Genomic DNA, 46,702 nt, shown 5'->3' on the forward strand with positions numbered 1-46,702 from the left:
CGGAAGTACCAGCCGTTGCCGACGATGCCGTGCTCCGCCGGAAGCGTGCCGGTGAGGAACGTGGACTGCGCGGCACAGGTGACAGCCGGCAGCACGGTTCCGAGCGGTGCGAGGGAGCCCGCCCGGGCGAGGGTCTTGAGGTGGGGCATGTGATCGAGCAGACGGGGGGTGAGACCGACGACGTCGAGCACGAGGAGGGGTACGGGCGTCCTGGGGGCAGGGGTGGGGCGACCGGGCCGGTCCCGGGGCCCCGTGCCGCCGGATGCCGGGCTGCTCATGGGAGCTCCTTGAGGCCGAGGTCGGTCAAGAGATCGCGTGCCAGGGCGAGCTCGGCGGCGATGCCGTCGGCGAGCTGGGCTCTTGCCCGGGGCCGCAGTTCGGGTGGGAGGGCCTGCCAGGTGTAGGTCTCGACCTCCAGATGATGGGTCAGCGGGTGCGGACCGCCGACCAGGCGGGCCAGCGCGGCCTTGAGTACGGGGAGCGTGGAGGTGAGAGGCGCGGCGGGGGCCGCGTGCAGCGGGACGTGGAAGTGGGCGCGCCAGGGTCCGGTGTCGGGCAGCGCGGCGCCGCCGAGTGCCTCGCCGAGGTCGTCGGTTCCGCGCAGGCCGGTGCCGGTGAGGGTGCGGGTCTGGTGCAGGAAGCGGGGTTCGTCGAACGCGGCGAGGGCTTCGCGGACCGCGGGGCGACAGGGGCGTTCGGCGTGCAGGGCGGCTGACAGCTGGGATTTGACGACGGGGACGCCGGCCTCGGCGAGCGCGTCCAGTGCGGTGTGCGGGTCTTCGAAGGAGGTGGCGAGATGGCAGGTGTCGACGCAGACACCGATACGGGGGTGGCCGACGGCCGCGAGCGGGGCGAGGGCGTCGGTGGTCGTCTCGACGGTGCAGCCGGGTTCCGGCTCCAGACCGACCCGTACGGAGCGGCCGGTCAGCTCCTCCAGCGCGTCCAGGCGTTCGGCGAGAGTGCGCAGGGCGGAGTGGGCCGTCGCGGCGCGGGCCGCGTTCCAGGCGGTGCGCCAGCCGAGCGGCAGGGTGGAGATGGTGCCCTCGGTGACATCGTCGGGGAGAAGCCCGGCGAGGACACGGGCCAGTGCGGTGGTGTGCTCCAGGCGTTCAGCGTCCGCCCAATCAGGCTTGTACACCCGGTACTTGACCTCCTCGGCGCCGAAACCCTCGTACGGGAAGCCATTGAGGGTGACGACCTCGAGGCCCCGCCGGTCGAGTGCGGTGCGCAGGCCGCGCAGGGCCGAGGGGTCGGTGTCGAGGGCCCGGGCGGCATCCCCGGCGAGCCACAGCCCGACACCGAGCCGGTCGCGGCCGAGGCGGCGCCGGACGGGTTCGCAGTGGTCGCGGAGTTGTGCGAGGACTCCGTCGAGGGTCTCGGCGGGGTGGACGTTGGTGCAGTAGGCGAGGTGGACGGTGGTGCCGTCGGGGTGCCGGAAACGCATCGTTCACTCCCCGCCACGCAGGATGGAATTGCCCTCGTGGGTGGGTTCGGGGGCGGTCACCTCGAGCGCGAGACGGCCGCTGAGCCCGTAGAAGGCGACGGGGTTGCGCCACAGGACGAGATCGACGTCGTCCTCGGTGAAGCCCGACGCGAGCATGAGGTCGGCGACCCTTCGGGTCTTGAGCGGGTCGCTCCTGCCCCAGTCCGCGGCGCTGTTCACGAGGACCTTCTCCGGCCCGTACAGGCGGAGGATCCCGATCATGCGGGTCTCGTCCATCTTGGTGTCGGGATACACGGAGAAGCCCAGCCAGCAGTCGGCGTCCTTCGCCTCCTTCACGGTGGTCTCGTTGAGGTGGTCGAGCAGGACGCGGTCCGGCGGCAGCGCGGATTCACGGACGGCATCGAGGGTGCGGCGCAGTCCGGCGAGCTTGTCTCGGTGCGGGGTGTGCACGAGGGCCGGCAACGCGTGATCGGCGGCCAGCTGGAGCTGGGCGGCCAGGGCCCTGTCCTCGGCGGGAGTCATCGAGTCGTAGCCGATCTCGCCGACGGCTACGACGTGGTCCTTGACGAGATAGCGCGGCAGCTCCTCCAGGACGGCGGCGCAGCGCGGGTCGTTGGCCTCCTTGGGGTTGAGGGCGAGCGCGCAGTGATGGGCGATGCCGTACTGCGCGGCCCGGAACGGTTCCCAGCCGAGCAGGGAGTCGAAGTAGTCGAGGAAGGAAGCGGTCGAGGTGCGGGGCTGTCCCAGCCAGAAGGCCGGTTCGACGACCGCGCGGACGTCGGCCGCGTGCATCGCCTCGTAGTCGTCGGTGGTGCGCGAGGTCATGTGGATGTGGGGGTCGAAGATGCGCATCAGGACTCCTTGCCGTGGGGGTGGGCCGGGCGGTGGGGACTGCCCGCGCCTGGGGGGTCCGTGCGGTGGAGGTCCGGGGCGGGCGCGCCCGAGCCGGTCGAGGTGGGAGCGTTCGGGCCGGTCGGAACCGTCGGGCCGGTCAGAGCCGTCGGATCGGTCAGAGCCGTCGGGTGGCTCAGGTCGGTCGGACGGGTCGGACCGGTCGGACGGGTCAGAGCCAGGACGCGGTGCAGATCGCGGGGTACGGGACGGCCCGCGGCGGTGCGTTCGGTGGCGTAGTCGCCGAGCATGCGGGCGAGTTCGGCGTCGGCGCGGGCGCGCTGTTCGAGGCCCGCCACCTCGTCGACGGGCACTCCGGCGAAGAGACACTTCAGGACGGCGTGGCGCCAGGCGTGGGCGCCGAGGTGACTGGCGGCGTAGGGGCCGACGGCGGCCGCGACGAGCCGGGTGTCATGGGTGCGCAGGGCATCCTCGACGAGCGGGAGGGCGTCGGGCCCGGACACGAGGTGGGGCAGCGCGTGCAGGACCGCGCGACGTTCCTCCGCGGTGCCCTGGGAGTACACGCGGGCCAGGGACTCCGGGGCGGCGCGGGCCGCGCGGAGGATGAGGACGCGGGCGGCGTCGGCGTGACGAGCGCCGCAACGGCGCCCTGCCTCGGCGAGGCGTAACTCCCACACCGAGATGGGGCCATGGGTGCCCGGGTGGGCGGCGGCCTCGTCGAGGGCCCGGCGGAACCAGACGCGGGCGGTCGCCTCGAGATGGGTGTCGAGGTGGCGGTGCAGGGCGTCGAGGGGCGTGCGGGCCACGGTGGTGCCCGCGCGTTCCGCTTCCGGGATCGCCGGGGCGGGGTCGGGGCGGGTCATGGAGTACTCCCTTCCGGGGTGGCGGAGGGCTCGCCAGGTGGCACGACGGGCAGGTTCGCTGCCCGGGACGGGCTGCCCGGGAGTGGTGTGCCGGCGGGTGACCGCCGCCGGTCGGGAGGACCCACGGCAAGTCCGTCGGCCGGGACGGCGGCGGGGACGGCGGTGGGGGCGGCGGCCTTGCGGACGTCGGTGCGGGCGCCGGTGCGGGCGGCCGGGGCCGGGGAGCAGGGTGACTTCGGATCGGCGGCGGGTTGGGTGACCCTGCCTTGAGCGGATGCCGCCGCGTGGCGGAGGAACGGGAGGGAGGTTTCGGCATGGTGCGGTCCGGCGTGGGAGTGGCGCGGCAGTTCGACCACCGTCAGCCCGCGGTATCCGGTGTCGGCGAGAGCGGCCAGGACGGGCGGGAAGTCGATCTCGCCCTCCCCGAAGGGAAGGTGTTCGTGGACATCGCGGCGCATGTCCTCGATCTGTACGTGGCGCAGCCATGGGGCCGCCGCGCGTACGCAGTCGGCGGGTGGGAGTGGCTCGAGACACTGGCAGTGGCCTATGTCGAGGGTGAGACCGAGCGACGCCGGGTCGTCCAGGGCCCGGCGGAGCCGGTGGAAGTCGGCCAGTGTCGCGAGGAGGTGACCGGGTTCGGGTTCGATGGCGAGGGGGATGCCGGCGGACGCGGCGGCGTCCAGGACGGGGGCGAGGGTCTCGGGGAGGCGCTGCCATGCGCTCTCCGCCGCCGTGCCTGGCGGGAGGGTTCCACTGAAGCAGTGGACGGCGTGCGCGCCGAGGTCACCGGCGATCCGCACGGCGCGGAGCAGCAGGTCGACGCGGCGGGCGCGCTCGTCCGGCTCCGGGTCCAGGAGGGAGGGGCCGTGCTTGCGACGCGCGTCCAGGACATAGCGGGCGCCGGTCTCGATGGTGACGTCCAGTCCGACGGCGTCCAGTCGGTGCGCGAGGTGTCGGATCCGGACGGCGAGGTCCGGGGCGAACGGGTCGAGGTGCATATGGTCGAGCGTCAGTCCGACGCCGTCGTAGCCGAGGTCGGCGAGCAGGGCGAGGGCGTCGTCGAGGCGGAGATCGGCGAGGCCGTTCGTGCCGTAGCCGAAGCGGAGCGGGAGCGGAGTCGGCAGAGAGGTCGTGGGCGAGAGCGGGGGCGAGAGCGGGGGTGAAGGCAGCGATGCCGGAGGCCGCGGTGAGGGCGGGTGCGGGCCGCTCGTGTCCGGTGTGTCCGGTGCCGTCTCGTCGGGGCCGCTCGTGTCCGGTATGTCCGGTGCCATCTCGTCGGGGCCGCTCTCGTGGCTCGCGGGTCCGGGGTTCACGTGATGCTCACCCGCCTCGCGAGTCTGCGGGCGACCGGTGCCAGAGCGGCCGTGAGCAGTGCGGTGGCGGTGGCAGTGGTGGCTCCCGAACGGGCGATGAGAGCGGCCTGGAGGGGAATCGTGCCGCGGATGCCGGCGCCGACGGCTCGCTGGGTGAGAGGAGGGGACGGATTGAGGGAGGCGTACAGGTAGGAGCGGGCCGTGGTGGCGGCGTAGGTGGCGGCGAGCCCTGCGGTCGGCGGCGCGGGCCAGCGGTGTGCGGATCCTGGCTCCGGCCTTCCGCGATGACCGTGCACCCGCCCGTCGGGTGACCGTCGGCTCGGCGGCGGGCCGGGCGTCGGCCGACGCTGCAGCAGCCAGGTCAGGGCACCTGTCGTGGCCAGGGCGGCCAGGGCTGCCGCCGGCGTGCCCTCACGGGTCTCCTGGCGGGACAGGGTCGTGACCGCGAGCGTGTGCGTGGCCAGGAGTGCAGCGGAGCGGACGGCCGGGCGTGCGCGTCCCCCGGTGGCCGCGGCACCGAGGAGGAGGTCCAGGCCACGGGCTGCGGCCATGGCGAACGGACCTGCGTGCGTGTGCTTCAGGGCCAGGTCGTAGGACCAGACGGTGGCCGCGAGCGGAACCGCGACCGTCAGGGCCGGTCGTCCCGCCCGGGCGGCAAGGGCGAGTCCGGCGGCGGTGAGGGCGCAGGCCGCGGTGAGGGCGGCGGCGGGGCTCACACGGCCGGAGGGGAGGGGACGGTGGGGGCGGTCGGCGGCGTCCTCCGCGCGGTCAGCCCAGTCGTTGAGAACCATGCCGGCCTCGTACAGACAGCAGGAGGAGCCGATGGCGAGCAGGGTCCGGTGGTCGGGGCGCCGGGTGAGCGCGGCGGCACCCGCCAGCGCGTCGCCGGGGACCGTGAACAGTGCCGGCAGCCGCAGCAACTCGGCCCAGGCCCGCACGCGAGCGGCGCGGTCCCGCTCCGAGACCCGGGCCACCGCATCGGCCGACCCCTCCGACCCGTCCGACCCACCGGCCTCGGCAGCCACCCACCCTTCCGGCGTTCCGGCCACCCACCCGCCCGAAGAGCCGGCCTCCGCAGCCGCTCTCCCGCCCGACATGTCGGCCTCAAAAGCCACGCAACCGCCCGACGCACCGACCTCCGCGGCCATCCCTCCCTCCGGCACGGCGGCCGCCGCGACCGTTCGCCCCGGGACTCCGCGCACCGCGTCGCCCCCGCTCATCCCGCCTCCTCGCCCGACCTCGTCATGTGATCGCGCCGCGCCCGGGGCGGGCGGCCTTCGCCGGTCTCGGCACTCCCGTCGCCCGCTCCCGCGCCGCCCCTCAACCGTCCGGCGAACCGCTCCAGTTGCGCGTGCTGCTCCGCCAGCGCCGACGGCGCTTCGCCCACGGGGTCCTTGAAGAAGAAGGCGAGTTCGCCGAGCGGGCCGGACAGGCCGGTCTCGTGGGCCCGGGCGGCGAGGCGGGCCAGGTCGAGGACGAGCGGTGCCGCGAGCGCCGAGTCGCAGCCCTGCCAGATGGTCTGGAGGATCATGCGGGTGCCCAGGAAGCCGTCGAAGGCGACGTGGTCCCAGGCGGTCTTCCAGTCCCCCAGTACCGGGACGTCGTCGATGTGGACCCGCCCCTCGGGAGTGGTCCCGAGGGTGTCGGCGAGGACGCGTTCCTTGCCCGCGTTCTTCGCCTCGGCGGCGGCCGGGTCGGCCAGGGCGGCTCCGTCACCGCCGCCCAGGAGGTTGGTGCCGGACCAGGCCCGGACGGCCAGGGCCCGCTGGGCGAACATCGGCCCCAGGACGGAACGCAGCAACGTCTGCCCGGTCTTGCCGTCACGGCCTGCGTACGGCAACCCGCTCGACTCCGCCAGGGGTGCCAGCGCGGGGTGGTGCAGTCCCGTGGACGGGGTGAAGTTCACGTACGGGCACCCGGCTCGCAGTGCCGCGGCCGCGTAGAGGGAGCTCGGCGGCAGCTCGGAACCGGTGGCCGCAGGTTCGGTCGAGGCGACGTTCACCACCACCGCACGTGCGAGACCGCGCCGCCGTACGAAGTCGCTGATGTCGGCGGCGAACTCGCCGATCAGCCGCTCGTCGCCTCGGGTGTCTCCCGCACCGGGGCCCCCGGGTCTGATCTCTGCGTCCGCCGCGCCGAGTTCGGCTTCGACCGCCGCGGGGAGGCCCGCCGGAAGGACTCCCCCGGCGGCGAGTTGCTCGGCGCGTTTGGGCAGCGGGCAGTCGGTCGTGTCGTGTCCGCCGAAGACGAGGGAGGACAGGGCGGGCAGGCCGCAGTCGGCGAAGGCGGGCGTCTCGGTGACCAGGCCCGTCGGCGGGTGCAGGCCGGCCGTGACGGCGGCGCATCCGGCGACCACGGTGGTGGCCACGGAACCGCGGGCCCCGATCAGCCAGACGCCGACGCGCGGGGGACGGGAAAGGGACGCGGACATGGGCAGCCTCCTTGTCGTGCGCGAACCCCGAGGTGCGAGGAGGGAGGAAGGGAGAGGAGAGGTAGGGAGAAGAAGGAAGAAGAAGGAAGAAAGGAGGTGGAGTGGCGGGCGAACAGGCAAGCAACAGACCCGAGTTCGGCGCCGCGCGAGGCCGGGGTGGTGACGGCGGGCGGGGGTACGGCGTCCCCCGCCCGCCGCCGTTCAGTGGCCCTGGCCGGGCAGTTCCCTGATCCGGACGTCGCGGAAGGACACCTGATCGTCGGCTCCGTGGTTCTGGAGGCCGAGGTGTCCGTCGCGCAGACTCCGCGCCGGGTCGGTGTTGGTGAAGTCGTTGATCTTCACGCCGTTGAGCCAGACGCGCAGGCGTTCGCCCTCCACCCGGATCTCGTACGTGTTCCACTCCCCAGGCGGGTTCAGCGCGCGGTCCCGCTTCTTCAGGTCGGCGGACCGGAAGCCGTAGACCGATCCGGTGGTCTTCTCGGGGACGTCGGTGGCGTCTATCTGGATCTCGTAGCCGTTGTTCACGGCGGACCAGGGGTCGTCCGACGGCGGGAAGCCCACGAACACACCGGAGTTGTCGTCACCGGGGTCGCTCGGGCCGGCGGCCGTGGTCCTCCAGTCGAGCTTCAAGGAGTACGCCCCGAAGCTGCGACCGGCGTACCAGAGCAGCCCCATCCCACCCGACGAGGTCAGTGTGCCGTCGTCGGAGAGGGTGAAGGAGCCGGGCCCGGCCTGCTGCCAGCCGTCCAGGGATGTGCCGTCGAAGAGTGGACGGTATCCGTTCTCCGGTCGGCAGTCGGCCTGCACATCGGAGACTGCATACAGAATCCCACCCAGGAGGTGTCTACGGAATGCAGGATCCGCGTAGGACTCCTTCGTATGGCCGCCCCCGGTGTAGAAGGCGCGGCCGCCCTGGTAGTTCTGACACCAGGCGATCGGATGGTCGCCGTTCATGGTGCCGCCCGTGTACGACTGCTCGTCGAGCGAGGCCAGGACGTGCGCCCGCTCGCGCGGGTTGGAGCGGTAGTTGTACCACTCGTCCGTGCGGTTCCAGGTGCGGGCGAGCCCCGAGGTCGCCGGGTGGGCGCGGTCCTCGACATCGACCGTCGCCGGCTGGATCGCCGGATGCGACTGGAACCAGGCGCCGGCGAGGCCGCCGTAGAACTCCCAGTCGTACTCGGTGTCGGCCGCCGCGTGCACTCCGACGTAACCGCCGCCGTGCCGGATGTAGCCCTCGAAGGCGGCCTGCTGTGCGGCATCCAGGACGTCCCCGGTCGTCGACAGGAACACGACGGCCTCATAGCGCGCCAGGTTCCCCGGCGTGAAGGCACCGGCGTCCTCGGTGGCGTCGACTCCGAAGCCGCCCGTCACGCCGAGCTCTCGCACCGCGGCGACGCCGTCCGGGATCGAGTCGTGCCGGAAGCCGGCCGTCTTGGAGAAGACCAGTACCCGTTTCCCGCTGTTTCCCTTCCCCGTGTCCTTGCTCCCGCTGTCCCCGGAGTGCGAGGCAGCCGGGCCCGAGACACTGCCGAGGAGCAGCGCCACGCCTGCGGCGACGGTGGCCAGTCGGCGGGTTGCATACATCACGTGCCCTCCTCTCAGCCGGTCGTGAAGGTGAAGTCGTCCACGTCGAAGAGAGCGCCGGAGCCGCCCTTGAAGACGAGGTGGAGCGTGGTGGTGCCGCGCGGCGTGCGCGACAGGTCGGCGCTGACGTCCTGGAAGGTCTCCCAGCCGCCGGTCACCGGGACGGTGGCCTTGCCGAGCAGGGTGCCGGTCGGCGAGTCGGCGCGGATCTCCAGCGTTCCGCCCGCGCCACCCGAGGAGACACGTGCCGTGACCTTCTCGGCGTTGCCGAGGACGTACGGCGTGAAGGAGATCCAGTCACCGTTGTCGATGTCGCCGACCGTCCTGCCGCCGTGCGCCACGTCCTTGGTGATGACCGTGACACCGGCCGAGTCACCGAAATGCTCGGCCTGGCGGTGGCGGGGCTGAAGGACGTTCTGGTCGTGCGAGGTGAGCGGGGCCTGGCCGCCGCCTCCGCCGTCGGTGTACTCGGCGTCCAGGACTCCGAAGATGTTGGCGTCCTCGTCGTGGCCGCCGTCCGCGCTGGTCTGCAGGGTGCCTGTGCAACCGTTTGCCGACGTTACCGGGTGACCGTGGCTGTCGTGGCCGAGGACGAAGGTGACCTCGACCTTGGAGCAGTCGATTGCCTTGCCGTCCTCCGGGTCGGTGACCTTCACCTTGAACGGGATCGCGTCACCGAAGCTGAACAACTGGCCGTCCTTCGGCGTCTCCAGCACCACCTTCGGAGCCGTGTTCCCCACCACGATCTGCACGCTCGCGCTGCCGGTACGGCCGGAGCCGTCCTCGGCGGTCAGGGTCGCGGTGTACGTGCCGTTCTTCCTGTACCGGTGCGTGGGGTCGGCCGCCGCCGAGGTGCCGCCGTCACCGAAGTCCCAGTGGTAGGTGAGCGCGTCCCCGTCCTGGTCGGTCGTTCCGGCGGAGGAGAAACGTACCCGCAGCGGGGCCTGTCCCGACGTGCGGTCGGCTGCGGCCTGGGCGACCGGGGAGTGGCCGTCGGTGGCGTTCTCGATGCGGTACAGGCCCGAGTGCTCGTCGCCGCCGAACCAGGCGGTGCCGTAGTCGAGGACGTACAGTGCGCCGTCGGGCCCGAAGGCCATGTCCATCACCTGGGTGCCGGTCCACGGCACGGCGTTGATCGACTGCACGGCGCCGTTCGCGTCGCTGACGACGCGCTTGATCCAGCGCCGGCCGAACTCTCCGGCGAAAAAGCTCCCGTCGTAGGCCTGCGGGAACTTCACCGGCGAGTCGAGCGAGGCGTCGTAGTGGTAGACGGGGCCGCCCATCGGGGACTCGGAACCGTCGCCGAACTCGGGTACCGACGGGCCGTTGTACGGAATCCAGGCGGGCTGGGCCGGCGGCAGGTCGGTGAGGCCGGTGTTGTGCGGCGAGGTGTTCTTCGGGGCGGCACAGTCGAACGGCGCACCGGATACACCCGTCGCGAAATCGTATGCGATATACGGATCATTGTCGCCCGTGCAGAACGGCCACCCGAAGTTCCCGGGGCCGGTGACACGTGCGAACTCGACCTGACCGGCCGGCCCGCGGGCCGGGTCGGCCGCGCCGGCATCGGGGCCGTAGTCACCGACGTAGAGAATGCCGGTGGCCTTGTCGACGCTGAAGCGGAACGGGTTACGGAAACCCATCGCGTAGATCTCGGGACGCGTCCGGTCCGTACCGGGCGCGAACAGGTTGCCGTCCGGGATGGCGTAGGAGCCGTCGGCGTTCACCTTGATGCGCAGGATCTTGCCGCGCAGGTCGTTGGTGTTGCCGGAGGAACGGCGGGCGTCGAACGCGGGGTTGCGGTTGTCGCGCGCGTCGATCGGCGTGTAGCCGTCCGACTGGAAGGGGTTGCTGTCGTCGCCGGTGGACAGGTAGAGGTTCCCTGCCGCGTCGAAGTCGATGTCGCCGCCGACGTGGCAGCACAGGCCTCGCGAGGCCGGTACGTCGAGGATCTTCGTCTCGCTCGAGACGTCGAGCGTCCCGTCCGTCCCGAGCACGAAGCGGGAAAGACGGTTCACCCCGTCGAAGGGGGCGAAGTCGGCGGCCGTTCCGGTCTCGGGAGCATCGCCCGCCGGGGTGTTCAACGGCGGTGCGTAGTAGAGGTAGATGAAACGGTTGGCCGCGAACTCCGGGTCGACGCCGATGCCTTGGAGGCCCTCTTCGTCGTGGGAGTAGACGTCGAGCTTGCCGGCCAGTCGGGTGTTGCCGGCGGCGTCGGTGAGCCGGAGTTCGCCGTCGCGCGAGGTGTGCAGGACGGAGCGGTCCGGCAGCACGGCGAGCGACATGGGCTCGCCTACCTCGGCCTCGCCCTTGGCGAGGGTGACCTGCTGGAAGTCCTCCTCCGCCGCGACCACCGGGTCGGCGACGGCTGCGCCGGCCTGGGGTGCGGTGAGGGTGAGCGACGCGCCGGCCAGCAGGGCGCCGCTCAGGAGGGCGACGGCTCTGCGCAGCGATGGACGTCGTCTGCGGGTCTCGGCTCTGCGGGTGCCGGTGGTGGGGTCGTTCCCGTGCACGGATGCCTCCAGAGTGGGGCTGGTTGTACGGGCGGGTGCGTATGCCGGGATGCGCCGTCATCCCGGTGGCGGATGAACAGTCAGGTGAGCCTGTGGGGGACTCGGTTGGCTCAGTTGCCTCGGTTGCCTCGGTTGCCTCGGTTCGCTCGGCCGGCTCAGTTGCCGAACGCCGCGTCGAAGGACGCGGAAGGCGGCTCGAAGTCGAAGGCCCGGAGGCGTGTGAGGGCCTCGGGGGCGCCCTGGAGCCGGTCCATTCCGGCGTCCTCCCACTCCACGGAGATGGGGCCCTGGTAGTCGATGGAACGCAGCATGCGGAAGACGTCCTCCCAGGGGACGTCGCCGTGGCCGGCGGAGACGAAGTCCCAGCCTCGTCGCGGGTCGCCCCAGGGCAGATGGGAGCCGAGGCGCCCGTTGCGGCCGTCAAGACGCTTACGGGCCTCCTTGCAGTCCACGTGGTAGATGCGGTCGCGGAAGTCCCACAGGAAACCGACCGGGTCGAGGTCCTGCCACACGAAGTGGCTCGGGTCGAAGTTGAGGCCGAAGGCCGGTCGGCGGTCGACCGCCTCCAACGCGCGTACGGTCGTCCAGTAGTCGTAGGCGATCTCGCTGGGGTGGACCTCGTGCGCGAACCGCACTCCCTGCGCGTCGAAGACGTCGAGAATGGGGTTCCAGCGCTCCGCGAAGTCCTCGTAGCCGCGGTCGATCATCGACTCGGGCGCGGGCGGGAACATGGCGACCAGATGCCAGATGGCGGAGCCGGTGAAGCCGATCACCGTGTCGACGCCGAAGGCGGCCGCGGCCCTGGCGGTGTCGGCGATCTCGGCGGCGGCTCGCCGCCGGACACCCTCCGGTTCGCCGTCGCCCCAGATACGGGCGGGCAGGATGGCCCGGTGGCGTTCGTCGATGATGGCGTCACAGACCGCCTGGCCCACCAGATGGTTGGAGACGGCCCAGCACTTCAGCCCGTATTTGTCGAGGAGTTGATGGCGGGACTCCAGGTACGCGGGATCCGCGAGTGCTTTGTCGACCTCGAAGTGGTCGCCCCAGCAGGCGAGTTCCAGCCCCTCGTAACCGAAGTCACGCGCCAGGCGGCAGACCTCTTCCAGGGGCAGGTCGGCCCACTGGCCGGTGAAGAGTGTGAACGTACGCGGCATGCTCCAGGCCCTCCTTGGTCCTCAGTCCGCTATCGGGGTGTAGACGGAGTTCTTCTCGGCGCTCTCCTCGACGGCCGCCAGGACGCGCTGAACCTGAAGCCCGTCGGCGAAGGACGGTTCGGGACGGCTGCCCTCGGAGACGGCGTGCACGAGGTCGCGGACCTGGTGGACGAAGGTGTGCTCGTAGCCCAGCCCGTGGCCCGGCGGCCACCAGGCGCTCAGGTAGGGGTGGTCGGGTTCGGTGACGAGGATGCGGCGGAAGCCGGCGTGTGTGCTCGGTTCGCTTGCGTCGTGGAACCAGAGCTCGTTGAGGCGCTCCAGATCGAAGGCCAACGAGCCCCGTTCACCGTTGAGTTCGAGACGCAGGGAGTTCTTGCGTCCGGTGGCGAACCGGGTCGCCTCGAAGGAGGCGAGCGCGCCGGAGGTGAAGCGACCGGTGAACAGGGCGGCGTCGTCCACGGTGACGGTTCCGGTGCCGTCGGCGGAGGCCGCGCTCAGGCCGCTGGTCGGACCATCGGGCAACGGCCGCTGCCGTACGAAGGTCTCGGTGATCGCGGAGACGCCCGCGAGCCGCTCGCCCGCCAGATGCTGTGCGAGGTCGACGATGTGGGCGCCCAGGTCGCCGAGTGAGCCGGAGCCTGCCAGTTCCCTGCGCAGTCGCCACGTCAGCGGGAACTCGCGGTCCACCAGCCAGTCCTGAAGGTACGTCACGCGCACATGGCGCAGCGTGCCCAGTCGGCCTTCGGCGACCATCCGCCGGGCCAGGGCGGTGGCCGGGACTCGGCGGTAGTTGAAGCCGACCATCGCCAACTGGCCTCGGGCGTGTCCGGCTTCGGCCGCGCGGGCCATGGTCTCGGCCTCCTCGACGGTGTTCGCGAGGGGCTTCTCGCACAGGACGTGTTTGCCGGCGGCGAGCGCCGCCACGGCGATCTCGGCGTGGGAGTCGCCGGGGGTGCAGATGTCGACGAGGTCCACGTCGTCCCGGGCGATCAGAGCACGCCAGTCGGTCTCGGTAGCCGCCCAGCCGTGCCGGTCCGCCGCCGCCCGCACGGCGGAGGGGTCGCGGCCGCAGATCACGGCGAGGACCGGACGGCGGGGAAGATCGAAGACTCGGCCCGCGGTGCGCCAGCCCTGGGAGTGGGCGGCACCCATGAACGCGTAGCCGACCATCCCCACACGGAGCGGCTGCTTGCCCGCCTCCGGCCCTGCTGACTGCTGCGGCTGTTCCATACGGTTGTCCTCCTTGTCGTCGTGGCACGGTGGGGGGTGGGACGCCGTCGGGCACACGGGCCCGGGCCGTCCGGCGGAGGCCCAGGGGGAGCTGGTGCCGCCGGACGGGGCTGATGCCGCCCGGTCGGCGGGCTCGGCGCGGACGGGGCTCGCTCGGGCGCGGCAGGCTCGTCGGGCCAGGCCGCCCCTGGCCGACGGGGCGAACGGGGTCGATGCGGTTGATGCGGTCTATGCGGTTGATGCGGTTGATGCGGTTGATGCGACCCATCGGGCAGTGCACCGTCCCCGGACCCGGTGGTCCGTGGCGGGGAGAGCCGGCGGCGCTTGCGCCGGCGCCGTACGGAGCCGGCGCGAACCCCCGGGGGAAGTCGGTGGCTTCGGCTTCCGCACCACGCCTGCGGTTCAGGCCGCTCGGCAGCGCCCCCGGCGCATGGCCCCCTCGACCGACCTCTCGTCGCCCGTATGCCGTATGCCGTATGCCGCACTTCGTATGCCGCACTTCGTATCCCGCAGCCGACAGCCCGTGCACCGCTGCCGCACCGGGTGGCGGGCGACCGTCCCCCGGACAGAGCACGCCCTACTTGAAGCCGGTGGACATGTACTGGTCCACGTTGGTCTTGTCGACGACCGCCGAGTAGAGGGTGATCGAGGCGGGGATCTCGTACTCGGCGAGACCTCCGACCCCCTTGCCCTGGCCGAGCGCGCGTGCGAGGTCGATGGCGGAGGCGGCCATGGTCGGCGGGTAGAGGACGGTTGCCTTCAGGACACCGTTGTCCTGCTTGATGGCCTGGAAGGCCGCGAGAGCACCCGCTCCGCCGACCATCAGGAAGTCGTCACGTCCGGCCTGCTCGATGGCGCGCAGCGCGCCCACACCCTGGTCGTCGTCGTGGTTCCACAGCGCGTCGAACTTCGGCTGCGCCTGCAGTAGTTGGGCCATCTTGGCCTGCCCCGACTCGACCGTGAACTCGGCGGCCTGGCGGGCGACCTTCTTGATGTTGGGGTAGTTCTTCAGCGCGTCGTCGAAACCCTGGGTGCGCTGTTTGGTGAGTTCCAGGTTGTCCAGGCCCGCCAGCTCGATCACACGGGCGTCGGACTTTCCCTTGAGTTTCTCCCCGATGTAGTGCCCGGCGTTGAGACCCATCCCGTAGTTGTCGCCGCCGACCCAACACCGGTACGCCTGGGGCGTGTTGAAGATCCGGTCCAGGTTGACGACGGGGATGCCCGCACGCATCGCCTTCAGGCCGACCTGGGTGAGGGCCTTGCCGTCGGCGGGCAGCACGACCAGCACGTCGACCTTCTTGTTGATGAGGGTCTCGATCTGGCCGATCTGCTGGGCGGTGTCGTTCGAGCCCTCGGTGATCTCCAGCGTCACGTCGGAGTACTTCTTCGCGCGGCTCTCCGCGTTGTCGTTGATGGCATTGAGCCAGCCGTGGTCTGCCTGCGGTCCGGCGAAGCCGATGGTCACCTGCTTGCCGGGCTTGTCGTCGGCGGCCGGCTGGTCGTTCGCGGCCGGTTCCTCGTCCTTGGGATCGTTGCTGGTGCAACCCACGAGGAGGGTTCCGGCCGAGACTGCGGCGGCCCCGAAGAGCATTCCTCTGCGGCTGGTGAAGCGGTTCGTGAACGGTGTCGGCTCTGGCATGACGGTGAACCCTTTCCTCAGGTCGTGCTCGCGGTACGGCGCTGGACCAGCACGGCGGCGACGATGATCGCGCCCTTGGCGATCTGCTGGACGTCGCTCTGCAGGTTGTTCAGGGCGAAGATGTTGGTGATCGTGGTGAAGATCAGTACGCCGAGCACGGAGCCGGTGATGGTGCCGCGCCCTCCGGTGAGCAGCGTGCCGCCGATGATCGCGGCCGCGATGGCGTCGAGTTCGTAGAGGTTGCCGTTGGTGTTCTGTCCCGAGCCGGACAGGATGATCAGCAGGAAGGCCGCGATGCCGCAGCACAGGCCGGACAGCAGGTAGAGGTACAGCCGCTGGCGGCGTACGTCGATGCCGGCGAGACGGGCGGCCTCCGCGTTTCCGCCGACGGCCACCGTGCGGCGACCGAACGTGGTGCGGTTCAGCACCAGCCAGCCGATGACCGTCACGATCGCGAAGACGATCACGAGAGGCGGGACACCGAGCACATAGGCGTCGCGTTCGCCGAGGTCGAGGACCCCCTCCACGGTCACGATCTGTGTCCGGCCGTCCGTGAGCTGGAGTGCCAGTCCGCGGGCGGAGGCCAGCATGGCGAGCGTCGCGATGAACGGCACCATCCCGCCGTACGCGATGAGCAGACCGTTGACCAGGCCGCAGCCCAGTCCGACGATCACCGCCGTGAAGAGGATGCCCGCGAAACCGTATTCCTGTGTGGCGACCGTGGTCGCCCACACCGAGGCCAGCGCGACGATCGCGCCGACCGAGAGATCGATGCCCCCGGAGGTGATGACGAAGGTCATCCCGACGGTGACGACCCCGATCACGGACCCCTGGGTGAGGACGAGTTGCAGGTTGCGGGTGTCGAGGAACTCGTCGGGCTTGGTGATGCCGCCGATCACGACGAGCGCGGCGAGCACGCCGAGCAGGGAGAGGGTGCGGACATCGGCGCGGGCCACTGCCGTGCGCCAGGCGGGGAGCGGGATCTGCGACACCTTCTCGGTGCTGTCCCGCGGTGGGGAGACGGGCTGCGTCATGACGCCGGGCTTCCTTCCATGACGAGATCGAGTACGCGGTGTTCGTCCAGCTCACTGGCGGGCGCCGTGTGGACCACGCGGCCCTCGCGGAGCACCAGCACGCGATCGGCGAGGCCGAGCACCTCGGGCACCTCACTGGAGACCAGCAGCACGGCGAGGCCTTCGTCGGCCAGTCGACGGACGACCGCATACAGTTCGGCCCGGGCGCCGACGTCGACGCCGCGTGTCGGCTCGTCCAGGAGCAGGACCCGGCAGCCCCGCAGCAGCCAGCGGGCCAGGACCGCCTTCTGCTGGTTTCCGCCGGACAGCGTGCGCACGGGGACGGACGGGTTGTCGGGGCGCAGCGACAGTTCACGCGTCGCGGCCCGCGCCGCCCCCCGTTCGGCACGCCGGTCGATCCAACCCCCGCGCGAGAAGCGGGACATGGACGAGACGGAGACATTGCGGGTGACGGACTCCAGCATCAGCAGGGCCTGTGCCTTGCGTTCCTCCGGGGCCAGTCCGAGCCCGGCCCGTACGGCCGCCCGCACGCTCCCTGGGCGCAACGGCGTTCCGTCGACGAGGACTTGACCGGCGCTCGGCTTCCGCGCTCCGTAGATCGTCTCCAGGATCTCCGACCGCCCTGAGCCGACCAGTCCGGCGAGCCCGACGATCTCCCCGGGCCGCACGGTCAGGTCGAGGGAGGCGAACTCACCGTCCCGGGCCAGCCCTCGCACCTCCAGCACGGGCGTTCCGTCGGCCGGCCCGGCACCGGCTCCGGCCACTCCCCCGGCTCCGTCCGTCATGGCGACCCCATCACCCGACGGCCGTTCGGGGAAGACGTACTCGACGTTGCGCCCCGTCATCAACGCGACGACCTCGCGGGTCGGCGTCGTCTTCGCCGGGAGCCCGCCCGCCACCGCGCGGCCGTCCTTCAGTACGGTCACGCGGTCGCCGATGCGACGGATCTCCTCGAGCCGGTGCGAGATGTAGACGACCGCCACTCCGTCGGCGGTGAGGTCGCCGACGATACGGAACAGGTTGTCGACCTCGTCGGGGTCGAGCGCGGCGGACGGTTCGTCCATCACGATCAGCCGCACATCGTGGGAGAGCGCCCGTGCCATGGAGACGATCTGCTGTTGCGCCGCCGACAACTCCCCCACCGACCGGGCGGGATCGATCTCGCCATGCCCGAGTCGCCTCAGCAGGGCGCTCGTCGAGGCCCGCGCCGCCTTGCCCCGTACGACGAATCCGGCGGTCGTGGGTTCATGTCCCAGGTGGACGTTCTCGGCCACCGACAGGTGCTCCACCAGGTCGAGTTCCTGGTAGATGGTGGCGATGCCGAGGCGCATGGCGGCGATCGGTGAGCGCAGGGTGACGGGGTCGCCCTGCCAGCGGATGACGCCGTCGTCGGGCTGATGGGCGCCGGCCAGAACCTTGATGAGGGTGGACTTGCCGGCGCCGTTCTGGCCGAGCAGGCAGTGCACCTCACCTGCCTGGACGGCGAGATCGACGCCGTCCAACGCCCGTACTCCGGGGAAGGACTTGGTGATGCCGGACATGCTGAGCAGGGGTGGTTCTGTTGCCATGTGGGTTCCCCTCGGCGGACGTGCGGGCCGGAGTCAGGGCAGAACAAGCCGTTGTTCTCAGGGCAGAGCAGGGCAGCGCTTGGCAGTGCGGGGCGGGGCGGGGTGGCGCGGGGCAAGGTGGAGCGGGGCAGGGCGGGGCGACACGCTGTGCTGGTGAGGCCGTCCCGGGTAGCGGCCTACGCGGGTGAGAAGAGGTGGTCGCTGATCAGCCGGGCCGCGCCGATGACACCGGCGGTGGGGCCCAACTCCCCCAGAACGATGGGGAGGTTGCCGGTCGCCAGGGGCAGCGACTGGCGGTACACCTGGGTACGGATCGCGGCGAGCAGGGTGTGGCCGAGGCCGGTCACCCCGCCGCCGATCACCACCAGGCCGGGGTTGAAGAACGAGACGAGTCCGGCGATGACCTGGCCGACACGGTTGCCGCCCTCGCGGATCATCTCCAGAGAGGTGGCGTCCCCCGCGGCCGCAGCAGCGGCGACATCGACGGCGGTGAGGCCGCCGTTCGCCGCCAGCCGTGCCGCGAGTTCCGCCGAGAGGCCCTGCTGGGCCGCCTCCAGCGCGTCCCGGGCCAGGGCCGCTCCGCTGAAGTAGGCCTCCAGGCACCCCCGGTTGCCGCAGGCGCAGGGCCGGCCGTCGGGCACGGCCTGGATGTGCCCGATGTCGCCGGCGCTGCCGGTCGTACCGCGGTAGACATGACCGCCGACGACGATGCCGCAGCCGATCCCGGTGCCGATCTTGACGCAGAGGAAGTCGGCGACGGTGCGGGCGACGCCCGCGTGCTGCTCCCCCATCGCCATGAGATTCACGTCGTTGTCGACCATCACCGGGCAGCCCAGCTCCTGGCTGAGCGCCTCCCGCACGGGGAAGCCGTCCCAGCCGGGCATGATCGGCGGTGCCACCGGCACGCCTTCGGGGAAACGGACCGGCCCGGGTACGCCGATGCCGGCGCCGTCGAAGCCCTCGGCGAGTCCCGTCGCCCTCAACTTCGCGGCCATGGACAGGACTTGCTCGAAGACCGCGACCGGTCCCTCACGTACGTCGAGGGGCTGGTTGAGGTGTCCGAGGGTCTCCAGTTCGGCGTTGGTGACGGCGACGTCGACCGAGGTCGCGCCGATGTCGACGCCGAGGAAGCGCAGCCCGGGGTTGAGCCGGACGTTGTGGGAGCGGCGGCCGCCGCGCGAGGCGGCGAGTCCGTCGGCCACCACCAGCCCCGTCTCCAGGAGCCGGTCCACCTCCACGGCCAGCTTGGAACGCGACAGGTCGACCTGATCACCCAGTTGGGCACGGGAGTTGGGGCCGCCGTCCCGCAACAGCTTGAGCAGACGGGCCTGATGGGCGTTCGCGGGCCGTGCCGTCATACGTCTCACGAGCCCCTCCCCGCCTCAGTTCGGCCACCAGTGTCGGGCTTTCGGAGGGAACGTAGCAGCGCCTGCCGAACCTGGGAAGAAGCTGTGCACGGATTGCCGTCAACTTTCTCCACTCGCAGGACAAAGAGTGGAACCGGCGCACCCGAAACCGGTCGAAACCCGGCGAGGTATCCGTCCCGAGCGGGTTCAGGACTTGGGGCGGTCGTGATACGAACGCCGGGTGTGCTCGGTGTGTTCACGCATCAGCCGGGTGGCCGACTGCTCGTCGTGGGCGGCGATCGCCGCGATCAGGTCGCGGTGCTCGATCCAGGACTGATGGCCGCGCTGCCGGGCGATCGGCGTGTAGTACCAGCGCACCCGGCGGTCCACCTGGGCCGCCAGTTCGGCGAGCACCGCATTGCCCGCGAGGTCGATGATCTTCGCGTGGAAGCGGGCGTTCAGGGCGACCGCGGTGTCCACGTCGTCGCTGGCCACGGCCAGCATGCCCTGCGCCAGGATCTCGTCCAGGGCCTCGATGCCGGCCTTGTCCGCGCGCGCCGCGGCGAGCCGTGCGGCCTCCGCCTCCAACAACGTCCGCACGGTGAGGAGTTGATCCGCCTCGTCCTCCGTCGGCTCATGCACGAAGGCACCCTGGGCGGGCCTGAGGTCCACCCAGCCCTCGGTGTTCAGCCGCTGAAGCGCCTCACGCACCGGCTGCCGCGAGACGCCGAGGTGCGTGGCGAGTTCGCTCTCGACGAGATGCTGGCCGGGCTGCAGGGCGCGGGTGGTGATGAGTTCGAGCAGTGCCTCGTAGACGCGGTCGCGCAGCGGGCCGGGGCGTTCGAGTTTGGGCACCGCACCCTGCGGCAGTCCTGTCGACAACATCGGTCGGTCCCCCTCCTGGGCAACACCGGGCAACTGCAACCGGAAAGCCACATATCGATTGATGCACTCGGCTGTCAGTAGCCGATCGACTGTCTACAGCCGAGTATCGATTGTCTTTCGTCTACAGTCTACGGCGCACAGTAGCCAGAGCCGGGCACAGTCGATCGCGTCACAGTACGCCGGGCCCCACCCGCGGGAATCCACCCGCGACCGCGCCCCACCACCGCTCACGGGCAGCGCACGACCTGTCCCGCGTACGACAGGTTGCCGCCGAAGCCGAACAGCAGTACCGGGTCCCCCGTGGAGACGGCGCCCTGCTCGACGAGCTTGGAGAAGGCGAGCGGGATGCTGGCGGCCGACGTGTTACCCGATTCGGTGACGTCACGCGCGACCACCGCGTTGACGGCGCCGATCTTCTGCGCGAGGGGTTCGATGATGCGCAGGTTCGCCTGGTGCAGGACGACGGCGGCGAGGTCCGCGGGGGTGAGGCCGGCCCGCTCGCAGGCCTGTCGCGCCAGCGGCGGCAGCTGGGTGGTGGCCCAGCGGTAGACGCTCTGTCCCTCCTGTGCGAACCGTGCCGGCTGCCCCTCGATACGCACGGCGTGCCCCATCTCGGGCAGCGAGCCCCACAGCACCGGAGAGATGCCGGGCTCCACGCCGTCGGGACAGGCCTCGATCACGGCGGCGCCCGCTCCGTCGCCGACGAGCACGCAGGTCGTGCGGTCGCTCCAGTCGGTCACCTCGGACATCTTGTCGGCGCCGATGACCAGGGCACGGGTCGCGGCGCCCGCCCGGACCGTGTGGTCGGCGGTGGCCAGCGCATGGGTGAAACCGGCGCAGACGACGTTGATGTCCATCGCGGCCGGCTGCGGGATGCCGAGGCGGGCGGCGACCCGGGCTGCCATGTTCGGCGAGCGGTCGACGGCCGTGGAGGTCGCGACCAGCACCAGGTCGATGTCACTCGGCGCGAGGCCGGCCGCCGCGAGCGCCTTGGCGGCGGCGTGCGCCGCCAGCTCGTCCACGGGCTCGTCGGGGCCGGCGATGTGGCGCGTGCGGATGCCCACCCGGCTCCTGATCCACTCGTCACTGGTGTCGACCAGGCCCGCCAGATCCTCGTTGGTGAGCACCTTGGCGGGCTGGTAGTGGCCGACGGCGGCGATGCGCGAGCCGTTCATTGGGGGGTCCCCTCGTTGCCTTGGGTAGCGGGATCCACCAGTCTGATCAGTGACTCACGGGTACGAGGGCGCGTGAAGCGACAGGAAACCGGTTCCCGGGTTGTCGGCTTCCCCATAGCCCCGGACGCCCAGCCACCGCCGAACGCGTCCCCCGCCGATCACCCGCCCCCCGAGGAACACGGCTACCCGGTTACTTGGTGAACAGCTGCGTGGCCTTCTGTACCAGCTCGTAGAGCCCGTAGGCCAGCGGTGTGCCCACCCACAGCCAGGCGAAGGCGATCAGTGGGCGCCTGTCAGGCTGCGGACTCGGGCTGCTGTCGTTCGACATCGGCGGCCTCCCTCTGGGCGGGGACGTGATGATGGCGGGCGTGGACCGGCCGGACGAGTTCGTTGGCGACGAAGCCGACGGCCAGCAGCCCGATCATGATGAACAGGGACAGGGTGTAGAGCGACGAGCCGTGCTTTCCGGCGTCCTCCTGCCGGTCGGCGATCCAGTTGACGATCAGCGGACCGAGCACGCCCGCGGTGGACCAGGCGGTGAGCAGCCGCCCGTGGATCGCGCCGACCTGGTAGGCCCCGAACAGGTCCTTGAGGTAGGCGGGGATCGTCGCGAAGCCGCCGCCGTAGAAGGAGAGGATCACCAGGGCGCACAGCACGAACAGGGGTTTCGAGGAGTCGCCGATCAACGCGATGAGGGCGTACATCAGGGCGCCGACGCCCAGATAGACCCGGTAGATGTTCTTGCGTCCGATCAGGTCGGAGGTCGACGACCAACCGATCCGGCCCGCCATGTTCGCCGCGGACAGCAGGGCGACGAAGCCGGCGGCCGCGGACACCGAGACCGGGGTGGAGGTGTCGGCGAAGAAGTCCGTGATCATCGGGGCGGCCTTCTCCAGGATGCCGATACCCGCGGTCACGTTCATGCAGAGCACGACCCACAGGCACCAGAACTGCGGAGTGCGCACCGCCCTGCTCGCCGAGACCTGCACGCCCTCGACGGCGCTGGGCCCGCCCGCGACCGGGTGCGCGCCACGCGGTACCCGCACCAGCAGGACACCCAGCGTCATGAATACCGCATACGAAAGCCCGTGCACGAGAAACGCGAGGGCGATGCCGGAGCTGTCGGATCCGAACGACTCCAGCATCTGCGCCGACCAGGGCGAGGCGATGAGTGCGCCGCCGCCGAAGCCCATGATGGCGATACCGGTGGCCATACCCGGCCGGTCCGGGAACCACTTGATCAATGTGGAGACGGGAGAGATGTAACCGATACCGAGGCCGATTCCACCGACGAAGCCGTAGCCGAGGACGATCAGCCAGTACTGCTCGGTGGCGGCTCCGAGCGCGGAGATCAGGAAGCCGGACGAGAAGCAGACCAGGGCGACGGTCATCGCCCAGCGCGGTCCGTTGCGCTCGACCAGCGTGCCGCCGAAGGCGGCGGACAGGCCGAGCATGACGATGGCGAGCTGGAACGGGAGCGCGCTCTGGGTGCCGCTGAGGCCGAGCGACGATTCCAGCGGAGGCTTGAACACGGACCACGCGTAGGCCTGGCCGATGGAGAGATGGACCGAGAGGGCGGCCGGGGGGACGAGCCAGCGGCTCCAGCCGGCCGGTGCGACAGGGGGACTCATGAGTCCTGAACGGTAGGAACCGGCGCGACGTTGAAAAGGCGGCGCGTCGACGGTATGCGGTGAACGGTATCCGGGCTGCGACGAACGGTCGGGCCGACAGGTTTCCGTAGCCGGGTTTCCGAAACCGCTTACGAGGTTGTTCCCGCGCTTCGCTTCGCGCCTTGCCACGCCACCACGGACTTCCCGCGATCCGCCGCGGACGCCGCGCGGACCCTTGCCGCCCTATCCTCCATACTGTAGACAATATTTCGTCGACAGGATTCGACAGTTCCTCGGTACCCTCGACCGAACGGAGCTCCCTCGCAATGAAAGTCGCAGTCCTCGGCGCCGGTGCGATCGGCGCCTATGTCGGTGCAGCGCTCCACCGCGCCGGCGCCGACGTGCATCTCGTCGCCCGTGGACCGCATCTCGCGGCCATGAGGCGGGACGGGGTGCGGGTGCTCAGTCCGCGCGGCGACTTCACCGCCCGCGCCCACGCCACCGACGACCCGGGCGAGATCGGCCCGGTCGACTTCGTCTTCCTGGGCCTCAAGGCCAACTCGTACGCGGCGTGCGGGCCGCTGATCGAGCCCCTGCTGCACGACTCCACCGCGGTGGTCGCCGCCCAGAACGGCATCCCCTGGTGGTACTTCCACCGCCACGACGGCCCTTACGACGGGCTGCGCGTCGAGAGCGTGGACCCGGACGGCGCGGTCAGCGCGGTACTCGCGCCCGAACGGGCCGTCGGTTGCGTGGTGTACGCGGCCACCGAGCTCGAAGGGCCGGGCGTCGTACGCCATCTGGAAGGCACGCGGTTCTCCGTCGGCGAGCCCGACCGCAGCGTCTCGACCCGCTGCCTGGCCTTCAGTGAGGCCATGCAGGCCGGTGGGCTGAAGTGCCCGGTGGAACCGGCACTGCGCAACGACATCTGGCTCAAGCTGCTGGGCAACATCTCCTTCAATCCCATCAGCGCGCTGGCCCGCGCCACCATGCGGCAGATGTGCCTGCACGGCGGTACCCGCCAGGTCATCGAGACGATGATGCGCGAGACCCTCGCGGTCGCCGAGGCCCTGGGCTGCGAGGTGGGCGTCTCCATCGAGCGCCGGCTCGCGGGCGCGGAGAAAGTCGGCGACCACCGCACCTCCACGCTCCAGGACCTGGAGCGTGGCAAGCCGCTCGAACTCGACGTACTCCTTGCGGCCGTCGTCGAGTTGGCGGAGATCACCGGCGTGCAAGTGCCCACCCTGCGCACCGTGCACGCCATCTCGGACCTGCTCGCGCTCAGGAGCGCCGCATGATCGCTGGGGAGCACGCATGAGGAAACGCGACCGGACCCCGAAGACCTACACCCGGCTCACCCGACCGCTCATCAGGGACTCCCGCAACGAACCTTTTCGCGAGGCGAGTTGGGAAGAGGCGCTGGGACGCACCGCGCGGGGCCTGCAGCGCCACCGTGGCGCGTTCGGAATGTTCTCCTGCGCCCGCGCGACCAACGAGATGAACTACGTGGCGCAGAAGTTCGCCCGGGTCGTGATGGGCACCAACAACGTCGACTCGTGCAACCGGACCTGCCACGCGCCGAGCGTCGCCGGCCTGTCGGCCGCCTTCGGCTCCGGTGGCGGGACGTCGTCGTACGAGGAGATCGAGCACACCGACGTCATCGTGATGTGGGGGTCCAACGCGCGTTTCGCGCATCCGATCTTCTTCCAGCATGTGCTGAAGGGGGTCAGGAACGGCGCCCGGATGTACGCGGTCGACCCGCGCCGGACGTCGACCGCCGAGTGGGCGGACGGCTGGCTCGGCCTCAACGTCGGCACCGACATCCCGATGGCGCACGCGATCGGCCGCGAGATCATCCACGCGGGTCTCGCCAACCAGGCGTTCGTCGAGCGCGCGACCAGCGACTTCGAGGCGTACAAGGCGCTCGTGGAGCCCTGGACACCGTCCCTGGCGGAGAAAGTGACGGGCGTACCGGCGGCTGCCATAAGGGAGTTGGCGCACGCCTACGCCCGCGCCGAGCGCGCCCAGCTGTGCTGGACTCTCGGCATCACCGAGCACCACAACGGCACGGACAACGTGCGCGCGCTCATCAATCTCTCGCTGCTGACCGGGCACGTGGGCCGCTACGGTTCCGGTCTGCAGCCGCTGCGGGGGCAGAACAACGTCCAGGGCGGTGGCGACATGGGCGCGATCCCCAACCGCCTCCCCGGATTCCAGGACATCCTCGACCCCGATGCCCGGCTGAGGTTCGAGTCGGCCTGGGGCACCGTCATCCAGCCGCACTACGGACTGAACCTCACGGAGATGTTCGAGGCGATGGAGGAAGGCTCCCTGAAGGCCGTCTACTGCATCGGCGAGAACCCCGCCCAGTCGGAGGCGGACAGCGAGCAGGCCGTACGCCGGATGCGGTCCCTGGACTTCCTCGTCGTGCAGGACATCTTCCTCACCAAGACCGCCGAACTGGCGGACGTGGTGCTGCCCGCCACGGCCGGCTGGGCGGAGACCGACGGCACAACGACCAACAGCGAGAGACGAGTTCAGCGGGTGCGGCGAGCCGTGACGCCGCCCGGCGAGGCGCGCGAGGACATCGACATCCTCTGCGACCTGGCGACACGGCTCGGTCACGAGTGGAAGTACACCGGCGCCGAGGCCGTCTGGAACGAGCTCAGGTCGGTGTCCCCGGACCACTACGGGATGACGTACGACCGGCTGGAGCAGCATCAGGGCCTCCAGTGGCCGTGCCCGAGCATCGACCGGATCGAACCCGCCCATCTGCACGGGAGGTTGTGGGCTAAGGAGCCCGAACGGCGAGGCAGGCGGGCGCCCTTCGGAATCGTCCAGCACGATCCGCCGGTCGACCTCACGGACGAGGAGTACCCGATCCGGCTGACGACCGGACGGCGGCTCGACTCCTACAACACCGGTGTCCAGAGCGGGAGTTTCGCCTCCCCGCTGCGCCGCGGCGAGTACGTCGAGCTGTGCCCGGAGGACGCGGAGCACTACGGGATCGTCGTCGGCGAGGAGGTCCGGGTGAGCTCACGGCGCGGTTCCGTGGTCGCGCCGGTGTGGATCGACACCGCCCTGCGGCCCGGCCTCGCCTTCATGACCATGCACTTTCCCGACGAGGTGGACACCAACCAGCTCACCATCGAGGCGAATTGCCCGATCGCGGGGACGGCGGAGTTCAAGGCGTCGGCGATCCGGATCGAAAAGCTCCCGGCCCCGACCTACGTGAGGTGATGTCGTGGACCTGCACTTCGGTGACAGCAAACCGACGGACGACGAACGGGCAGCCGTGGACGCCGTGTTCGGACCACCGGAGTCCTCGTGGGAGGGCGCCGACCGTCGCGAAGCGGACCTGCGGTGGGCGCGAGGCGGACGCGAGGCCCGGGACCGCCGCGACCTGCTGCTGCCGGGGCTGCACGCGATCAACGACCGAATCGGCTGGATCAGCGAAGGCGCCCTCGACTATCTGTGCCGCCGCCTGACCGTGCCGCCGGCGGAGGCGTACGGCGTCGCCACCTTCTATGCCATGTTCTCGGTCAAGCCGCGACAGGCCACCGTGCTCCACGTATGCACGGACCTCGCCTGCGCCGCCGCGGACGCCTCCGCCCTGTGTACCGGGATCGAGTCACGCCTGGACAGGAGCAGTGGGGTGTGCGTCGAGCGCAGCCCCTGCCTCGGCCTGTGCGAGCGCGCCCCGGCCGTACTCGCCGTCAAGGCCGGCGATCCGGTGCGTACGGCGGTCTCGGCTCCGGCGAGCGTCGAGGCGGCCGTACTCGCCGCGAACGCCCCCGACTCGGTGCCCGAGGAGGAGCCGGCGGCGGACGCGGTGCCCCAGGCGGGGGACCCGGCGCTGCTCCTGCTGAACCGGGTCGGCGTGGTCGATCCGTCGTCGCTCGACGACTATCGGGCGCACGGCGGCTACGCGGCCCTGCGCCGCGCCTTCGCGCTCGGCCCTTCCGGGGTCATCCGCGAGGTCACCGACTCCGGTCTGCTCGGCCGCGGCGGCGCCGCCTTCCCCACCGGCCGCAAGTGGCAGGCCACGGCGTCCGGGCCCGACCATCCGCACTACCTGGTGTGCAACGCGGACGAGTCCGAGCCGGGCACCTTCAAGGACCGCGTACTGATGGAGGGCGACCCGTACGCGCTGGTGGAGGCGATGACCGTCGCGGCGTACGCGGTCGGCGCGCACCAGGGGTACCTGTACCTCCGCGGCGAATATCCGCGCGCCCTGCACCGTATGCAATATGCGGTCGACTGTGCACGCGCTCGCGGTCTCCTCGGCGACGACATCCTCGGCCAGGGATACGCCTTCGACATCGAGATCCGGCGGGGCGCCGGGGCCTACATCTGCGGCGAGGAGACAGCCCTGTTCAACTCCATCGAGGGGTACCGGGGCGAGCCGCGCTCGAAACCGCCGTTCCCCGTGGAGAAGGGTCTGTTCGGCAGGCCGACGGTCGAGAACAACGTGGAGACGCTGGTCAACGTCCTGCCGATCCTCACCATGGGCGCCGCGGCCTACGCGGCGATCGGCACGCCCAGGTCCACCGGCCCCAAGCTGTTCTGCGTGTCGGGCAGCGTCGACCACCCCGGCGTGTACGAACTGCCCTTCGGAGCGACGCTGGGTGACCTGCTCGCCCTCGCCGGGGTGCGCGAGAACCTGCGCGCCGTGCTCCTCGGCGGCGCTGCCGGCGGCTTCGTGCGGCCCGACGAACTGGACATCCCGCTGACTTTCGAGGGGACCCGGGAGGCGGGCACGACGCTCGGTTCCGGGGTCGTGATGGCCTTCGACGACACCGTCCCGCTGCCCCGACTGCTCTTGCGCATCGCCGAGTTCTTCCGGGACGAGTCGTGCGGGCAGTGCGTGCCCTGCCGGGTCGGGACCGTACGGCAGGAGGAGGCGTTGCACCGGATCGTGGATCGGACCGGCTCCGACGCCGCCACCGACATCACCTTGCTGCGCGAGGTCGGCCGCGCCATGCGGGACGCCTCGATCTGCGGCCTGGGCCAGACCGCGTGGAACGCCGTGGAATCCGCCATCGACCGTCTGGGGGCGTACGAATGACCGCGACCGTCCGCACAGGAGCCGCCTTGTGACCGCGATACCGCTGGGGGTGCCGCGTCGGCTGGTGGAGTTCACGATCGACGGGCAGGAGGCGAGGGTCCCCGAGGGGGCGACGATCCTCGACGCCTGCCGGGCCGCCGGGAAGGACGTCCCGACCCTGTGCCAGGGCGACACGCTCACCCCGAAGAACGCCTGCAGGGTCTGCGTCGTGGAGGTCGAGGGCTCACGGACCCTGGTGCCGGCGTGCTCCCGCAGGGCGGAGTCCGGCATGGACGTCCGTACCGACACCGAGCGCGCCCGGCACAGCCGCAGGATCGTTCTCGAGCTGCTCGCCTCCTCGGTCGACCTGTCCACGACACCAATGGTTGCGGAATGGATCAAGGAGTACGACGCGAAGCCGGATCGATTCGGCCCCGACGCGGCCCGGCTGAACGAGGAACCGAAGATCGACAACGAACTGTATGTACGCGATTACGACAAGTGCATCCTCTGCTACAAGTGCGTGGACGCCTGCGGTGACCAGTGGCAGAACACCTTCGCGATCTCTGTTGCGGGACGCGGTTTCGACGCCCGGATCGCCGTCGAGCACGACGCCCCGCTGACCGACTCGGCGTGTGTGTACTGCGGGAACTGCATCGAGGTGTGCCCGACGGGAGCGCTGTCCTTCAAGTCCGAGTACGACCGGCGAGCGGCCGGGAACTGGGACGAGTCGGCACAGACACGGACAACGACCGTATGCGCCTACTGCGGAGTGGGCTGCAACCTCACGCTCCACGTGCAGGACAATGAGATCGTGAAGGTCACCTCACCGCACGACAACCCCGTGACCCACGGGAATCTCTGCATCAAGGGCCGCTTCGGCTACCAGCACGTACAGAACCGGGGCTGATCACGACATGGGACGAGTCACCGAACGACGCAAGGTGATCCGCATCAGGGACGGGGCGGTCTCCGCCCGGCCGGACACCCTGGTCGCCGAGGAGCCACTGGAGATCCGGCTCAACGGCAAGCCGCTGGCCATCACCATGCGCACGCCCGGTGACGACTTCGCGCTGGCGGCCGGCTTCCTGGTCAGCGAAGGCGTCCTGGCCACAGCATCCGATCTACTGAATATCGTCTACTGTGCGGGCGCGACGGTCGACGGATCCAACACCTACAACGTGGTGGACGTCCGGACGGCCCCCGACGTGACGATGCCCGACATCACCCTCGAGCGGAACGTCTACACCACCTCCTCCTGCGGCCTGTGCGGCAAGGCGAGCCTGGACGCGGTCCGCACGACGGCCCGCTGGCCCATCGCCGACACTCCCCCGCTCCGGATCGCGCCCGAACTGCTGGCGGGCCTCCCCGACCGGCTTCGCGCGGCCCAGCGGGTCTTCGACCGTACCGGGGGGCTGCACGCGGCGGCCCTGTTCTCCGAGGACGGCGAGCTGCTGGACGTCCGCGAGGACGTGGGGCGGCACAACGCGGTCGACAAACTGGTCGGCCGCGCCCTCCAGAGCGGGGACCTGCCTCTGTCGCGGACGATCCTGCTGGTGTCGGGCCGGGCCTCGTTCGAGCTGGCGCAGAAGGCCGTGATGGCCGGCATCCCGATGCTCGCGGCGGTCTCGGCACCCTCCTCCCTGGCCGTGGATCTGGCCGCGGAGACCGGGCTGACACTGGTGGGATTCCTGCGGGGCAGTTCCATGAACGTGTACGCGGGTGAGGACCGCATCACCCTGCGGACCGCGGCCGCCCAGGGCTGACCCGGTTCCCCGCGGCACGGCGGCGGGGCCCCGGCCGGCGGGGAGCGCCCCCTGCGCCGCGGGGCCCCGCCTCAGCCGCTCGTGAATCGCACGTCGCTCACGCGCGCCACGGTCCCCAGCCGAGGGAAGTCGAGCTTTACCGAGGCCTCGTGCTCGGCGCCGGTGAGAGCGGACATCGCGTCCTCCACGAAGACCAGGTCGTAACCGAGGTCGGCGGCGGCACGGGCGGTGGACTCGACGCCGAGGTTGGTGGCGATGCCGCCGAACACGAGGGTGGTCACGCCGTGTTCGCGGAGTCGATCGTCCAGGCCGGTTCCCCGGAATGCGCCGATGGTCCGCTTGACGATCTCCAAGTCGCCCTCCTGAAACAGCCCTTGGACCAACCCGCTGCCGGGAGGCTGCTCGGTGACGCCGGGACGCTCGACGCGGACGAGGACGACGAGCGCGCCGGCCGAGCGGAACACCGCCGCCAGTTCTTCGGCGGCGGTCAGTACTTCGGTTCCCTTGTGGGGCTCCAGGGGCAACGCGACGATGCGGTCCATCAGGTCGACGAGGACGAGGGCGCTGCGCGCGGGGACGAGTGGAAGAGCTGCGGTCATGACGGAACGTTATCCGCCGTCAGCCCTCCGTACCGGAAATCCGGATCAACATGCCCATGAAGTGGTCGCGTTCGGCGGCGGAGAGCGGGGCGAGCAGCGCGTCGTTCGCCTCCCGGGCGGCCTTCTCGCAGCGCCGGAGCAGCCGTCGCCCCTCTTCGGTGAGTGACACCGCGTTCTTCCGGCGGTCGTTCGGATCCGGTTCACGGACGGCGAGCCCCGCGCGCTGCAGGTCGTTGAGGATGCCGACGAGGTCCTTGGGGTCGAGTCCGACACTGCGACCGATCTCGGCCTGGGCGGCAGGGGCGAGGTCACGAAGGGCGGACAGCACCACGTGGTGCCACATCTTGAGGCCCTCGACGGCGAGGGCCTCGGCCACCAGGGTGCGGCCCCGGGCGGCGGCCCTGCCCAGGAGCCAGCTGGGCAGCGAGCGAATGGCGGAGAGAGGCGCTTCGGACATGGTCACACCCTATCGACTATTCATTGGACTCCCCAATGAACTTCCAGATATCGTTGGAAATCCCAACGAGTTCTGGAGGTGTGATGCGCCGCGTCCGATATGGCTCCACCGGCGGCCCCCTGTTCCTGGAGGAGGTGCCTGCCCCCGAACCGGGCCCCGACGAGCTTCTCGTGCGCTGCGAGGCGATAGGCGTCACGCTGCCCGTCGTCCGTAAGGTCACGGAGGCCCCGGAACCGATTCCGCTCGGGGGCGAGATCGCCGGGGAGGTCATGGCCGTCGGGAACGCGGCCAGCCGGTTCCGAGTGGGTGATCGCGTGACCGGCCTGTGTTTCGGCCACGGCTACGCCGACTTCGCCCTCCTCCACGAGGTCATGGCCTCCCCCGTGCCGGACGGCGCCGGCGCGGTCGACGCGGTGGCCCTGGTACGCAGCGGCCTGGTCGCGCTGGGCGCGCTCACCGCCGCCCGGCCCGAACCCGGCGAGGCAGCCCTCGTCACGGCCGCGGCGAGCGGGGTCGGCCACCTCGCCGTACAGCTCGCGCGGACACGCGGCGCGACCCGCGTCGTGGGCGCCGTGTCCGACCCCGCGAAGTCCGACTTCGTCAGGGCGCTGGGCGCCGACGACGTCATCACCTACGACCAGGACGAGTGGGGCGTCCGCGTCGACTACGCGCTCGACGCGGTCGGCGGCGAGCTGCTCGCGCCCTCCATCGCGGCCCTCGTGCCCGGCGGACGACTCGTGGCGTACAGCTCCGGGGGCGGGACGGTCCGGGTATACGACCTGCTGGTCGGCGCCAAGTCCGTGATCGGCTTCCAGATGGCCCACATCGCGCGGGGGAAACCGGAGTTGTACGAGCGGTGGCGCCGAGAGCTGTGGCACCTGTTCGCGCAGGGGGAGCTGAAGCCCGTCGTCCACAAGAGGTTCGCTCTGGAGGACGCGGCCGAGGCGCACGCGACGATCGAGTCACGCGTCAATTCGGGCAAGGTCGTCCTGGTGCCGTGAGTCGGGGTCGAGGCAAGCAAGGATGCGATCGACCGCACATTGCATACTGTCGCCCCGCGACCACCCACGGACCGCCGCCGACTGTCTACAGACGACCGGCGACCGGCGAGGATCTCACTTCGCGGCCGCCGGTGCCCACTCGTCGGCAGTTTCCCGGGACTCCTCCAGCGGATCCGCCGCCCTGCGTTTCGCGATGACCGCGCACACCATCAACTGCATCTGGTGGAAGAGCATCAGCGGCAGCACGGCCAGGGACGCATGCGCGCCGAACAGGACGCTGGCCATGGGCAGCCCGGAGGCGAGGGACTTCTTGGAGCCCGCGAACTGGATGGCGATGCGATCCTCGCGGTTGAACCGCAGCGCCTTGCTGCCGTACCAGGTCAGGACGAGCATCACGGCGAGCAGAACGGCCTCGACGACGAGCAGCCCACCCAGCCGTACGGCGCTGACCTGGTGCCAGATGCCCTGGACCATGCCCTCACTGAACGCCGTGTAGACGACCAGCAGGATCGAGCCCCGGTCGACGAGCCCGAGCACCTTCTTGTGGCGCGTGACGAACCCGCCGATCCAACGGCGCAGCAGCTGTCCCGCGACGAACGGCACCAGCAACTGCAGCACGATCTCGACCAGCGAGTCCGCGGAGAATCCACCACCGCTGCTGCCGAGCAGGGCCGCCGCGAGCAGCGGGGTGACGACGATGCCGACCAGCGAGGAGAAGGAGCCCGCACAGATCGCGGCGGGCACGTTACCCCGGGCGATGGAGGTGAAGGCGATCGACGACTGGATGGTCGACGGCACGAGGGTGAGGAACAGCAGCCCCTGGTAGAGCGGGTTGGTGAGGAAGACCGGCACGAGGCCGCGCGCGGCCAGGCCGAGCAGCGGAAAGATCAGGAAGGTGCAGGCCAGGACGGTCACGTGGAGCCGCCAGTGCTTCAGCCCATCCAGCGCCTCACGGGTGGAGAGGCGGGCGCCGTAGAGGAAGAAGAGGAAGGCGATCGCGGCCGTGGAAGCGCCCGAGGCCACCTCCGCGGCGGCGCCGCGCGCAGGGAGCAGCGCCGCGAAGCCGACGGTGCCGAGCAACAGCAGGATGTAGGGGTCGACCGGCATCCGACTCGGCCAGTGCAGGCGTTTCACGGTGCTCCACGTGCGGTTCGATGGGCGTGCGTCCGGGCTCGGAGAGCCCCTCCCCATCGTCCTCCTGCGCATCGTGATCGGGAATCCGGTATACCGCTCTCACTGTCATCACGTTCTGCGATAACAAAGCCCGGACGGGCTACTGTGGCGCTCGTGTACGAGCCCTCCCATCTGCGCACTTTCCTCGCCGTCGCCCAGACCCTGAGCTTCACGCAGGCCGCGCGGCGGCTCGGACTGCGTCAGTCCACGGTCAGCCAGCACGTACGACGCCTCGAGGACGCGACCGGGCGGGCGCTGTTCACCCGGGACACGCACTCCGTGGAGCTGACGGAGGACGGCGAGGCGATGCTCGGCTTCGCGCGCCGGATCCTGGACGTCCACGAACAGGCCTCGGCGTTCTTCACCGGCACCCGGCTGCGCGGCCGGCTGCGCTTCGGGGCCTCCGAGGACTTCGTACTGACCCGGCTGCCGGAGATCCTGGAGGGCTTCCGCTACGACCATCCCGAGGTCGACCTCGAACTGACGGTGGAACTGTCGGGCACCCTGCACGAGCAACTCGCCGCCGGGAAACTGGACCTGGTGCTGGCCAAGAGACGCCCCGAGGACCCTCGGGGGGAGTTGGTCTGGCACGACGGTCTGGTGTGGATCGGCGCGGAGAGGCTGCGTCTGGACGCCGACCGCCCCGTCCCGCTCATCGTGTTCCCGCCTCCCGGCATCACCCGCGCCCTGGCCCTGGAGGCGCTGGAGCGGCAGGGGCGGGCCTGGCGGATCGTCTGCACGAGCGGCAGTCTCAACGGCCTCATCGCGGCGGCCCGGGCCGGACTCGGCGTGATGGCCCACTCGCGAGGCCTGATCCCGCCGGGCCTGGTGCGGATCCCGGAGCGGGCTGGGCTGCCGGAGCTGGGGCGGGTCGACTTCGTGCTGGTGCACGGACGCAGACGCACCTCGGCCCAGGGCGCCGCGGACGCGCTGGCGGCGGCGATCCTGGCCGGTGGCGACCGACTGCACCGACGAACGGCAGGGTCCGGTCGGCGGCTCGACCTGCCGGGAGGCGGCGCCGGCTGAACGGCCGGCAGGCAGCAGACCGCAGGCCGTATCCGGAACGCGATATGCCGCACATTGCATACCGAATCCCACATACCGCCTACGGCAGACCACCGCCCGCCGTGCGGCCACGGTCCACTGCCTACCGCCTACCGCCTACCGCCTACCGCCTACCGCCCAGCATGCTGATACGTCAGCTGCTTCACGCGTCGCATGAACGGCGTCGCCTCCACGTGCTGGACGCCTTCCAGGCGTCCGAGAGGCCCGCTGAGATAGGCGTAGAGGCCCGCCGTGCCCCGGACCACCGCCGTGACGACGATGTGGGAGGGTCCGGCGGTGGCCGAGGCGAAGGCGATCTCGTCATGGGTGGCCAGGGCCTGCCCGACCGCGTGCATCGCGGAGGGCGCCGTGGTGATCCAGAGGACTGCGGCAAGGGGGTAGCCGAGGAGCTCGGAGTGGTACTCGACGTCGATGTAGACCGCACCCGAGGCGAGCAGGGCGGCCAGGCGGCGTTTGACGGCGGACTCGGAGCGACCGGTGGCCCGCTGGAGTTCCGGATAGGTGGCCCGGCCGTCGCGTTCCAGAACGGCTAGCAGGGGCTCGTCCTCGGGCTCGATCCGCGCCGGCCCTGTCAATCCTGTCAGCCCCGCCGGCCCCGTCTGCCCTGTCAGCCCTGCCAGCCCCGCTGACGCGTTCGCGTCGTGGCGCGGCGTGAGAGCGGTGATCTGCTCCTTGTCCAGCGCACCGAACTTCCGCAACCAGCCGGTCGGCCCGCCGTAGAAGCGGTGGAGGAGTTGCTGCGCGCGGATCTCCACGACACTCGGGGTGCGCGGGAGCTTGCCGAGGAGCAGGTCGTCGTGGTCGCCGGGATGACGGGGCCGGGTCATGCAGACGATCTCGGTGCCGCCGGAGCCCAGCCCTATCCAGTAGGTGTCGGGGCGTTTGGCGAGCGCGTCGGCGATGACCGTGGCGCTGTCGGGCACGCAGCGCAGCCGCAGCATCCACTGGTCCTGGCCGAGGCGTTCCGCGTCCCGGACGGCGACGACCCTCAGGCCGGCCTCGGCGCTGAGCCGGCGGAAGCGTCGCGCGACCGTCTGGTCGGAGACGCCCAGGACCCCGCCGAGTCTGCTGAAGGAGGCCCGCCCGTCGATCTCCAGCGCGGAGAGCAACTGGACATCCAGTCTGTCCAGCCTGCCCTGGGCGTGGAATTCCATCTCCATGGCACTCTCTCCCGTCGGATTCCGTCGATATCGCACCGGACACCACGGCGATCGGCCGCGTCTCGTCCATCGTACGGAGCGCTTCGTATCCGTCGCAGAAGAAATGTCGAGGAGTGGGACATGCGTACATGGGGGCCACTGACAGCGGTGTGCCTGGGCACATTCATGTTGTTGCTGGACGTGACGATCGTGATCGTGGCACTGCCGGACATGGCGCGCGCGTTGCACGCCTCGCTGAGCGATCTGCAGTGGGTCGTCGACGGGTATGCGCTGGCGCTGGCCGCGCTGCTGCTGGGGGCCGGGGCCACCGCCGACATCCTGGGGCGCCGCCGGGTGCACGTGGTGGGGGTGGTGGTGTTCGCGACGGCGTCGCTGCTGTGCGGGGTGGCGAGCGGACCGGACACACTCGTCGCCGCTCGGGCCCTCCAGGGGGTGGGGGCGGCCGCGATGCTGGCCACGACGTTGCCGCTGCTCGGCTCGGTCTACCAGGGCCGGCAGCGGTCGGCCGCGCTCGGGGTGTGGGGCGCGGTGAGCGGCGCGGCCGCAGCGATCGGGCCGGTACTGGGCGGGCTGCTGACCGAGGGGCCGGGCTGGCGATGGATCTTCTATGTGAACCTCCCGGTGAGCGTGGTCGCGGTGTGGCTGACGCTGAAGGCGGTGCCGGAGTCCAGGGGGCCGCGCGGGATGCGGGTCGACTGGGCGGGCACGGCGACCTTCGCGGTCTTCGCCGGCGGGACGGCGTACGCCGTCGTACGGGCCGGTGAGGACGGCTGGACGGCGTCGGCGACGCTCACCTCGTTCGGGCTCGCCGCGCTCGCGCTGGTGTGCTTCGTGCTGGCGGAGCGGCGGGCCGCCCATCCGCTGCTCGACCTGTCGCTGCTGCGCCGGCCCGCGTTCGTGGGCGTGATGGTGGGCGCGCTCGCCTTCAACGGCGTGGCGTTCGGTGTGACGCCGTACCTGTCCATCTGGATGCAGACGCTGCTGGGGATGAGCCCGGTACGCGGTGGACTCACGCTGCTGCCGATGACGGTGGCGGCCATGGTCACGGCGGTCGTGGTGGGTAAGCGGTTCCACGGCGTTTCTGCCCGGCTGACCATCGGTGGTGGCCTCCTGCTGATCGGCGCGGGCTGTTTCTGCCAGGCCGTGCTCGGCGCCGGTTCGGACTGGACGGCGCTGGTTCCCGGGTTCGTCCTGGTGGGCGTAGGAACCGGTTTCGTCGCGCCCACCGTCGCCGGAGCCGCGCTGGCCGCGGTGGAACCGGCACGGGCCGGGATGGCGGGCGGGGCCGTGAACACGGTGCGGCAGCTCGGGTACGCGCTCGGGGTCGCGGTGTTCGGCACCGTGGTGACCTCCCGGATGGCCGACACCCTCCCGCACGACGCTTCCCACGCGCTGGCGGGCGGTGGCGCCGGCGCGCTGCGGGGCACGTTCTCCGAGCACACGCTGCGGTCCGCGTTCGCCTCCGGGCTCGACGCGGCGCTGGTGACGGCGGGCTGCGCGGGCCTGGTCGCCGCGGCACTCGTCCTCGTCCTGGTCAGGACACCGCGCGCGGCCGTGGCCGGCGCGGCGGACACGACGGATGCACACGCGGCGTCGAAGGAAGGGGCGGCCCCCAGGCCTTGACGCCGCCACCGCCCGTGGTCACGACCGCGCGGGCTGAGTGGCGCGTGCCGCGCCGACCCCGGGAAGGGGCGGGCAGAGTAAGCGGTACGGGCAGATTCGGTGGAGATTACGGTGCCGAAACTTACTCTTCCGTCAGTTTTCTGTCCGACCCTTCCCCATGTGAGCCCATTTTCCGGCACTGACCAGCGCAGACGAGAGCATCACTCGTTTTCTTCCCCCCTCCCCTCGCGCCCTCGGGTGGGGTAGCTTTCACGGCGCTGTGCGGCCATGAGAAGCGGGGTGCGGGTTTGCGCGAGTTCACCAACCCTCCGTTGGCGTTGGCACCGCCGGTGGGCGGTCTGGCCGACGTCGTGTTCCGGCATGCCCAGGACGACCCGCACCACGTCGCTCTCGGCCGCAAGGACGAGGGGGGCGAGTGGCGGGACGTGACCGCCGGTGAGTTCCGCGACGAGGTCCTCGCCCTGGCCAAGGGTCTCCTCGCGCAGGGCATCCGCTTCGGTGACCGCGTCGCGATCATGTCCCGCACCCGCTACGAGTGGACGCTCTTCGACTTCGCCCTGTGGACGATCGGCGCCCAGGTGGTACCGGTCTACTCGACCTCGTCCGCCGAGCAGTGTTTCTGGATGCTCTACGACGCCGAGTGCACGGCCGCGATCGTCGAGCACGAGGACCACGCGATGACGATCGCCACCGTCATCGACCGCCTCCCCCGGCTGCGGCAGCTGTGGCAGCTGGACTCGGGCTGCGTGCAGGAGCTGTACGACGCCGGCGCCGCCATCGAGGACGAGGTGGTGCACCGGCACCGGGAAGCGGTTACCCCCGACTCGACCGCGACGATCATCTACACCTCGGGGACGACCGGCCGACCCAAGGGCTGCGTGATCTCGCACGGCAACTTCATGTTCGAGGCGGACACCGTCATCGAACGGTGGGAGCCGGTGTTCCACTCGAAGAAGGGCGACGAGGCGGCGACCCTGCTGTTTCTGCCGCTCGCGCACGTCTTCGGGCGGATGGTGCAGATCGCGGCGATCCGCGGCAAGGTCCGTTTCGGCCACCAGCCCCAGCTGCACGCGGCCGCCCTGCTCCCCGATCTGGCGGCTTTCAGACCCTCGTTCTTCCTCGCCGTGCCGTACATCTTCGAGAAGGTGTTCAACGCGGCCCGCCGCAAGGCGGAGCGGGAAGGCAAGGCGGGACCGTTCGCGAAGGCCGTCGACGTGGCCGTGAACTATGCCGAGGCGGTCGAGGCGAAGGCCTGGGGCATCGGCCCCGGCCCCTCGGCGGGTCTGCGGATGCAGCACCAGCTGTTCGACAAGCTCGTCTACTCGAAGGTGCGCGCCGCGATGGGCGGCCGGGTGCGGCACGCCATGTCCGGCGGCTCGGCCATGGACCGCAAACTCGGCCTGTTCTTCGCCGGCGCGGGCGTGCAGATCTACGAGGGCTACGGCCTGACCGAGACGACGGCGGCCGCGACCGCGAACCCGCCCGGACGCACCAGATACGGCACGGTCGGCCAGGCGATCCCCGGCATGACCGTGCACATCGCGGACGACGGCGAGATCTGGCTGCGCGGCGGAAACGTGTTCCAGGGCTATCTCAACAATCCCAAGGCCACCGACGAGACCCTCCACGACGGCTGGCTGGCCACCGGGGACCTGGGATCACTCGACGAAGACGGTTACCTCACCATTACCGGCCGCAAGAAGGAGATCCTGGTGACCTCCGGCGGCAAGAGCGTCTCGCCGGGGCTGCTGGAGGAGCGGGTGCGTGACCATCCGCTGGTCAACCAGTGCATCGTCGTCGGCAACGACCGGCCGTTCGTGGCCGCTCTGGTCACCCTCGACCAGGAGGCCGTCGAACACTGGCTCCAGATGCGCAACAAACCCCAGCTGACCGCGGTCGAGCTGGTGAGCGACCCGGACCTGGAGGCGGAGGTACGCCGATCCGTCGTGGCGGCCAACACGCTGGTCTCGAAGGCCGAGTCGATCCGCACCTTCCGCATCCTCGCCCAGCCCTTCACGGAGGAGCACGGACTGCTGACCCCGTCGCTGAAGCTGAAGCGCAAGGCGATCGAAAACGCTTACGCGAACGAGGTCGACGCGCTGTATCGCTCGTAAGGTTTCCGACGGCGGCGTGAAACACGTTTCCGACCGGCTCCCGCAACGGCAGGGCGGGCTCCCGCAACAGGCTCCCGAGGCGAATTCGGGGGTCAGGAATGCATCACTCGCCGTGATCGTTGACGATGGGAGTACCACTTTGACGGACAACCGAAGGATCAAGAGCTCGTGAGCAGCAAGGTCCCCCCGATCATCCTCAACAACGGCGTGGAGATGCCCCAGCTGGGCTTCGGGGTCTGGCAGGTGCCGGACGACGAGGCGGAGCAGGCGGTCTCCACCGCGCTGGAGGCCGGGTACCGCAGCATCGACACAGCGGCGATCTACGGCAACGAGGAGGGCACCGGCAAGGCCATCACCTCCTCCGGCGTGCCCCGCGACGACATCTTCGTCACCACCAAGCTCTGGAACAGCGACCAGGGGTACGACTCGACGCTCCGCGCGTTCGACACCTCACTGGAGAAGCTCGGCCTGGACTACCTGGACCTGTACCTCATCCACTGGCCGCTGCCCTCCCGCGACGGTTACGTGGACACGTACAAGGCGTTCGAGAAGCTCCTCGCCGACGGCCGGGTGCGTGCCATCGGCGTGTCCAACTTCCTGCCGGCGCATCTGGAGCGGCTGATCGGCGAGACGTCGGTCATCCCGGCCGTCAACCAGATCGAGCTGCACCCGCACCTCCAGCAGCACGCCTCGCGCGAGTTCCACGCCGAGCAGGGCATCGCCACCGAGGCCTGGTCCCCGCTCGGCCAGGGCAAGGGCCTCCTCGAGGTCCCGGCGATCGTGGCCATCGCGCAGAAGCACAACCGCACCCCGGCGCAGGTCGTGCTGCGCTGGCACCTCCAGCTCGGCAACGTCGTGATCCCGAAGTCCGTGACGCCGTCGCGGATCAAGGAGAACATCGAGGTGTTCGACTTCAGCCTGGACACCGAGGACCTGGCGGCGATCAGCGCCCTCAACGAGGACCGGCGCATCGGTCCTGACCCGGCGACGTTCGACGTCGGCTGAGGTTCCCCGCACGCGTCGAGGGCGCCCCCCGGTCCGGGGGGCGCCCTCGACGCGTCGGCAGGCCGGTCAGTTGGGCTGCCCGATCGGCCGTACGACGACGGTGTTGATGTCGACACCCGCCGGCTGCCCGACGGCCCACACGACGGAGTCGGCGATCTGGTCGGCGGTCAGCAGCTGCCCGGGCGGCAGGCTGCCGTAGCTGTCCCAGAAGGGGGTCTCCACCCGGCCGGGCGCGATCAGTGTCACGCCGACACCCCACTCGGTGACCTGGCGACGGGTGTTCTCCGCGAGGCCGGTCACCGCCCACTTCGTCGCCCCGTAGATGTTGCCCGGGGTGGGCACGAAGCCGGCGACGCTCCCGATCAGCACGATCCGTCCCCGGGTCTCCTTCAGGGCGTCGATCGACGCCCTGATGAGGAGCGCGGGACCGAGTACGTTCGTCAGGACCATGTCGGTCCACCCCGCCGGGTCACCCTCGGCGACCGAGTCATGGGTGGCGGTCCCCGCGTTCGCGACGACTGTATCCAGTCGCCCGTATGCATCGAGCGTACGGTCGACCGCCGACTGTACGCAGTCGTAGTCGGCGGCGTTCCCGGCCACCGTCAGCAGCCCCTTCGGCTCACCCAGTTCCGCGGCGAAGGCACGCAGTCGCTCCTCGCCGCGGCCGGTGACCGTGACCCGGTACCCGGTGTCCAGCAGCTGCCGTGCGACGGCGGCGCCGATGCCGCTGCCGCCGCCGGTGATCAGTGCGACCGGAGAATCCGAAGTGCCCGAGACGTTGTTCATGGTGTGCCCCCCATTGCGTCGGCTGCGCATCCTGGCTGCGTACGTCGGCTGCGTCACGCTGCTGACTGCTGACTGCTGACTGCTGACTGTCGGCTGTCGGCTGGCCGCTGCGCGACGTACGGTGCGCGGCACGCAGTCCATCACTTGGAGAGCTCTCCAAGTCAAGCCCTGCCGGGCCGACTTGACCGCCGGGCCGGCTACTGGACCGGCTTCACCGCCGTGTGCACGGTATGCGCCGCGAGCACGAAAACGTCCGCCCTGCGGTGCACCCCCGCCTCATCCTGCGGGTCGAGCAGCCGGTCCAGCATGGCGCGGTCGTCGGCGCCCAGGGCGTCACCGAAGACGTCCCGCAGACGCGTCAGGGACGCGGCGATGTAGGCGCGGGCCCGGCCGGAGGCGGGCGCGGGCAGGTCGAGCAGAAAGCTGCGGCTGCGGGCGTGCTTCAGACCGGCCGCGCCAAGCAGCGCCGACCAGTCCTCGGCCTCCTCGACGGAGCCGGGCAGGTCGGCCCTCATCCGGGCGAACCACTCCTCCTGCAGCGCGTCGAGCCGCGCCTCCAGGCCGGGGCGCCCGAAGCCGAGGTCTCGCGGCAGGAACCGGGCCGGCAGACCGCCCTCCATGATCGCCAGCGTGCCGCCGGGCGCGAGGCGGTCCGCGAAGGAGGCCAGAGCGGCGCGTTGGTCACCCAGGTGGTGCAGACTGCGGCCGGCCCAGAGCAGATCGGCCGGGTAGTCCAACTCGGCCAGCACATCGGGAAGTTCACCGGCCAGGGTGTCGAAACGGTCGCCGTACCCGAGGCGGTCGGCTCGCTGCCGGGCCCGCTCCAGCAGCGGCGCGGAACCGTCCACCGCCGTGACCCGCGCACCGGGGAACGTCTCGGCGAACAGACAGGAGACGACCCCGGGGCCACTGCCCACGTCCACGATCAGCCCGGGCTCGGTCACCTCCCTCCCGAGCCAGGACAGGGCCCGCTCGTACAGGGGCGTGAACAGTTCGGCCTGGGCTTCGAGATGCGGGGCCATCTCGGCCCAGTCGATGTCGGTGTCATGGCCGTGGCCGTGGCCGTGACCCTGACCGGGGCTGAGGCCTTGGCCGTGACCCTGACCGTGCGGGGGACCGGGGGCGTGGCTTGGGCCCGGGGCGTGCTGGTCGTCGCGGGGCTCGTGAGGGTGGTGCGCCATGGTGTCAGCCTCTCGTCCGGTGTCCCGTCAGCGTGCTCCGACGCACCGGCCCGGGGCCACCTTTGTTGCCGGTACGGCAACAATCGGGACGCCTGCAGCAAACCGGATCACGCCTGTCCGGTCGCTCCCGACGAGCTGGAGCGACCGGACAGGAACTGCTCACCGGTGGAGTTCGTGACCGCCGGGGTCGGTGATCGGCCCGGGCAGGCCGACCACCGACCCCGATGGATCACCGTCGTCGCACCTCACCGTCGTCTCACCGCACTGTGGTGTCACCTCACTGTCGTGCGGGGCGACTCGGGTGGAGGCCGGTGGCCTACAGCGGCGGGTACGCGTTCTGCATCAGCTGCTGGAACTGTGCCGAGAACCAGTGTCCGGACAGCGGCGCGTTCGCCAGGGCACCGGACAGGTTGTTGCCGTTGCGCGCGTTGCCCGTGTACGTCGGGTCGCACATCCGGTCGAAGCCCTTGCCCTCGTCGTTGGCGATGGCGGAGCTGGAGCCGTCGGACTCACCCGGCGGCTTCATCCACACGTACGCGTCGATTCCGGCGGCCGGGGCCGCCTGCGGGCGCTCTCCGAGACCGGCGCCCGACTGGTTGCACCAGTTGCCGATGTGGATACGACGGTCGTAGCGGCCGCCGTCGACGTAGGTGTCCACGCTGGTCGTGGCACCCGGTCCGGTGGGCCGGGCGGTGCCGCCCCAGCCGTTGCGGGAGGTGTCGATCAGCATGCCGATGTTCGACCGGAAGCCTGCGGTGACCAGCTGGTTCCGGAAGGCCTGGGCGTACGACTGCTCGTCGACGTACCGGTTCCAGTCCACCCACTTGGACTCGCGGACCGACTTGCCGGCCACGGAGTCGTTGATGGTGAAGTTGTTCTCCTTCAGGGCGCTGTAGTTCGCCGTGTTGGTGATGAAGCCGTGTACGTCGTCGACGGTCGCGCCCTCCGCGGTGGCCGCCTGGTAGAAGAGCTGGGCGGAGGGGGCGAAGTTGTCGTCCCAGCCGAGCCAGCCGTGGTGACCGGCGTCGATGTAGTTGTAGACGTTGGGGATCGCGCCGAGCTTGTCCAGCGCGTAGCCGACGCCCTTCACGTAGTTGCCGTTGGCCTTCATGGTGTCGCAGGCCGCGGTGGCGGTCGGCCGGCTGCCGGTGTTGGTGACGAGGTTGGGCAGCGAGTCGATCTCGATGGTGGTGACGATCCGCAGACCGGCGTACTTGCTGTCGGCGAGGATCGTCGCGATCGGGTCGATGAACTGCGTCTTGTACTTGTCGATCTCCGTCGGGCCGAGTTCGCCGTTGGAGGCGAGGGCGGCGCAGTCACGTCCGGGAAGGTCGTAGACGACCAGCTGGACGACTTCTTCACCGCTGCCCTTCTGGGCGAGGGCCGCGTCGAGGTGGGCGCGCAGGCCCATGCCGCCGTTCACTCCGTTGATGGCGGCGATACGGTCGAGCCAGACTCCGGTCGGCTGGTTGGAGATGCGGCTGCCGCCCGTCTCGGCGGCGGCCTTCGCCGACCATTCGGGGTTCACGTACACCTTGGCGCCGGCGTAGGGGTTGTCGACCTTGGTGGAGGGGGTGCCGGGGTCCGTCGGGGTGCCTGGGTCGGTCGGGGTGCCGGTACCGCTGTCGACGTTGCAGGTCACGCCGTCGAGGGTGAACGTGGTCGGGATCGAGTTGGTGCCGCTGTAGGTGCCCTGGAACCCGAAGCTGACCGAACCTCCGGTCGCCAGCGTCCCGTTGTAGGTCTCGTTGTTGGCGGTGACCGCCGTACCGGATTGGGTGATCTTCGCGTTCCACCCGTTGGTGACCTTCTGGCTGCCGGCGTACGCCCACTTCACCGACCAACTCGACTTGGCGGCGGAGTTGTTGGTGACGGTGACGGCGGCGGTGAAGCCGCTGCCCCAGTCGTTCTGCACTTTGTAGTCGACGCTGCACGGGATGGCGGCGATGCCCGGATCGCCGGGGACGACGGCGAGTGCCGTCCCCGAGGCGCCGGCGACCAGCGCCAGCGCGGCGAGTACCGCTGTTCTGCTACGGCTCATGAGTGCGGATTCCTTCTCGGTTGCGGGTGGTGTCCGTTTCTTCGGTGGTTCTGATCGGCCGTCGATCGCGTGCGGACAGGCCGGTTTCGGCCCTGCTCGATCTATCCGGCTGATCGGTCCGGTGGGCGCCTATCCGTCGAGTGCGCGCAGATGGTCGCGCAGGCCGGCCCCGTACGCCGTGGGCGTCCCGTCGTAGCCGGAGATCAGGGACGGACCGGTGGAGCAGTCCCAGGTGTTCCAGGTCCAGCCCAGGTACGACAGGCCGCGGTCGTCGAACCACTTCATGACCTGATCGACGAAACCGTGCGAGCAGGTGTTCTCCCCGATCTCCCCTGCCACGAGCGGCACTTGGGCCGCGACGGGGGCGAGGGTGGAGTTCCAGCAGCTCTCGTTCGCGCAGGTGTTGAAGTTGTAGACGTGGTAGGCGGCGGCGAGATTGCCGGTCGGGTCGGTGGGCTTGTACGTCAGCCACTGGCTCAGGTCGTTGGAGTACGCGAGCCCGCCGGCCAGGATGACGTTCCTGGCGCCGGTCGCCCGTACGGAGTCGACGAGATCCTGCATACCGGCGACCTCGTACCCGATGCCGGGACAGGTGCCGCCGTCCCGCCAGCACTGCCACGCCTGGGCGGCCGTGGAGGTGGCGCGGTCCGGGTAGGGCTCGTTGAACAGGTCGAACACGACGGCCTGGTCGTTCTTGAAGGTGTTGGCGACCGAGGTCCAGAACGACGGGGTGTACTGCATGTCGGGCATCGGCTTCTGGCAGCTGGCGTGCACATCCGAGCAGCCGGCCGAATTGCCCGTGTACTGACCGTAGTTCCAGTGCAGTTCGACGATCGGCGTCATGCCGTGCGCCTCGACGCGGGTCACCAGGTCCTTGACCGCGTTGACGTAGTTGGTGCCGCCGTAGGCGGAGTTGATGTTCGAAAGGCCCAGCCAGCACTCCTCGTTGAGCGGGATGCGCACGGTGTCGACGTTCCAGTCGGCGATCGCCTCGACGGAGGCGTCGTCGACCGGTCCGTCCCAGATGCCGCGCCCCTGCACGCACATGAACTCGCCGCCGGAGCGGTTCACCCCGAGCAGACGGCGGGTGTTTCCGCCGGCGTCCACGAGCTTGTTCCCGGAGACGTGCAGTACGGGCGGCTCGTCACCGGTGTCCGGCGGATCCGTCGTGGGTGGTGCGGTGGGGGTGGGCGTGGGGCTCGGGTCGGAGCCGGCGTTGCAGGTCGTGCCGTTGAGCTTGAACGTCGTCGGTGCGGCGTTCGTCTTCGAGGTGGACGCGACGAAGCCCGCGCTGACGCTTGCGCCGGTGCCCAGGGAGCCGTTCCAGCTCTCGTTCGCGGCGGTGACGGTGGCGCCCGACTGGGACCACTTGGCGCTCCAGCCCTGGGTGACCTTCTGGCCGTCCGCGAAGTCGAAAGTGAGGTTCCAACTGCTCAGGGCCGCCGCGTTGTTGGTGATCCTCACGGCGCCCTGGAAGCCGGCGTCCCACTGACCGGTGACGGAGTACTCGACCGTGCACGCGGGCACGGCTCCCTGCGCCGTGACGACCGTTGACAGGGCACCCGCAACGAGGGCGACCGTGCCGGTCACGGCTAAAAGTACTGAACGCGGGGGGTGGCGCATGAGCGACTCCTTGCAGCTCAGGCGCGTCGTGAACAGACGCGTCGACTGATGGAACCGCTCCCACTGGTGTCTCGAAGCTAGCGCCAAGTGCCGGCAAAGAACAGAGGAGTCACTGACTTTCCCTCAACAGCCGTCGTCGAATCTTTTCGACTCTTCAAGCACCTTGACCGTTCACACCCCCATCCCCACTATGGGAGCGCTCCCACTGGTTCAAGGCTTGTTGCTCCTCCCCCACTTCTCCGAGCCGCAAGGAGGAACCAGCACCATGGATCCCTCACGCAGACGCCGCGGGGCGCGGCGCCTGTGGACCGCCGCTCTGGCGGCCCTCGCGCTCCCCCTCGCCATGCTGAGCACCAGTACAACTCCCGCCCAGGCGGCCGCGCTTCAGTGCAGCGTGGACTACAAGACCAATGACTGGGGTTCGGGCTTCACCGCAGACCTCACCCTCACCAACCGGGGCACCGACCCGATCAGCGGCTGGGCCCTGACGTACTCCTACGCGGGCAACCAGAAGCTGACGAACGGATGGAACGGCAGCTGGTCGCAGTCCGGTCAGCAGATCACGGTGAACAACGCCTCGTACAACGGGACGATCGCCGCCGGAGCCGCGGTCAGCACGGGCGGGCAGTTCACCTACAGCGGGACGAACGCCGCTCCCACGAGCTTCGCGGTCAACGGCACCACCTGCGCCGGCGCGCACCAGCCGCCGGTCACCGTGCTGACCAGCCCGACCGCGGGCGCGGTCTACACGCAGGGGGACGCGGTGCCGCTCGCGGCGACCGCCGCGGCCGCCGACAGTGCGACCATCAGCAAGATCGAGTTCTATGACGACACGACCCTGCTGGGCACGGACACGAGCTCGCCGTACACGCTGTCCGCCTCCGGATTGTCCGTGGGCAGTCATTCCCTGGTCGCCAAGGCGTACGACAGCCTGGGCGCTTCGGCGTCGTCGACGCCGGTCGGCATCACGGTCGCCTCGGGACCGGCCGTGGTCGCCTCGGCCAACCAACTCGCCGTGCAGCAGGGCAAGACGGGCACCTACTCGCTGAAGCTGTCGACCCAGCCGTCGGCCAACGTGACGGTCACGACCGCTCGCACCACCGGCAACACGGGCCTGACGGTGACGGGCGGAGCGAGCCTGACCTTCACGCCGTCCAACTGGAGCGCCGCCCAGAACGTGACCATCACGGCCAACGCCTCGGGCACGGGCGCCGCGACCTTCGAGTCGACGGCCACCGGGCACGCGAAGGCCTCGGTCACGGCCACCGAGATCGCGGGCACCAAGGCGTACGACGCCCGGTTCCTCGACCTCTACGGCAAAATCACCAACCCGGCAAACGGTTACTTCTCCCCCGAGGGCATCCCGTACCACTCGGTCGAGACACTGATCGTCGAGGCCCCGGACCAGGGGCACGAGACC

The 46,702-nt window shown here is 70.4% G+C and carries 38 protein-coding genes; 11 read left to right on the forward strand and 27 right to left on the reverse strand.

Features of this window, described 5'->3' with window-relative positions:
- The 19 genes from ASD48_RS16640 to ASD48_RS16725 form a co-directional block, all read right to left on the reverse strand.
- The coding region (locus tag ASD48_RS16640; protein WP_199875830.1) for an alkaline phosphatase family protein at window positions 1-278 on the reverse strand (278 nt) is incomplete at its 3' end.
- Window positions 275-1,444, reverse strand: coding sequence for a metabolite traffic protein EboE (eboE, locus tag ASD48_RS16645; RefSeq protein ID WP_057602439.1), 1,170 nt, complete (start codon window positions 1,442-1,444; stop codon window positions 275-277). The genes ASD48_RS16640 and eboE, both read right to left, overlap by 4 nt.
- A 3-nt stretch (window positions 1,445-1,447) precedes the next feature.
- Window positions 1,448-2,296, reverse strand: coding sequence for a TatD family hydrolase (locus tag ASD48_RS16650; protein WP_057602440.1), 849 nt, complete (start codon window positions 2,294-2,296; stop codon window positions 1,448-1,450).
- Window positions 2,296-3,159 (reverse strand): EboA domain-containing protein, encoded by an 864-nt coding sequence (locus ASD48_RS16655; RefSeq protein ID WP_057602441.1) that lies wholly within the window; start codon window positions 3,157-3,159, stop codon window positions 2,296-2,298. Before ASD48_RS16655 ends, ASD48_RS16650 begins: the two co-directional genes overlap by 1 nt.
- Window positions 3,156-4,283 (reverse strand): sugar phosphate isomerase/epimerase family protein, encoded by a 1,128-nt coding sequence (locus tag ASD48_RS16660; RefSeq protein ID WP_057602526.1) that lies wholly within the window; start codon window positions 4,281-4,283, stop codon window positions 3,156-3,158. The genes ASD48_RS16655 and ASD48_RS16660 overlap by 4 nt, the downstream gene beginning before the upstream one ends.
- Window positions 4,284-4,468: 185 nt before the next feature.
- The gene (locus ASD48_RS16665) at window positions 4,469-5,569 is read right to left on the reverse strand and encodes an SCO3242 family prenyltransferase (RefSeq protein WP_079073808.1); all 1,101 of its coding nucleotides are present in this window, start codon (window positions 5,567-5,569) and stop codon (window positions 4,469-4,471) included.
- Window positions 5,570-5,688: 119 nt separating this feature from the next.
- Window positions 5,689-6,903 carry an inositol-3-phosphate synthase gene (locus tag ASD48_RS16670; RefSeq protein ID WP_057602442.1) on the reverse strand — a complete coding sequence of 405 codons (1,215 nt, stop codon included), beginning with the start codon at window positions 6,901-6,903 and terminating at the stop codon, window positions 5,689-5,691.
- A 201-nt stretch (window positions 6,904-7,104) separates the two neighbouring features.
- Window positions 7,105-8,487: a ThuA domain-containing protein gene (locus ASD48_RS16675; protein ID WP_057602443.1), complete on the reverse strand. Its 1,383-nt coding sequence runs from the start codon at window positions 8,485-8,487 to the stop codon at window positions 7,105-7,107.
- Window positions 8,488-8,501: 14 nt separating this feature from the next.
- Complete coding sequence (locus ASD48_RS16680; protein ID WP_057602444.1) at window positions 8,502-11,000, reverse strand: carbohydrate-binding protein; 2,499 nt, start codon at window positions 10,998-11,000, stop codon at window positions 8,502-8,504.
- 155 nt (window positions 11,001-11,155) lie between these two features.
- Entirely contained in the window at window positions 11,156-12,154 is a 999-nt protein-coding gene (locus tag ASD48_RS16685) for a sugar phosphate isomerase/epimerase family protein (RefSeq protein ID WP_057602445.1), read from the reverse strand.
- 21 nt (window positions 12,155-12,175) lie between these two features.
- Window positions 12,176-13,384 carry a Gfo/Idh/MocA family oxidoreductase gene (locus tag ASD48_RS16690; protein WP_057602446.1) on the reverse strand — a complete coding sequence of 403 codons (1,209 nt, stop codon included), beginning with the start codon at window positions 13,382-13,384 and terminating at the stop codon, window positions 12,176-12,178.
- Between the two features lie 577 nt (window positions 13,385-13,961).
- Window positions 13,962-15,023 carry a substrate-binding domain-containing protein gene (locus tag ASD48_RS16695; protein ID WP_057602447.1) on the reverse strand — a complete coding sequence of 354 codons (1,062 nt, stop codon included), beginning with the start codon at window positions 15,021-15,023 and terminating at the stop codon, window positions 13,962-13,964.
- A 17-nt stretch (window positions 15,024-15,040) separates the two neighbouring features.
- A complete protein-coding gene (locus tag ASD48_RS16700) occupies window positions 15,041-16,057 on the reverse strand; it encodes an ABC transporter permease (RefSeq protein ID WP_057602448.1) in 1,017 nt (338 codons plus the stop codon).
- Entirely contained in the window at window positions 16,054-17,625 is a 1,572-nt protein-coding gene (locus ASD48_RS16705) for a sugar ABC transporter ATP-binding protein (RefSeq protein ID WP_057602449.1), read from the reverse strand. Before ASD48_RS16705 ends, ASD48_RS16700 begins: the two co-directional genes overlap by 4 nt.
- Window positions 17,626-17,801: 176 nt before the next feature.
- Entirely contained in the window at window positions 17,802-18,983 is a 1,182-nt protein-coding gene (locus ASD48_RS16710) for an ROK family transcriptional regulator (RefSeq protein WP_020125646.1), read from the reverse strand.
- A gap of 195 nt (window positions 18,984-19,178) precedes the next feature.
- Window positions 19,179-19,856 carry a GntR family transcriptional regulator gene (locus ASD48_RS16715; RefSeq protein ID WP_057602450.1) on the reverse strand — a complete coding sequence of 226 codons (678 nt, stop codon included), beginning with the start codon at window positions 19,854-19,856 and terminating at the stop codon, window positions 19,179-19,181.
- Between the two features lie 227 nt (window positions 19,857-20,083).
- Entirely contained in the window at window positions 20,084-21,031 is a 948-nt protein-coding gene (locus tag ASD48_RS16720) for a beta-ketoacyl-ACP synthase III (protein WP_020125644.1), read from the reverse strand.
- A gap of 190 nt (window positions 21,032-21,221) precedes the next feature.
- Entirely contained in the window at window positions 21,222-21,359 is a 138-nt protein-coding gene (locus tag ASD48_RS44750; RefSeq protein WP_199875832.1) for a hypothetical protein, read from the reverse strand.
- Window positions 21,325-22,662 carry an OFA family MFS transporter gene (locus tag ASD48_RS16725; RefSeq protein ID WP_057602451.1) on the reverse strand — a complete coding sequence of 446 codons (1,338 nt, stop codon included), beginning with the start codon at window positions 22,660-22,662 and terminating at the stop codon, window positions 21,325-21,327. Before ASD48_RS16725 ends, ASD48_RS44750 begins: the two co-directional genes overlap by 35 nt.
- A 305-nt stretch (window positions 22,663-22,967) precedes the next feature.
- Here ASD48_RS16725 and ASD48_RS16730 point away from each other — a divergent pair, with 305 nt between their 5' ends.
- Genes ASD48_RS16730 through fdhD form a run of 5 tightly spaced genes read left to right on the forward strand, consistent with a single transcriptional unit; the run spans window position 22,968 to window position 29,454 of the window.
- Window positions 22,968-23,939, forward strand: coding sequence for a 2-dehydropantoate 2-reductase (locus tag ASD48_RS16730; RefSeq protein WP_057602452.1), 972 nt, complete (start codon window positions 22,968-22,970; stop codon window positions 23,937-23,939).
- 16 nt (window positions 23,940-23,955) lie between these two features.
- Window positions 23,956-25,881, forward strand: coding sequence for a molybdopterin-dependent oxidoreductase (locus ASD48_RS16735; RefSeq protein WP_057602453.1), 1,926 nt, complete (start codon window positions 23,956-23,958; stop codon window positions 25,879-25,881).
- A 4-nt stretch (window positions 25,882-25,885) separates the two neighbouring features.
- Entirely contained in the window at window positions 25,886-27,709 is a 1,824-nt protein-coding gene (locus ASD48_RS16740) for an NADH-ubiquinone oxidoreductase-F iron-sulfur binding region domain-containing protein (RefSeq protein ID WP_057602454.1), read from the forward strand.
- Between the two features lie 28 nt (window positions 27,710-27,737).
- Window positions 27,738-28,598 (forward strand): 2Fe-2S iron-sulfur cluster-binding protein, encoded by an 861-nt coding sequence (locus ASD48_RS16745; RefSeq protein WP_057602455.1) that lies wholly within the window; start codon window positions 27,738-27,740, stop codon window positions 28,596-28,598.
- A gap of 7 nt (window positions 28,599-28,605) precedes the next feature.
- Complete coding sequence (fdhD, locus tag ASD48_RS16750) at window positions 28,606-29,454, forward strand: formate dehydrogenase accessory sulfurtransferase FdhD (protein ID WP_057602456.1); 849 nt, start codon at window positions 28,606-28,608, stop codon at window positions 29,452-29,454.
- A gap of 71 nt (window positions 29,455-29,525) precedes the next feature.
- On the opposite strand, the gene ASD48_RS16755 is transcribed toward fdhD, so the two are convergent.
- Together ASD48_RS16755 and ASD48_RS16760 are read right to left on the reverse strand one after the other, a co-directional pair.
- Complete coding sequence (locus ASD48_RS16755) at window positions 29,526-30,053, reverse strand: isochorismatase family protein (protein ID WP_057602457.1); 528 nt, start codon at window positions 30,051-30,053, stop codon at window positions 29,526-29,528.
- 19 nt (window positions 30,054-30,072) lie between these two features.
- Window positions 30,073-30,510, reverse strand: coding sequence for a MarR family transcriptional regulator (locus ASD48_RS16760; protein WP_057602458.1), 438 nt, complete (start codon window positions 30,508-30,510; stop codon window positions 30,073-30,075).
- Window positions 30,511-30,593: 83 nt separating this feature from the next.
- Between ASD48_RS16760 and ASD48_RS16765 the strand changes: the two genes are divergently transcribed.
- Complete coding sequence (locus tag ASD48_RS16765; protein ID WP_057602459.1) at window positions 30,594-31,511, forward strand: zinc-binding dehydrogenase; 918 nt, start codon at window positions 30,594-30,596, stop codon at window positions 31,509-31,511.
- 114 nt (window positions 31,512-31,625) lie between these two features.
- Here the strand turns inward: ASD48_RS16765 and ASD48_RS16770 are convergent, their stop codons facing one another.
- A complete protein-coding gene (locus ASD48_RS16770; protein ID WP_079073803.1) occupies window positions 31,626-32,645 on the reverse strand; it encodes a bile acid:sodium symporter family protein in 1,020 nt (339 codons plus the stop codon).
- 153 nt (window positions 32,646-32,798) lie between these two features.
- On the opposite strand from ASD48_RS16770, the gene ASD48_RS16775 reads away from it, so the two are divergent.
- Complete coding sequence (locus ASD48_RS16775; RefSeq protein ID WP_057602528.1) at window positions 32,799-33,710, forward strand: LysR substrate-binding domain-containing protein; 912 nt, start codon at window positions 32,799-32,801, stop codon at window positions 33,708-33,710.
- A gap of 149 nt (window positions 33,711-33,859) precedes the next feature.
- On the opposite strand, the gene ASD48_RS16780 is transcribed toward ASD48_RS16775, so the two are convergent.
- Entirely contained in the window at window positions 33,860-34,909 is a 1,050-nt protein-coding gene (locus tag ASD48_RS16780; RefSeq protein ID WP_057602461.1) for an Lrp/AsnC family transcriptional regulator, read from the reverse strand.
- A 120-nt stretch (window positions 34,910-35,029) separates the two neighbouring features.
- On the opposite strand from ASD48_RS16780, the gene ASD48_RS16785 reads away from it, so the two are divergent.
- The 3 genes from ASD48_RS16785 to ASD48_RS16795 all read left to right on the forward strand — a co-directional run bounded on the left by ASD48_RS16785 (window position 35,030) and on the right by ASD48_RS16795 (window position 39,651).
- On the forward strand, window positions 35,030-36,532 hold the full coding sequence (locus ASD48_RS16785; protein WP_057602462.1) for an MFS transporter: 1,503 nt from the start codon (window positions 35,030-35,032) through the stop codon (window positions 36,530-36,532).
- 287 nt (window positions 36,533-36,819) lie between these two features.
- The gene (locus tag ASD48_RS16790) at window positions 36,820-38,646 is read left to right on the forward strand and encodes an AMP-dependent synthetase/ligase (protein WP_057602463.1); all 1,827 of its coding nucleotides are present in this window, start codon (window positions 36,820-36,822) and stop codon (window positions 38,644-38,646) included.
- A 168-nt stretch (window positions 38,647-38,814) separates the two neighbouring features.
- Window positions 38,815-39,651 (forward strand): aldo/keto reductase, encoded by an 837-nt coding sequence (locus tag ASD48_RS16795; RefSeq protein WP_057602464.1) that lies wholly within the window; start codon window positions 38,815-38,817, stop codon window positions 39,649-39,651.
- Window positions 39,652-39,717: 66 nt separating this feature from the next.
- On the opposite strand, the gene ASD48_RS16800 is transcribed toward ASD48_RS16795, so the two are convergent.
- The 4 genes from ASD48_RS16800 to ASD48_RS16815 form a co-directional block, all read right to left on the reverse strand.
- Window positions 39,718-40,437 (reverse strand): SDR family oxidoreductase, encoded by a 720-nt coding sequence (locus ASD48_RS16800; protein WP_057602465.1) that lies wholly within the window; start codon window positions 40,435-40,437, stop codon window positions 39,718-39,720.
- Between the two features lie 197 nt (window positions 40,438-40,634).
- A complete protein-coding gene (locus tag ASD48_RS16805) occupies window positions 40,635-41,618 on the reverse strand; it encodes a class I SAM-dependent methyltransferase (protein ID WP_057602466.1) in 984 nt (327 codons plus the stop codon).
- Window positions 41,619-41,934: 316 nt separating this feature from the next.
- On the reverse strand, window positions 41,935-43,659 hold the full coding sequence (locus ASD48_RS16810) for a glycoside hydrolase family 6 protein (RefSeq protein ID WP_057602467.1): 1,725 nt from the start codon (window positions 43,657-43,659) through the stop codon (window positions 41,935-41,937).
- Window positions 43,660-43,788: 129 nt separating this feature from the next.
- Complete coding sequence (locus ASD48_RS16815; protein WP_199875835.1) at window positions 43,789-45,282, reverse strand: cellulase family glycosylhydrolase; 1,494 nt, start codon at window positions 45,280-45,282, stop codon at window positions 43,789-43,791.
- 265 nt (window positions 45,283-45,547) lie between these two features.
- On the opposite strand from ASD48_RS16815, the gene ASD48_RS45190 reads away from it, so the two are divergent.
- On the forward strand, window positions 45,548-46,702 hold a 1,155-nt coding region (locus ASD48_RS45190), incomplete at its 3' end, for a cellulose binding domain-containing protein (RefSeq protein WP_242432620.1).

The organism is Streptomyces sp. Root1310 (genome assembly GCF_001426425.1).
In the GTDB taxonomy this organism is placed as follows: Bacteria; Actinomycetota; Actinomycetes; order Streptomycetales; family Streptomycetaceae; genus Streptomyces.

Bases quoted from the DNA above. Each gene is read 5' to 3' on its own strand.
- eboE (WP_057602439.1), bottom strand. From the start codon at position 1,444: ATGCGTTTCCGGCACCCCGACGGCACCACCGTCCACCTCGCCTACTGC.
- ASD48_RS16650 (WP_057602440.1), bottom strand. From the start codon at position 2,296: ATGCGCATCTTCGACCCCCACATCCACATGACCTCGCGCACCACCGAC.
- ASD48_RS16655 (WP_057602441.1), bottom strand. From the start codon at position 3,159: ATGACCCGCCCCGACCCCGCCCCGGCGATCCCGGAAGCGGAACGCGCG.
- ASD48_RS16665 (WP_079073808.1), bottom strand. From the start codon at position 5,569: ATGTCGGGCGGGAGAGCGGCTGCGGAGGCCGGCTCTTCGGGCGGGTGG.
- ASD48_RS16670 (WP_057602442.1), bottom strand. From the start codon at position 6,903: ATGTCCGCGTCCCTTTCCCGTCCCCCGCGCGTCGGCGTCTGGCTGATC.
- ASD48_RS16675 (WP_057602443.1), bottom strand. From the start codon at position 8,487: ATGTATGCAACCCGCCGACTGGCCACCGTCGCCGCAGGCGTGGCGCTG.
- ASD48_RS16685 (WP_057602445.1), bottom strand. From the start codon at position 12,154: ATGCCGCGTACGTTCACACTCTTCACCGGCCAGTGGGCCGACCTGCCC.
- ASD48_RS16690 (WP_057602446.1), bottom strand. From the start codon at position 13,384: ATGGAACAGCCGCAGCAGTCAGCAGGGCCGGAGGCGGGCAAGCAGCCG.
- ASD48_RS16695 (WP_057602447.1), bottom strand. From the start codon at position 15,023: ATGCCAGAGCCGACACCGTTCACGAACCGCTTCACCAGCCGCAGAGGA.
- ASD48_RS16700 (WP_057602448.1), bottom strand. From the start codon at position 16,057: ATGACGCAGCCCGTCTCCCCACCGCGGGACAGCACCGAGAAGGTGTCG.
- ASD48_RS16705 (WP_057602449.1), bottom strand. From the start codon at position 17,625: ATGGCAACAGAACCACCCCTGCTCAGCATGTCCGGCATCACCAAGTCC.
- ASD48_RS16710 (WP_020125646.1), bottom strand. From the start codon at position 18,983: ATGACGGCACGGCCCGCGAACGCCCATCAGGCCCGTCTGCTCAAGCTG.
- ASD48_RS16715 (WP_057602450.1), bottom strand. From the start codon at position 19,856: ATGTTGTCGACAGGACTGCCGCAGGGTGCGGTGCCCAAACTCGAACGC.
- ASD48_RS16720 (WP_020125644.1), bottom strand. From the start codon at position 21,031: ATGAACGGCTCGCGCATCGCCGCCGTCGGCCACTACCAGCCCGCCAAG.
- ASD48_RS44750 (WP_199875832.1), bottom strand. From the start codon at position 21,359: ATGTCGAACGACAGCAGCCCGAGTCCGCAGCCTGACAGGCGCCCACTG.
- ASD48_RS16725 (WP_057602451.1), bottom strand. From the start codon at position 22,662: ATGAGTCCCCCTGTCGCACCGGCCGGCTGGAGCCGCTGGCTCGTCCCC.
- ASD48_RS16730 (WP_057602452.1), top strand. From the start codon at position 22,968: ATGAAAGTCGCAGTCCTCGGCGCCGGTGCGATCGGCGCCTATGTCGGT.
- ASD48_RS16735 (WP_057602453.1), top strand. From the start codon at position 23,956: ATGAGGAAACGCGACCGGACCCCGAAGACCTACACCCGGCTCACCCGA.
- fdhD (WP_057602456.1), top strand. From the start codon at position 28,606: ATGGGACGAGTCACCGAACGACGCAAGGTGATCCGCATCAGGGACGGG.
- ASD48_RS16755 (WP_057602457.1), bottom strand. From the start codon at position 30,053: ATGACCGCAGCTCTTCCACTCGTCCCCGCGCGCAGCGCCCTCGTCCTC.
- ASD48_RS16760 (WP_057602458.1), bottom strand. From the start codon at position 30,510: ATGTCCGAAGCGCCTCTCTCCGCCATTCGCTCGCTGCCCAGCTGGCTC.
- ASD48_RS16765 (WP_057602459.1), top strand. From the start codon at position 30,594: ATGCGCCGCGTCCGATATGGCTCCACCGGCGGCCCCCTGTTCCTGGAG.
- ASD48_RS16780 (WP_057602461.1), bottom strand. From the start codon at position 34,909: ATGGAGATGGAATTCCACGCCCAGGGCAGGCTGGACAGACTGGATGTC.
- ASD48_RS16785 (WP_057602462.1), top strand. From the start codon at position 35,030: ATGCGTACATGGGGGCCACTGACAGCGGTGTGCCTGGGCACATTCATG.
- ASD48_RS16800 (WP_057602465.1), bottom strand. From the start codon at position 40,437: ATGAACAACGTCTCGGGCACTTCGGATTCTCCGGTCGCACTGATCACC.
- ASD48_RS16805 (WP_057602466.1), bottom strand. From the start codon at position 41,618: ATGGCGCACCACCCTCACGAGCCCCGCGACGACCAGCACGCCCCGGGC.
- ASD48_RS16810 (WP_057602467.1), bottom strand. From the start codon at position 43,659: ATGAGCCGTAGCAGAACAGCGGTACTCGCCGCGCTGGCGCTGGTCGCC.
- ASD48_RS16815 (WP_199875835.1), bottom strand. From the start codon at position 45,282: ATGCGCCACCCCCCGCGTTCAGTACTTTTAGCCGTGACCGGCACGGTC.